Annotated in this window: 57 protein-coding genes, 1 other RNA gene, 1 riboswitch and 1 other annotated feature (1 of these 60 running past the window's edge); of the genes, 46 read left to right on the top strand and 12 right to left on the bottom strand. The window is 28.2% G+C overall.

The window, feature by feature from the left end; all coding sequences use genetic code 11:
• The 4 genes from NNC19_RS08805 to NNC19_RS08790 all read left to right on the top strand — a co-directional run.
• Window positions 1-598, top strand: partial view of a cell division FtsA domain-containing protein gene (locus NNC19_RS08805; protein ID WP_310938263.1) — the end only. The gene continues 1,412 nt to the left of window position 1, outside the view; only the last 598 of its 2,010 coding nucleotides appear in the window; the start codon falls outside the window, past its left edge; it ends in the stop codon at window positions 596-598.
• A 20-nt stretch (window positions 599-618) separates the two neighbouring features.
• The gene (locus NNC19_RS08800) at window positions 619-1,803 is read left to right on the top strand and encodes a M20 family metallopeptidase (RefSeq protein ID WP_310938262.1); all 1,185 of its coding nucleotides are present in this window, start codon (window positions 619-621) and stop codon (window positions 1,801-1,803) included.
• 66 nt (window positions 1,804-1,869) lie between these two features.
• Window positions 1,870-2,829 carry an RluA family pseudouridine synthase gene (locus tag NNC19_RS08795; RefSeq protein WP_310938261.1) on the top strand — a complete coding sequence of 320 codons (960 nt, stop codon included), beginning with the start codon at window positions 1,870-1,872 and terminating at the stop codon, window positions 2,827-2,829.
• A 24-nt stretch (window positions 2,830-2,853) separates the two neighbouring features.
• Entirely contained in the window at window positions 2,854-4,464 is a 1,611-nt protein-coding gene (locus NNC19_RS08790; protein WP_310938260.1) for a polysaccharide biosynthesis protein, read from the top strand.
• A 59-nt stretch (window positions 4,465-4,523) separates the two neighbouring features.
• Here the strand turns inward: NNC19_RS08790 and spoVB are convergent, their stop codons facing one another.
• Window positions 4,524-6,020 carry a stage V sporulation protein B gene (spoVB, locus tag NNC19_RS08785; protein ID WP_310938259.1) on the bottom strand — a complete coding sequence of 499 codons (1,497 nt, stop codon included), beginning with the start codon at window positions 6,018-6,020 and terminating at the stop codon, window positions 4,524-4,526.
• A 179-nt stretch (window positions 6,021-6,199) separates the two neighbouring features.
• Window positions 6,200-7,318 (bottom strand): aminopeptidase, encoded by a 1,119-nt coding sequence (locus NNC19_RS08780; RefSeq protein WP_310938258.1) that lies wholly within the window; start codon window positions 7,316-7,318, stop codon window positions 6,200-6,202.
• Window positions 7,319-7,444: 126 nt separating this feature from the next.
• On the opposite strand from NNC19_RS08780, the gene NNC19_RS08775 reads away from it, so the two are divergent.
• From NNC19_RS08775 to NNC19_RS08760, 4 genes are all read left to right on the top strand, one after another.
• A complete protein-coding gene (locus NNC19_RS08775; RefSeq protein WP_310938257.1) occupies window positions 7,445-8,719 on the top strand; it encodes a hypothetical protein in 1,275 nt (424 codons plus the stop codon).
• Between the two features lie 113 nt (window positions 8,720-8,832).
• Entirely contained in the window at window positions 8,833-9,336 is a 504-nt protein-coding gene (locus tag NNC19_RS08770; RefSeq protein ID WP_310938256.1) for a hypothetical protein, read from the top strand.
• A 22-nt stretch (window positions 9,337-9,358) separates the two neighbouring features.
• Window positions 9,359-11,026, top strand: a complete 1,668-nt coding sequence (locus NNC19_RS08765) for a B12-binding domain-containing radical SAM protein (protein WP_310938255.1) — start codon at window positions 9,359-9,361, stop codon at window positions 11,024-11,026.
• Window positions 11,027-11,333: 307 nt separating this feature from the next.
• Entirely contained in the window at window positions 11,334-11,774 is a 441-nt protein-coding gene (locus NNC19_RS08760) for an Lrp/AsnC family transcriptional regulator (protein ID WP_310938254.1), read from the top strand.
• Window positions 11,775-11,856: 82 nt separating this feature from the next.
• Here NNC19_RS08760 and NNC19_RS08755 read toward each other — a convergent pair whose 3' ends face one another.
• Complete coding sequence (locus NNC19_RS08755; protein WP_310938253.1) at window positions 11,857-13,035, bottom strand: cation:proton antiporter; 1,179 nt, start codon at window positions 13,033-13,035, stop codon at window positions 11,857-11,859.
• A gap of 46 nt (window positions 13,036-13,081) precedes the next feature.
• Window positions 13,082-13,137: a sequence feature (sodium ion sensor (DUF1646 type); this cis-regulatory element may regulate processes involved in with the transportation of sodium ions), on the bottom strand.
• Between the two features lie 451 nt (window positions 13,138-13,588).
• Here NNC19_RS08755 and NNC19_RS08750 point away from each other — a divergent pair.
• The 9 genes from NNC19_RS08750 to ssrS all read left to right on the top strand — a co-directional run bounded on the left by NNC19_RS08750 (window position 13,589) and on the right by ssrS (window position 21,939).
• Complete coding sequence (locus NNC19_RS08750) at window positions 13,589-14,539, top strand: MraY family glycosyltransferase (RefSeq protein WP_310938290.1); 951 nt, start codon at window positions 13,589-13,591, stop codon at window positions 14,537-14,539.
• A gap of 55 nt (window positions 14,540-14,594) precedes the next feature.
• Window positions 14,595-14,704: riboswitch (SAM riboswitch) on the top strand.
• A gap of 77 nt (window positions 14,705-14,781) precedes the next feature.
• Window positions 14,782-15,660 (top strand): methylenetetrahydrofolate reductase [NAD(P)H], encoded by an 879-nt coding sequence (metF, locus tag NNC19_RS08745; protein ID WP_310938252.1) that lies wholly within the window; start codon window positions 14,782-14,784, stop codon window positions 15,658-15,660.
• Between the two features lie 21 nt (window positions 15,661-15,681).
• On the top strand, window positions 15,682-16,137 hold the full coding sequence (locus NNC19_RS08740) for an S-ribosylhomocysteine lyase (RefSeq protein WP_310938251.1): 456 nt from the start codon (window positions 15,682-15,684) through the stop codon (window positions 16,135-16,137).
• A gap of 284 nt (window positions 16,138-16,421) precedes the next feature.
• Window positions 16,422-16,955, top strand: a complete 534-nt coding sequence (locus NNC19_RS08735; RefSeq protein ID WP_310938250.1) for an ECF transporter S component — start codon at window positions 16,422-16,424, stop codon at window positions 16,953-16,955.
• A gap of 442 nt (window positions 16,956-17,397) precedes the next feature.
• Window positions 17,398-19,683, top strand: a complete 2,286-nt coding sequence (helD, locus tag NNC19_RS08730; RefSeq protein WP_310938249.1) for an RNA polymerase recycling motor HelD — start codon at window positions 17,398-17,400, stop codon at window positions 19,681-19,683.
• Window positions 19,684-19,764: 81 nt separating this feature from the next.
• A complete protein-coding gene (locus tag NNC19_RS08725) occupies window positions 19,765-20,940 on the top strand; it encodes an FprA family A-type flavoprotein (protein WP_310938248.1) in 1,176 nt (391 codons plus the stop codon).
• Window positions 20,941-21,041: 101 nt separating this feature from the next.
• A complete protein-coding gene (locus NNC19_RS08720) occupies window positions 21,042-21,287 on the top strand; it encodes a DUF1292 domain-containing protein (protein WP_310938289.1) in 246 nt (81 codons plus the stop codon).
• Between the two features lie 14 nt (window positions 21,288-21,301).
• Window positions 21,302-21,697: a hypothetical protein gene (locus NNC19_RS08715; protein WP_310938247.1), complete on the top strand. Its 396-nt coding sequence runs from the start codon at window positions 21,302-21,304 to the stop codon at window positions 21,695-21,697.
• A 58-nt stretch (window positions 21,698-21,755) separates the two neighbouring features.
• Window positions 21,756-21,939: non-coding RNA, 6S RNA (gene ssrS, locus NNC19_RS08710), on the top strand.
• A gap of 130 nt (window positions 21,940-22,069) precedes the next feature.
• Here ssrS and NNC19_RS23500 read toward each other — a convergent pair.
• Window positions 22,070-22,264 carry a Spo0E family sporulation regulatory protein-aspartic acid phosphatase gene (locus tag NNC19_RS23500; protein WP_396136405.1) on the bottom strand — a complete coding sequence of 65 codons (195 nt, stop codon included), beginning with the start codon at window positions 22,262-22,264 and terminating at the stop codon, window positions 22,070-22,072.
• Between the two features lie 263 nt (window positions 22,265-22,527).
• On the opposite strand from NNC19_RS23500, the gene NNC19_RS08705 reads away from it, so the two are divergent.
• The 3 genes from NNC19_RS08705 to NNC19_RS08695 are packed head-to-tail and all read left to right on the top strand — an operon-like array spanning window position 22,528 to window position 25,061.
• The gene (locus tag NNC19_RS08705) at window positions 22,528-22,716 is read left to right on the top strand and encodes a DUF896 domain-containing protein (RefSeq protein ID WP_310938246.1); all 189 of its coding nucleotides are present in this window, start codon (window positions 22,528-22,530) and stop codon (window positions 22,714-22,716) included.
• A 19-nt stretch (window positions 22,717-22,735) separates the two neighbouring features.
• A complete protein-coding gene (hprK, locus tag NNC19_RS08700) occupies window positions 22,736-23,653 on the top strand; it encodes an HPr(Ser) kinase/phosphatase (protein WP_310938245.1) in 918 nt (305 codons plus the stop codon).
• A 22-nt stretch (window positions 23,654-23,675) separates the two neighbouring features.
• The gene (locus tag NNC19_RS08695) at window positions 23,676-25,061 is read left to right on the top strand and encodes an aminopeptidase (RefSeq protein WP_310938244.1); all 1,386 of its coding nucleotides are present in this window, start codon (window positions 23,676-23,678) and stop codon (window positions 25,059-25,061) included.
• Window positions 25,062-25,156: 95 nt separating this feature from the next.
• Here the strand turns inward: NNC19_RS08695 and NNC19_RS08690 are convergent, their stop codons facing one another.
• Together NNC19_RS08690 and NNC19_RS08685 are read right to left on the bottom strand one after the other, a co-directional pair.
• Window positions 25,157-25,813 carry a hypothetical protein gene (locus tag NNC19_RS08690; protein WP_310938243.1) on the bottom strand — a complete coding sequence of 219 codons (657 nt, stop codon included), beginning with the start codon at window positions 25,811-25,813 and terminating at the stop codon, window positions 25,157-25,159.
• A gap of 226 nt (window positions 25,814-26,039) precedes the next feature.
• Window positions 26,040-26,786 carry a glycoside hydrolase family 16 protein gene (locus NNC19_RS08685; protein ID WP_310938242.1) on the bottom strand — a complete coding sequence of 249 codons (747 nt, stop codon included), beginning with the start codon at window positions 26,784-26,786 and terminating at the stop codon, window positions 26,040-26,042.
• Window positions 26,787-27,203: 417 nt separating this feature from the next.
• Between NNC19_RS08685 and NNC19_RS08680 the strand changes: the two genes are divergently transcribed.
• Both NNC19_RS08680 and NNC19_RS08675 read left to right on the top strand, forming a co-directional pair.
• Entirely contained in the window at window positions 27,204-27,923 is a 720-nt protein-coding gene (locus NNC19_RS08680; protein WP_310938241.1) for a gamma-glutamyl-gamma-aminobutyrate hydrolase family protein, read from the top strand.
• 114 nt (window positions 27,924-28,037) lie between these two features.
• Window positions 28,038-28,265: a phage holin gene (locus tag NNC19_RS08675; RefSeq protein ID WP_310938240.1), complete on the top strand. Its 228-nt coding sequence runs from the start codon at window positions 28,038-28,040 to the stop codon at window positions 28,263-28,265.
• A gap of 36 nt (window positions 28,266-28,301) precedes the next feature.
• On the opposite strand, the gene NNC19_RS08670 is transcribed toward NNC19_RS08675, so the two are convergent.
• On the bottom strand, window positions 28,302-29,135 hold the full coding sequence (locus tag NNC19_RS08670; protein ID WP_310938239.1) for a PHP domain-containing protein: 834 nt from the start codon (window positions 29,133-29,135) through the stop codon (window positions 28,302-28,304).
• Between the two features lie 120 nt (window positions 29,136-29,255).
• On the opposite strand from NNC19_RS08670, the gene NNC19_RS08665 reads away from it, so the two are divergent.
• Genes NNC19_RS08665 through folK form a run of 6 tightly spaced genes read left to right on the top strand, consistent with a single transcriptional unit; the run spans window position 29,256 to window position 34,067 of the window.
• The gene (locus NNC19_RS08665) at window positions 29,256-29,843 is read left to right on the top strand and encodes an aminodeoxychorismate/anthranilate synthase component II (protein ID WP_310938238.1); all 588 of its coding nucleotides are present in this window, start codon (window positions 29,256-29,258) and stop codon (window positions 29,841-29,843) included.
• A complete protein-coding gene (gene pabB, locus NNC19_RS08660) occupies window positions 29,833-31,167 on the top strand; it encodes an aminodeoxychorismate synthase component I (protein WP_310938237.1) in 1,335 nt (444 codons plus the stop codon). The genes NNC19_RS08665 and pabB overlap by 11 nt, the downstream gene beginning before the upstream one ends.
• Window position 31,168: 1 nt before the next feature.
• Window positions 31,169-31,915 (top strand): aminotransferase class IV, encoded by a 747-nt coding sequence (locus tag NNC19_RS08655; protein WP_310938236.1) that lies wholly within the window; start codon window positions 31,169-31,171, stop codon window positions 31,913-31,915.
• A gap of 23 nt (window positions 31,916-31,938) precedes the next feature.
• The gene (locus NNC19_RS08650) at window positions 31,939-32,415 is read left to right on the top strand and encodes an HD domain-containing protein (protein WP_310938235.1); all 477 of its coding nucleotides are present in this window, start codon (window positions 31,939-31,941) and stop codon (window positions 32,413-32,415) included.
• Between the two features lie 20 nt (window positions 32,416-32,435).
• Window positions 32,436-33,245 (top strand): dihydropteroate synthase, encoded by an 810-nt coding sequence (gene folP, locus NNC19_RS08645; RefSeq protein WP_310938234.1) that lies wholly within the window; start codon window positions 32,436-32,438, stop codon window positions 33,243-33,245.
• A gap of 9 nt (window positions 33,246-33,254) precedes the next feature.
• A complete protein-coding gene (gene folK, locus NNC19_RS08640; RefSeq protein ID WP_310938233.1) occupies window positions 33,255-34,067 on the top strand; it encodes a 2-amino-4-hydroxy-6-hydroxymethyldihydropteridine diphosphokinase in 813 nt (270 codons plus the stop codon).
• A 10-nt stretch (window positions 34,068-34,077) separates the two neighbouring features.
• Here the strand turns inward: folK and NNC19_RS08635 are convergent, their stop codons facing one another.
• Window positions 34,078-34,560, bottom strand: coding sequence for a DUF4883 family protein (locus NNC19_RS08635; protein ID WP_310938232.1), 483 nt, complete (start codon window positions 34,558-34,560; stop codon window positions 34,078-34,080).
• A gap of 140 nt (window positions 34,561-34,700) precedes the next feature.
• Between NNC19_RS08635 and NNC19_RS08630 the strand changes: the two genes are divergently transcribed.
• Window positions 34,701-35,507: a nuclease-related domain-containing protein gene (locus tag NNC19_RS08630; RefSeq protein WP_310938231.1), complete on the top strand. Its 807-nt coding sequence runs from the start codon at window positions 34,701-34,703 to the stop codon at window positions 35,505-35,507.
• A 109-nt stretch (window positions 35,508-35,616) separates the two neighbouring features.
• The gene (locus NNC19_RS08625; protein WP_310938288.1) at window positions 35,617-36,087 is read left to right on the top strand and encodes a methylated-DNA--[protein]-cysteine S-methyltransferase; all 471 of its coding nucleotides are present in this window, start codon (window positions 35,617-35,619) and stop codon (window positions 36,085-36,087) included.
• 80 nt (window positions 36,088-36,167) lie between these two features.
• Here the strand turns inward: NNC19_RS08625 and NNC19_RS08620 are convergent, their stop codons facing one another.
• Both NNC19_RS08620 and rpsD read right to left on the bottom strand, forming a co-directional pair.
• A complete protein-coding gene (locus NNC19_RS08620) occupies window positions 36,168-36,875 on the bottom strand; it encodes a hypothetical protein (RefSeq protein WP_310938230.1) in 708 nt (235 codons plus the stop codon).
• Window positions 36,876-36,932: 57 nt separating this feature from the next.
• Window positions 36,933-37,532, bottom strand: a complete 600-nt coding sequence (rpsD, locus tag NNC19_RS08615) for a 30S ribosomal protein S4 (protein WP_310938229.1) — start codon at window positions 37,530-37,532, stop codon at window positions 36,933-36,935.
• A gap of 184 nt (window positions 37,533-37,716) precedes the next feature.
• Between rpsD and zupT the strand changes: the two genes are divergently transcribed.
• From zupT to NNC19_RS08590, 5 genes are all read left to right on the top strand, one after another.
• Window positions 37,717-38,520, top strand: a complete 804-nt coding sequence (gene zupT, locus NNC19_RS08610; protein WP_310938228.1) for a zinc transporter ZupT — start codon at window positions 37,717-37,719, stop codon at window positions 38,518-38,520.
• A 166-nt stretch (window positions 38,521-38,686) separates the two neighbouring features.
• Entirely contained in the window at window positions 38,687-40,507 is a 1,821-nt protein-coding gene (locus NNC19_RS08605; protein WP_310938227.1) for a sulfite exporter TauE/SafE family protein, read from the top strand.
• A 195-nt stretch (window positions 40,508-40,702) separates the two neighbouring features.
• Window positions 40,703-40,981, top strand: coding sequence for a hypothetical protein (locus NNC19_RS08600; RefSeq protein ID WP_310938226.1), 279 nt, complete (start codon window positions 40,703-40,705; stop codon window positions 40,979-40,981).
• A gap of 136 nt (window positions 40,982-41,117) precedes the next feature.
• Window positions 41,118-41,672, top strand: coding sequence for a VTT domain-containing protein (locus NNC19_RS08595; RefSeq protein ID WP_310938225.1), 555 nt, complete (start codon window positions 41,118-41,120; stop codon window positions 41,670-41,672).
• Between the two features lie 147 nt (window positions 41,673-41,819).
• On the top strand, window positions 41,820-43,103 hold the full coding sequence (locus NNC19_RS08590; RefSeq protein ID WP_310938224.1) for an NCS2 family permease: 1,284 nt from the start codon (window positions 41,820-41,822) through the stop codon (window positions 43,101-43,103).
• Window positions 43,104-43,158: 55 nt separating this feature from the next.
• Here the strand turns inward: NNC19_RS08590 and NNC19_RS08585 are convergent, their stop codons facing one another.
• Window positions 43,159-44,409, bottom strand: coding sequence for a helix-turn-helix domain-containing protein (locus tag NNC19_RS08585; protein WP_310938223.1), 1,251 nt, complete (start codon window positions 44,407-44,409; stop codon window positions 43,159-43,161).
• A gap of 166 nt (window positions 44,410-44,575) precedes the next feature.
• Between NNC19_RS08585 and NNC19_RS08580 the strand changes: the two genes are divergently transcribed.
• From NNC19_RS08580 to NNC19_RS08540, 9 genes are all read left to right on the top strand, one after another.
• Entirely contained in the window at window positions 44,576-45,529 is a 954-nt protein-coding gene (locus tag NNC19_RS08580; protein ID WP_310938222.1) for a flavodoxin family protein, read from the top strand.
• 105 nt (window positions 45,530-45,634) lie between these two features.
• Window positions 45,635-46,390 (top strand): hypothetical protein, encoded by a 756-nt coding sequence (locus tag NNC19_RS08575; RefSeq protein WP_310938221.1) that lies wholly within the window; start codon window positions 45,635-45,637, stop codon window positions 46,388-46,390.
• Window positions 46,391-46,708: 318 nt separating this feature from the next.
• A complete protein-coding gene (locus NNC19_RS08570; RefSeq protein WP_310938220.1) occupies window positions 46,709-47,740 on the top strand; it encodes a sugar diacid recognition domain-containing protein in 1,032 nt (343 codons plus the stop codon).
• A 4-nt stretch (window positions 47,741-47,744) separates the two neighbouring features.
• Window positions 47,745-48,980, top strand: coding sequence for an NAD(P)-dependent oxidoreductase (locus NNC19_RS08565; protein ID WP_310938219.1), 1,236 nt, complete (start codon window positions 47,745-47,747; stop codon window positions 48,978-48,980).
• 256 nt (window positions 48,981-49,236) lie between these two features.
• Window positions 49,237-50,070, top strand: a complete 834-nt coding sequence (gene nifH, locus NNC19_RS08560) for a nitrogenase iron protein (protein ID WP_310938218.1) — start codon at window positions 49,237-49,239, stop codon at window positions 50,068-50,070.
• A 27-nt stretch (window positions 50,071-50,097) separates the two neighbouring features.
• Window positions 50,098-50,439 (top strand): NifB/NifX family molybdenum-iron cluster-binding protein, encoded by a 342-nt coding sequence (locus tag NNC19_RS08555; protein WP_310938217.1) that lies wholly within the window; start codon window positions 50,098-50,100, stop codon window positions 50,437-50,439.
• Between the two features lie 15 nt (window positions 50,440-50,454).
• Window positions 50,455-51,327: a radical SAM protein gene (locus tag NNC19_RS08550; protein ID WP_310938216.1), complete on the top strand. Its 873-nt coding sequence runs from the start codon at window positions 50,455-50,457 to the stop codon at window positions 51,325-51,327.
• A 35-nt stretch (window positions 51,328-51,362) separates the two neighbouring features.
• The gene (locus tag NNC19_RS08545) at window positions 51,363-52,895 is read left to right on the top strand and encodes a nitrogenase component 1 (RefSeq protein WP_310938215.1); all 1,533 of its coding nucleotides are present in this window, start codon (window positions 51,363-51,365) and stop codon (window positions 52,893-52,895) included.
• A gap of 23 nt (window positions 52,896-52,918) precedes the next feature.
• On the top strand, window positions 52,919-54,277 hold the full coding sequence (locus NNC19_RS08540) for a nitrogenase component 1 (protein ID WP_310938214.1): 1,359 nt from the start codon (window positions 52,919-52,921) through the stop codon (window positions 54,275-54,277).
• 66 nt (window positions 54,278-54,343) lie between these two features.
• On the opposite strand, the gene NNC19_RS08535 is transcribed toward NNC19_RS08540, so the two are convergent.
• Complete coding sequence (locus NNC19_RS08535; protein WP_310938213.1) at window positions 54,344-55,333, bottom strand: acyltransferase; 990 nt, start codon at window positions 55,331-55,333, stop codon at window positions 54,344-54,346.
• Window positions 55,334-55,482: 149 nt separating this feature from the next.
• On the opposite strand from NNC19_RS08535, the gene NNC19_RS08530 reads away from it, so the two are divergent.
• Entirely contained in the window at window positions 55,483-55,605 is a 123-nt protein-coding gene (locus NNC19_RS08530) for a hypothetical protein (protein WP_310938212.1), read from the top strand.
• Window positions 55,606-55,899: 294 nt separating this feature from the next.
• Window positions 55,900-57,393, top strand: a complete 1,494-nt coding sequence (locus NNC19_RS08525; protein WP_310938211.1) for a sigma 54-interacting transcriptional regulator — start codon at window positions 55,900-55,902, stop codon at window positions 57,391-57,393.
• Window positions 57,394-57,671 lie beyond the last annotated feature (278 nt).

Below are 57,671 nucleotides of genomic sequence, written 5' to 3'. Positions count from 1 at the left end.
TGATATTAAAGTTATTTATGCTCAAAATGGAAGAGATGCAGAGGCTAAAGTTTGGGAATTTATTAGTGATGTAGATTCTATATCAATTTATATTAATGATAAAATAGTTAATTTAGAGCCAGTTTGCATTATCAATGGAGAGATAAAGGATATGGAAGAAGTCTTAAAAGATGAAGATGAAGTAGAAGTATTTTTGCCTAAAAAAGTTAAAGATTTAAAAAGATATGTATTAAAAGATGAAATAAAATTATATATGAATGATGAAGAGTTAAATGAAAATTTTATACTAGAAGAAGGAAATAAATTATATACTAGAGATGAGAAGAAAGATGAGGAGGCAGCTGTTGAATCAGAAATTATTAGTGTATATAAAGAGAATGAGAAAGAAAAAGAGAAAAATCCTATTATAGTAATAGTTAATGGAGAAGAAGTACATTTAAAAGGTAAAGAAGATTATATATTTGTAGATATATTTACTAATATTAATTTTGATTTAACTGTTCCTAAAGGAATAATTGAATTGATTCTAAATGGGAAACCAGCAGCTTATACAGATAAGTTAACTGAAGGAGATCAAATAGAGGTTTCTTGGAAATAATTTTATAGGAGGTAGTTTGTTTGATTAATTTTGTTGATGAGGCCAATAATATTAAAAAAGAACTTATTACCATTAGAAGAGACATACATGAACATCCAGAGCTTGGCTTTGAAGAAAAAAGAACTTCCAATATTATAAAAGAGTTCTTAAAAAATGAAGGTATTCCTTTTGTATCAGTTGCTGGTACTGGAGTATGTGGGATTATAAAAGGTGAAGGGAGTGGAGATAATAAAAAGACTATAGCTCTTAGAGCAGATATGGATGCTTTGCCTATTCAAGATAAAAAAGGACTGTCATATAGTTCGAAAATATCTGGGAAAATGCATGCTTGTGGGCATGATGCACATACTACAATACTACTTGGAGCAGCAAGAATTTTAAATAAGTTTAAAAGGAACTTTTCAGGAAATGTAAAGATTCTATTTGAACCAGCAGAAGAGACTACTGGAGGAGCTCCTATTATGATTAAAGAAGGAGTTTTAGATAATCCAAATGTTGATTTGGTAGTAGGACTTCATGTTACAGAAGATTTGGACTATGGAAAGATAAGGGTAAAAAGTGGAGTCGTTCATGCAGCTTCAAATCCTTTTGTAGTTAAGATTATTGGAAGTGGAGGTCATGGAGCATCTCCACATGTTACAGTTGATCCAATAGTAATAACATCTAATATAATATTAAGTCTACAAACATTAGTAAGTAGAGAAATATCTCCAGTCCATCCTTCAGTAATAACAGTTGGAAGTATCCATGGAGGAAGTGCTCAAAACGTAATTCCAGAAGAGGTAGTTATATCTGGAATTATGAGAACACTTACAAAAGAGGATAGAGAATATATAGTTAGAAGATTTAAAGATTTAATAGATAATTTATCAAAAGCTTTTAGAGCAAAAGCAGAAATAAATATAGAAGAAAGCTATCCATGCTTGTATAATAATGAATATGTACTAAATAGAGTTAGAAAGGTAGCTAAAGAAATTTTAGGTGAAAAAAATTTAGTAGAGCAAGAGAATCCAAGTATGGGAGTTGAGAGTTTTGCTTATTTTGCAAATGAAAGACCTGCAGCCTTTTATTTTTTAGGAACAAGAAATATACTTAAAAATACTGATAAACCAGCACATAGTTGCTTATTTGATATAGATGAAGACGCCTTGCCTTTAGGAGTGGCACTTCAAAGTAAAATAGCATATGAATATTTGACAAGTTAGTGATTTAAGATTACTCTATTATAAGGATTTATAAGCAAAAGGATAAGACTAGGAGTTGATTACATTTTGAAAATAGAAATAGGATCAAATGAAGCAGGACAAAGGTTAGATAAGTTTTTGAGAAAGCTTCTTAAAGATGTACCTTTAAGTGCTATATTTAAAGCATTAAGAAAAGGTGATGTAAGAGTAAATGGTAAAAAGGAAAAGGAAAAATATTCACTACAAGAAAATGATGTAGTAGAAATACGATACATACATACAAAGAAGGAAACTAAAGAGAATTTCATTAAAGTTGATTCAAGCGCATTAAAGATTACATACGAAGATGAAAATGTATTAATAGTGGAAAAATGGCCAGGGGTATTAGTTCATCCAGATAGTAATAAGAAGGAAGCTACATTAACAGATTATGTTCTTTCTTATTTAAATGCTAAGGGTGATTATCTTCCAGAAAATGAAGTTACATTTACACCAGCACCATGTAACAGACTTGATAGAAATACATCAGGTATAGTTATTTTTGGAAAAAACTTTGAAGCTTTAAGAGTTTTAAATGAAGCGATTAGAGAAAATGAAGTTGAGAAGTATTATAATACCTTAGTTAAAGGTAGAATAAAAGATGGATTATATAAAGGATACATATTAAAAAATGAAGAATCAAATGTTTCTAGAATATTTGATAAAAAAGTTGCAAATTCTAAAGAAATTGCTATGGAAGTTAAGACAATTCAAAGTAATGGACTTATATCTTTCTTAGAAATAAACTTAATCACAGGAAGAAGCCATCAAATAAGAGCTCATCTTTCTCATTTAGGAAATCCTCTAATTGGAGATTCTAAATATGGTGATAATAAGTTAAACTCATCCTTTAGAAATAAATTTGGGTTAGATTATCAATATCTTTATGCATACAAGCTTATATTTAGAGAAGTAGGTGGTAAATTAAACTACTTAAAGAATAAGACTATAGCAGAATCATTACCTCCTATATTTAAAAAGATTAAACAAGATGTTTTTAAATTTTAGTTAAAGAGATAGGAGAAAGTTAGTATGAAAGAAAAAGCTTCAGCTGCTAAGGGGATGTTTATACTTTCCTTTGCTGGAATGATGGTTAAGGTAATGTCTGTATTCTATACACCACTGCTAACACAAATACTTGGTTTAGGTGGATATGGAATATACTCAAAAACTACAGAAGTATTTCTATTTATATATGCATTAAGTTGTATGGGAGCACAACCTGCAGTAGCAAAGGTTGTAGCGGAGTATACTGCTTTAGATAATCCAAAGGGAGCTATAAAAGTTCTTCGAATTGCAAGTGGATTTTATGGAGTTCTTGGAATAGTGCTTGGAGGAGGAATGGTTTTACTTGCTAAGCCTTTAGCAAATCTAGCACATTCACCTCAATCTGCTTATGGAATAATGGCATTAGGTCCTTGTATTGTAATAACTTCTTTACTTGCAGTTTTTAGAGGCTTTATGCAAGGTAAAAGTAATATGACTCCAATAGCTATTTCTCAAGTAGCTGAACAGATTTTAAATGTAGTAATTAGTTTATTATGTGCATTTATACTTGTTCAAGGCAGTGTTGATATGGGAAATGCAGGAGCACAAGTAGGTACATCAGTTGGAGCGTTGTTTGCATGTTTTCTTGTAATATATTTTTATGATAAAAAAGGTTATAAGGAAGAAGCTTTAGAAAGTGAAATTCCTGATAAGAAAATTAAAAACAAGAAAATTTTAAGGAAATTATTAATGTATTCTTTCCCAATTACACTAAGTGCAGGACTTCAAAACTTAGGTGGATTAGTAGATATGTTTAATGTATCTGCTAGGCTTATAGTAGCTGGATTTACAGAGGAGCAGGCTAATATTTTATATGCTGGGTTAGGACAATATAAGACTTTGTATGGAGTTCCATTGGTTGTAATCACAGCAATAGGGACAACCGTATTACCATCAATAGCTAAATCTATTGCACTAAAAGATCGTAAAGAAACTAAGAGAAAGATAAGTTATGCTTTTAAAATGGTATTTATAATAGCTATTCCTTCAGCAGTTGGATTATCCATGTTAAGCAAAGAAGTGTATATAGCTTTATTTAATACTAGTCAAGGCTCTGGAATAATGATGTATGGTTCAGTTATATTAGTACTTATGTCAATGACTCAAATACAAAGTACTGTACTTCAAGGAATTAATAAGTTATATTTTGTATTAAAAACATTTTGTATTGGTATAGTTATAAAAATAATAGCCAATTATATCCTAGTAGGAATACCAGGAATAAATATATATGGTGCAATCATAGGTAACTGTTTATGGCACCTTATACCAGCTATTTTAAATCATAGAGAAATATGTTCTATTATGATGATGAGAATGCCAGTTTTGAGATTAACTATAAAACCAATATTTGCATCAGCAGCTATGGCAGCAACTATATATGTTTGCAAAATGCCATTGGGATTCTTGTATAGATTTATACCTTTAACAAGATTTACAGCTATTCCGATTACAGTATTGTTAATAGCAGCAGGTGGACTTGTATATATTTATTTAATTATAGCAACAGGTGGAATAACAAAAAAGGATATTGAAGGAGTGTCTCCTAAGATATTAAAAATTATTCCAAGATTCATGAGAGTAAAACTTAGATAGTAAATAGAGAATTGGGAATTTTATATAAGTTCTCCAATTCTCTATTTTTGACTAAATTATCAATTCTGTTCTCCAAAGGAACTTAGGAATGTAAAAATTCCAAAGGTTAAAAATATAATAAGTATATTTTTAAATACAGTCAAAGGCCCCAAAACATTTTTTATTAAGAAGGTTAATAAAAGGTATACTAATATAGCTAATAAACAATATATAACTACATTTGTTGTAGATAAATCTATTTCTATAGATTTTTTTACTTCATAGAGATTAATTACAAAGCTGATTAAAGAAGTAAAAAAAAGTGTTATTGTATAGCCATATATGTTTATACTAGGTATAGATGTAAATATGAATAATCCTATTAATTCTAGGACAGCTACTATAAGTGAATTTCTTAGTATAACCATTTGTTTGTTAATACCATTTAGTATTCCAAACATAGTTACTGAAGTGAAAAATACAGGAGCAGAAATGCCAGCGTATTTTATATAATTTCCTAAATCATCTCTTTGATAAAGCATTTGACCCAAAGAATGTGGTATTAGCAAGCATATTATAGTGGTAGCAAGACCAAGTATAAATGCTATTTTCATTACTTTTCTTATTCGTACTGAAGCATCATAATAATTTCCTTTGCTTAATGTTTGAGAAAGATCAGGGATAAGTAGAGTGTTTATTGAACTAATTACAACTAATGGAATTCCTACAATCATCATAGCCATTCCAGTAAATTTTCCTATCATAGAAAGTGCTTCAACATGTGTGAAACCTGCGGTAACTAAACATCGAGGTATTACTAAAGTTGATAATGTATTAAAAATATTACTAAGAAATCCATTTAAGGTTAAAGGCAAACAAATTATTAATACATTAAATAATAATTGCGATTTTCTTTCTGGTTTCTCATAGGTTGGAACCATTTTTTTTACACAATGTTTATAATAAATGTAGAGTAAAATTAAGCTTTGAAGTTCTCCAAGGCATAGGGCCACATAGCATAGTGTTACAAGTAATGTTAAGTTTTGAGCATTAAATAAAAATATTAAAATAGCTACAGTAAGTATTCTTAGAGCTTTCTCAAAAATATCTATTACTGCAGGAACAGTTATTTTAGATGTACCCCAAAAATAGCCCTTTAGTATGTTAGAAAGTGCTATAAAAACCATAGCTGGGCAAGTTACCCTAATAGCATTTATAGTTCTATTATCACTTATTCCATATTGACCAATTATAGGTGCAAAAGCAAAAACCATTATTCCTATAAATATAGCCCAAACTATGTTAAACACAGCTACAGTTCTCATTGTCCTAAGTAAATTGTTGGTTTCATTTTTTTCCACATAAACAGCAGAAATTTTTGATATAGATGCTGATATTCCTGCAGACATCATACAAATAAATAGATTATATATTGGCATAACTAAATTATATAATCCCATACCTTCAGGTCCTAATACATGTGAAAGATATATTGAAAATATAAATCCTATAACTCCCGTTGTTATATTAGAAGCTGTTAGCAAAAATGAATTCTTAAAAAAATTGTCTTTAACCAAAGCTTGTTCACTCCTTTAAATTACAATAAATCATATTCAAAAAAGTAAACAAATAGAATAAAAATAATTCAATATATAATTATAAATATGTTAAAAAAATAATAAGCTTAATTGAATTTAGGTAGAGTTTAAGCACTATATCTAAATTTCAATTAAGCCAAAATATTTATAATATGTTTCTAAATTAGATTTTCAGGGTTTAAACATTTTAGTTCATCTAAAACAAATAAACCATCTTTTCTTATTAATACATCATCAAAATATATTTCTCCACCGCCATAATCAGCTCTTTGAATTAAAACTAAGTCCCAGTGAAGAGCAGACTTATTTCCGTTATCTGCATCATCATAGCAATTACCTGGAGTGAAATGAATTGAACCAGTTATTTTTTCGTCAAATAAAGTATCTTTCATTGGATGTAAAACATAAGGATTAACCCCTATAGCAAATTCCCCTACATATCTTGCACCTTCATCCATATCAAAAATCTTATTGATTCTTTCTGTATCATTTGCAGTAGCTTCAATTATTTTTCCATCTTTGAAAGTAAGTTTTATATTTTCAAAAGTGAATCCATCACGTAAAGATGGTGTATTGTAAGTTATAACTCCATTGATAGAATCTTTTACAGGAGCGCTATATATTTCTCCATCTGGGATATTCATTTCTCCAGCACACTTCACATTTGGAATATCTTTAATAGAGAAAGTAATATCGGTGTCTTTAGCTGTTAATCTAACTTTATCAGTTTTAGACAGCAAATCAGATAATGCATCCATTGCTTTATCCATCTTAGAGTAATCTAAGTTACATACATTAAAGTAAAAGTCCTCAAAAGCATCGGAGCTCATATTAGCAGCTTGAGCCATTGAATAATTTGGATATCTTAATATAACCCATTTTGTTTTTGGAAGTCTAATCTTCATATGAACAGGATCTACAAAATATTTAGTATATAATGAGAGTTTATCTGATGGAACATCAGAAGTTTCAGCTGAATTTTGGCCAGCTCTTATACCTATATAGGCATCCATATCCTTCATTCTTTCTGATTCATATTTTGCCATAAGTTCAAGTTGTTCCTTAGAAGCATTCAAAAGTATTTCACGGTCAATTTCTTTATCTTTTATAGTAACTAATGGAATTGCTTTTACTTTATAAGCTTCTTTAACAAGTTCTTTAATAAGAGGTTTACAATCTAGTCCTATTCCTTCTATTAAAACCTTTTCGCCTTCTTTTAATTGGCATGAATAATTAATTAAATTTTTTGCTAATGTAGCAAATCTTGGATCTTTCATAAAAATGTCCTCCTAGAATTCTTGATTAGTTATAGTATAGCATTATGTCTAGAATTTTCAATGTTAGGGTAATAATTTGAACTTCATAAAATATAAATTTAAGGAGGGATTAAATGGAGGAGTACAATGAAGAGGTTTTTTAAGTTTATCATAGTTATTGTGTTGATAGTAACTACAGCTTTTGCAGTATTTAAAGTATCAAGAAAATACAGTGTAAGCGTATTACAGGATGATATAGATTGTACAATAATAACTAAAGGATTAGAAAAAGCAAAGGCTATAACAACAGATGATAAGGGGTATGTTTATATAGCTTATAGTGATGCTATAAAGTCTATAAATAATGATGGTAAGGAAAAAATATTATATAAGAATAAAGATATTTCAATAGAAGATATAGCCTATTATAATAATGAGCTTATATTTATAGCTAATGATAGCCTTCAGAGTTTTTCATTAGAAAATGCATCTGTTGATATTTTATACTCTGGAATTCCTCAAAGTGGAAATGGAATTAACAGGAGACTTCTTGTTAATAAGAATACTTTGTTCTTATCAGTAGGTGCTATAACCAATTCAGGTATAACAGAAGGAAACACATTTGATTTAACTCCTATAGATATAACCTTAACAGGTATTAATTATGGTAATCAAAAAACGGGAGCTTTTAAAAAAAGTGGTGAAAAGAGTGAACCTGGAGAAAAAATATCAAAAACTACAATTGGAAATGCTGCTTTATATTCTTTTAATTTAGATAATAAAAGTATCAAGTTATATGCAAGCGGAATTAGAGGAATAACTGGAATGGATATAGATAGTAAAAATAATATAGTAGCAATATTTTCCGGAATGAAAAATGAAGGACTAAGGCCTATTAATAGAGATAAAGATTATATTTATAAAGTGATAAAAGGAAAGTGGTATGGATGGCCTGATTTTAGCGGAGGAGATCCTATAACTTCTCCAAGATTTAAGGGAAATGAATTAGTTAAAAATTTAATTCAAAATCCTCCATCAAAGATAGTTTTAGCACCTTTATATCAACATACAAATGTAGATTCTTTAAGAGAACTTGCAATTGACATTAATGGGGGGGTTCTTAAAAAGGATAGTTATTTGTTTTGGGATAGGAATGAAGAGGTGATTTCAACCTTAAGCTCTGAGGGAATATATCAAAAGCTCTTGAAACTAAATAAAAATAGTGATATTGAAGATATTGTTTATGATAAAGATCACTTTTTAATATTAGATATAGGAACAGGATGTATTTATAGTATTCATGAAAAAGAAGGTTTATTGGGATTTAAACTTCCTGTTCAAATTTGGATATTCATATTCGCTTTATCTCTTGTTCTTCTGTTCATAGTTGTTTTGAAATTTACTAAAAAAAATAGAAATTAAATGAGGTTTCTGCAAAATACTTAATTAAAAAAGTATTTTGCAGAAACTTTTTTTAAGAAAATATAGAATTTTAACTTTTGGAAAAATATGTTAATATAGAAAGGGGTGATATTATGAGTAAGACAATAGTAATTAATTTAAATGATATTCATATTGATGGTGATATATTAGATGTATCAAGGGATAACTCTGGAATTATCTATAATATATCTAAAGAAGCAGAAGATGAATTATCAGTAGATTATGTTAATGTAGAAAATAAAAATATTTTAGAGAAAAGAGCCTATGATGCATGTACTTTCTTTTTTAATCTAAATAATATATTTGGCATAAAGAAAAAAGAAAGTTTAATAAAAGAAGTATGTGGCTATTTAAAAGAGAAAGGTGAAATATATATATGGGATATAAATAAAGAGAGTGGAGGTTTTCTTGACTATAAAGTTAATGTTGCATTGCCAAATGGCAATTTAAAAGAAGTTGTGTTTAAAAATTTTAATCCTTTAATATCATGTAAGTTTGAAGAAATAAAAAAAATCCTTGAAAAATATTCCGAAATAGAAGAAACTAAAGTTTGGGAAGATATTTTCTTTATAAAGGCAATAAAGAAAAATAATTAATGTTAAAGAGAGGAAGAACAAAATGAAGGTATTGCTTACAGCTATAAATTCTAAGTTTATTCATAGCAATTTAGCCGTTAGATATTTAAAAGCATTTACAAAGGATATAGAATATGAATGTAAAATAAGAGAATTTTCTATAAATGATAGAGAAGAACATGTGCTTAAAGAAATTATTGAAGAGGAAGCTGATGTGGTAGCCATTTCTACTTACATATGGAATGTGGAGATGGCTACTCGTTTAGCAAATTTAATAAAAAAGGTAAATCCTAAGATAGAAATACTATATGGAGGGCCAGAAGTATCTTATGATAGTAGGTTATTTTTAAAGGATAATGTTGGAGAATATGTTATAGAAGGTGAAGGAGAGAAGACTTTTAGAGAATTTATTGAGTATAAATTAGGAAGTAGAAATGTAGAAGATATAAAAGGACTACATTACAAAAAGGATGGGGGAGTTTTCTCAAATGGAAGTAGACCATTAATGACATTTGATGAGGTGATTTTTCCTTATGAAGAAGATGAAGATTTAAAAAATAAAATTGTATATTATGAGGGAAGTCGTGGATGTCCATTCAATTGTAAGTATTGTTTATCTTCAACTAGTCATGGAGTTAGATTTCATTCAATAGATAGAGTATTAAAAGAACTTCAATATTTTATAGATAAGAAAGTAAGGTTGGTTAAATTTGTTGATAGAACTTTTAACTGTAATCATAAGTATTCAATGGCAATATGGGAATTTTTAATAAAAGCAGATACAAAAACTCAATTTCATTTTGAAATTTCTGCAGATATCTTAAAGCAAGAAGAAATTGAATTGTTAAGAAATGCTCCAGAGGGAAGGTTTCAATTTGAGGTTGGAGTTCAAACAACTAATGATGATGTTTTAAAGAATATAAATAGATTTGTTAATTTTAGTGATATTAAAGAGAAGGTGATTGAATTACTTTCTATTAGAAATATAAAGCAACATCTTGATTTGATTGCAGGCCTTCCAGGAGAAGATTTAGAATCTTTTATTAACTCCTTCAATGATGTACATAGTATAAGACCAGAAGAAATTCAATTAGGATTTTTAAAATTATTAAAAGGCTCTTCTATGAGAGAAGAGGGAGATAAGTATGGAATGGTATATTCACCATATCCTCCTTATGAAATATTTAAAACTGACAATATTTCATATACAGAAATATTAATACTAAAGAAGGTAGAAGCTGTTGTAGATAAATATTATAACAGTCAAAAATTTAATAACATACTTAATTATTTTTATCCTAAATTTGATACAGCATTTAAATTTTTCTATGAACTTGGATTGTTTTTTGAAAAGAAAGGTTACTTTAATAGAAATATAGGAAATTCGGAGTATTATAAGGTATTTTTAGATTTTAATAATGAGGTGTTAAAATCAAGTGACAATGCTTTGAAAGATATTGTAAGATATGACTATCTTTCTTTTAATAAGAAGAGAGGAATTCCTGAATTTTTAAAAATTAAAATTGATAAGGAAGTAGAAGAAGATATAAAAAAAATATATAGAGATAGATATTCATTTAGGGAATATAGTGTGGAGAAGTTTTTGATAGATATTGAAGAGTATAAAAAGAGTGGGTTAATCAGTGAGCAAAATACATATTACTTGGTAGGTAATGATGGAGAAATAGTTAATATTGTATATAATAAATAAATATAAGAAGGGTGTCTCAAAATTATAGCATTTAATATTGAGACACCTTTTCTTATATAGAAAAAATAATTGCCATATTAAATGAAATATAAAATTACAAATAATTAAATAAGTTCTTAAAAAGGAGTAAAAAGTATTGACATTAATGGGAAAAATATGTATACTTCAAAACATATTAAATTAATAGGAATAGTAGGAAAAGCTTGAGAAACTTTATAAATAAAACAATCTAAATAATAATTATAATGACTACTTAAAAAAATAGAAATGAGGTAAAATAATTTAACTAGAAATGGGGGAATTTTATATGGACAAGATAGATTTAAAACTTATAAAACTTTTGCAAGAAAATGCAAGATATCCTCTTAAACAACTTTCAGAACAAGTTTACTTATCTTCGCCAGCAATATCAACAAGAATAGATAAGCTTGAAAAATCTGGGATAATTACAGGATATCATGCTTCAGTAAATCAATTAGAATTAGGATATAATATAGTGGCTTTTGTTAATTTAGCTATTAGCCCAAATTTAAAAGATAAATTTTATCCATTTATTAATGCCTGTCCAAATGTAATTGAATGTAATTGTGTTACTGGAAACTATTCTATGATAATTAAGGTGGCATACCATACAACCATGGAGTTAGATGATTTTTTAAGTAAACTTCAGAGATTTGGGAACACTGAAACTAGAATAGTATTTTCAACACCTGTTAAGGCTAGAGGAATATCAGTAATAGATTTTTAGCAAATTAAGATATGCACTTATATAATTTACAAAACTAGGTTGTAAAATAGAAATTAAATTTTATTTTATAACCTAGTTTGTTTTATTTAGATTCAATATTTTTCTCTATTTTATGGGAAAATGATAATTTTAGTAAAATAGGCGTTATAATTGTGGTTAATATTACAACAATTAATGTAGGAAGAAATACTTCTTCTGAAATTATTCCTTTTTGAAGTCCTATATTTGCAGTGATTATAGCCACTTCACCTCTTGAAATCATACCAATACCAATTTGTATTGACTCACTTTTACTCATTTTTAGTAATCTTGCTGCACCAGCACATCCTATTAGTTTTCCAATAACTGCCACGATAAACATTATTAAAGTAATATAAATTATTTTTAAATCTATTCCATTTAAGTTTGCTTCTAAACCAACACTTGCAAAGAATATAAGAGATAAAAATCCTGATGAAATTGATTTGATATTTCTCATAAGATATTCTTTGTGGGAAAGCGAGGAAAGCATAAGACCACATATATATGCACCAGTAATAGATGCAATTCCCAAACTTTCAGCCAAATATGCTATTAATATGGCAAAAGCTATAGAGAATGTTAAAAGCTCTCTGCTAGGCTTTACATGAGTTAAGAATTTATTTGCATGTTTTTGAAAAAATATTACTCCTAGCAAAGAAAATAAACAAAATAGAATTATTTTTATAAAAATAAATAGAATTTGTATTGTCCCAGATTCTGAGCCAGAAGTTTGACCAACGGAAAGAACTATAGAGATTAATATAAGTCCTAATATATCATCTATTACAGCTGATCCTAAAATATTTATTCCTGCTCTAGAATTAAGTTTACCAAGTTCTTTAAGTGTTTCTACTGTTATACTTACACTTGTTGCAGTTAGAATCACTCCAATAAAAATATTTTCTAAAAAATTATCAAAAAATAGACTAGCTCCTAGTGTTCCCAGTATAAAAGGGAGTATAATACCTGCTAATGCGATTATAAATGAAGATACACCAGCCTCTTTAAATTCTTTTACATCAGTTTCAAGACCAGCAAGAAACATAAGCATAATTACCCCAAGATTTGAAAGTAATTTTATATTTTCATCATATTGTACAAGATTTAAAACAACAGGACCAAGTACAACACCAGCAATTAATGCCCCTAAAACTTCAGGCATTTTTAATTTCCTACTTATTATACCTCCAAGCTTGGTAAAGGTAAGAATTAATACAATACTTAATAAAGTTTTTTCCATAAAATACCTCCTAGATAATAAAAAAAGGGTAAAAAGTCCCCAAAAGGACTTCCCACCCTAGAAGTCAAACTTTCTTGAAATCAAATAATAATTTGTTCAACCGAAAATCAATATACTTATTTAGTTATTAAATATTTACTTCCTAAATGGTAACATATTCAAAATTAAAATGCAAATATAGATTAGATTAGCTATACTATAATTTAGAAATAGAAAAACAAATGCTGTCAACTTATAAAGAATAAAAAAGAAAAACCTCGAAGCTATGTTGGTGAATTTGAATTCGGAATAATATATTCTATTAAAAAAAGATTTATATATATAAAAATTTAATTTTATGAAAATAAAAATGGGCAAAACTAGATAAATAAAGGAAATAGGTGTACTTGGACAATTATTCTATTAAATGGATTTGAAGGAAACTTTTCATTTTTTATAAATATTATATACAATTTAATATTTTTGTAATTGCTAAAAAAAGTCGATAATAGTATAATTCATTTAGAAAGCAAAAATGAATTATGGACAGATTGGTTTAAGGAGTAGATTAATGATGCAATATTTAATAACGCTGATATGTGCTTTCCTAATTGTTTATTTTATTATTCCATATATAATGAAAGTAGCTCATAAATTGGAATTTACAGATAAGCCAACTAAGAGAAAAAAACATAGAGGACCAATACCTTTGTGTGGAGGACTTGGAATTTATATTGGTTTTTTTATAGTTTATTTTTTAACTATTAAGGATGATATATATAAGCAGATATGGATATTTATTTCAGCTAGCTTAATATTTTTTATTGGAATGGTGGATGACTATTTCAAGACCAAAAAAAAAGAATTTCCGATATATCCTAGACTAATAATACAAGTATTTGCAGCTGTATTGGTATTTAATGCAGGTGTAGTATTTGAAGGATTTAGAAATCCTTTTTCAGGAGACTACATGTTATTGTCAAAAACAGTACAATTTTTATTGACTATTACATGGATTTTTGGAGTTACTACTGTAATAAATTGGTCAGATGGTATGGATGGTTTGGCCGGAGGTATATCATTAATTTCTTCAGGAACATTTTTCTTTGCTGCAATGATATTGGGACAAGGACCACAAGCTCAATTTTCAATAATACTTGCAGGAGCAATAATGGGATTTTTATATTATAACAGGCATCCAGCTAGGGTGTTCATGGGTGATTCGGGAGCTAACTTAATCGGTTTCTTACTTAGTATAGTGGCAATTGATGGGGCTTTTAAGCAAGCTACAGTATTAAGTTTGTTTATACCAATATTAGCATTAGCAGTTCCTATTTTTGACAATTTATTTGTTATAGCTAAAAGATTTAGTGAAGGAAAGCCAGTATATCAAGCAGATAGAAGTCAAATGCATTTCAGATTAGAAGAAAAAGGTTTAAGTATTAATCAAATAGTTAGCCTTATACTTACAATAAGTCTAATATGCAGTGGAATCTGTATATTGTTATTATTAATTAATAAATAATTATATTTACAAATTTCAATAAATAGTATATTATAATAAATATAATTTAATAATTATCTTATCATGAGAGGTGGAGGGACTGGCCCTGTGAAACCCAGCAACCAATATGTGTGTTTATCTAGATATAGTGGTGCTAAATCCTGCAGCATAGCTGAAAGATAAGGGTTATTGTAGTACAGAAGTTTGTTGTACCTAAAGGAATAACCTTTAGGTATTTTTTATGTGAAAAAGGGGGCAATTTTATGAAAATAAGCGAAATATTTAAGAATAAGAAAACAGTGTTCTCATTTGAAATATTTCCACCAAAGACAACATCATCAATTGAGACTATATATAAGACGTTGGAGGAGTTAAAGGGGCTAAATCCAGATTATATAAGTGTAACCTATGGGGCTGGTGGAAGTATAAGGGATAATAAAACTTTGGAATTATCATCTTTGGTTAAAAATAAATATGATATAGAAGCAGTTGCTCATTTAACTTGTATAAGTTCAACAAATGAGGATATAGATTATTATTTAAATTCACTAAAGGAAAATAACATTGAAAATATCCTTGCGTTAAGAGGTGATATTCCAAAGGATGGACTCACTAGAGGAGAATTTAAGTATGCTTCAGAATTGATTGGGAAAATTAATAAATTTGAGGATTTTAATACTGCAGCAGCTTGCTATCCAGAAGGACATGTTGAAAATAAAGGAGTACTAAAAGAAATCGAAAATATGAAGAGAAAAGAGGAGGCTGGGGCAGCTTATTTTATTTCTCAATTATTTTTTGATAACAATTTATATTATGACTTTTTAGATAAAGTTAAAAGTGCAAATATAAAGGTGCCTATTGAAGCAGGAATTATGCCTGTAACCAATAAAAAGCAAATAGAAAGAATGGTATCATTAAGTGGAGCATCCCTTCCAACTAAGTTTGTTAAAATTATGGAGAGATATGAACATAATCCAGAAGCTTTAAGAGAAGCAGGAATAGCTTATGCAGTAGAGCAAATTGTAGATCTTATATCTACAGGAGTAGATGGAGTACATTTATATGTTATGAATAATTCGTATTTAGCAAAAAAAATTAGTGGAAGTATTGAGACTATTTTAGCTACAGAAAACAATAAATAATTAAGATAGGAGAATTAAAAAATGGAAAAAGTAGAAAGTTTTGAATTAGATCACAGAAAGGTAAAAGCACCTTATATAAGAAAATGTTGCTTATTAGATGGACCAAAAGGAGATAAGGTAACAAAGTTTGATTTAAGATTTCTTCAACCTAATCAAGAAGCATTTGGAACAGCAGCAATGCATGGCCTTGAACATTTATTAGCACATGAACTTAGAAGTAGATTGGATGGAATTATAGATTTTTCACCAATGGGATGTAGAACAGGTTTTTATCTAAGTATATGGGGAGATAAAGAAGCAGCTGAAATTAAAGAGGCTTTAGAAGGAGCATTAAAAGAAGTGTTAAATGCTAAGGAAATTCCAGCAGCAAATGATATTCAATGTGGTAATTATAGAGATCTATCATTATTTGGAGCAAAAGAATATGCAAAAGAAGCATTAGATAGAGGATTTTCTCTAAATATATTTGGTGAATAATAATTTTAAGAATTTAAGAAAAATGGAAATGCCTAAGGATAATGTCCTTAGGCATTTTTCTGTTATAATCAAGAAAATATTAGTTTGTAATCATAATTTGTTATTTCCTAGGAAATTATTAGTGAAATAGTAATAGAATTAATTCATTAGTTGTAAAGACAATAATATCTTAATATAAAATAATTAATATAAAGGGAAAGATGGATAATATGAAAATAAAAGTATTTACACAAGAAGTAACATGGAGTATACTGGTGTATATACATTTACGAGGTGATAAATACATGAATAATAGAACAAAAGAGATGATATATGCAGCATTATTAACATCATTAGCTATAATAATACCAGTACAGTTTTCGTTTTTAAGAGTAATAATTCCACCATTTAGTGCGACACTAGCTTCACATGTACCAATGTTTATTGCAATGTTAATTTCACCTATGGTAGCAGTTGTGGTTGGAATAGGATCAGTTGTTGGATTTTTATTTACAGGATTACCTATGCTAATAGTCTTTAGAGCAGCAACACATATTTTGGTAGGTCTTGTTGGAGCAATAATCATAAAGAAAAGTAAAAGTTATGTTAAAGCATCAATATTCACAGCACCAATTCATGGTGTAGCAGAAGCTTTAGTAGTAATACCTTTTGTAGGGTTTGATGTTTATCAATTGCTAGTAGTAGTATGTGTAGGAACAGTTATACATCATGGTGTTGATAGCACTATATCTTATTTTATTGTGAAGGCAATTGCCAAAGCAAGAAGAAAAGATATTTATAATACTTTTAGTGAAATTGGAACAGAACAAGTAATTTAGAATTATATTAATGGTAAAGTTGTGTATAATTTTTTATATGCGGCTTTCTTTTTTGTATACAAAATATGGTATAATAATTTTATTATAAAATCAGGAGAGATAGCAAGGAGTCAAAATTATAAATATGCTATTTTAGAGACAGGAAGGGGACAAACAGAAGCTATTAATCTATAAAAAGGTAGAGAATATGAAATTATATTAAATTATGGGCCATATATAGGAAATTTAAATAGTATATGTATGAAGAAATATTTGTAAAGCAAATATATAAAAATATCGTAATTTTCAAAAATTGAATTTACGATATTTTTATATTATAATTTTAAATTAGTTATGTTAAAAACAAAAGAGATCTATACATAAATTGAAGTTAGTAAGTATAGAAGTTTCATAAAATAAGTTTATAATAAAAAATACACAAATAGAAATATTGAGGTAAGTTATGAATGAAAATATGATAGAAGAAAATAAAGTTCTTCAAGAGAAAAGAAAATTAATTAAAGAAGAAATTGAAGAAAAAAAATCTAATATAAAGGATATTGAGAAGAGAGTTAAAGCTCTGAGTAAAGAAGCAAAAGGAAGTTATAACGAAGAAAAAGAAACTACTGAAAAAATTTATGAAGTTTTAACAAGAGAGATAAATAGTTATGAAGATGCATTAGAAGAACCTTATTTTGGAAGAGTTGATTTTAGAGAATATAGAGGTCTTGAAGAAAGTATATATATAGGCAAAAAAGGTATTAGTAACATACAAAAAGGGGAAGAGGTAGTTGTAGACTGGAGAGCTCCTGTTGCTGATCTTTATTACAGTGGAACAGGGGGAGAGGCATTCTATAAAGCACCAGTTGGAATTATTGAAGGGGAACTTAATTTAAAAAGAAAATTTCTATTTGAAAATAGAAAAATAAAAGAAATCTTTGATGAAGGTCTAAATGAGCTTATGATAAATGGAGAAGAAGGGACAGAGCTTGTTGATGAATTTCTTAAAGTAAACTTAGAGGAAAGTAGGGGGAAGAAGCTTAAAGAGGTAGTTGCAACTATCCAAAAAGAACAAAACGATATTATAAGGTGGCCTAAGAATTTACCAATTATAGTTCAAGGGTCAGCAGGTTCAGGTAAAACAACTATTGCACTTCATAGGCTTGCATATTTAATTTATAGATATAGAGAAACCATGCAAGGAGAAGATATTTTAGTATTAGCACCAAATAAATTATTCTTGGATTATATATCAGATATTCTGCCAAGTCTTGGAGCAGATAAGGTTAAACAAAACACATTTGAAGATTTAGTACTATCAAAACTTAAATTAAGTGGAAAAATATATAATAAAGATGAAAAACTTAAAAGTATACTTGAAGAAAAAGATGAACAAAAACGCAAGTTAATAGTTAATTCTAGCAAAATAAAAGGGACTTTAGTTTATAAAACTATGATAGATAGGTATATTGCATTAGTTGAAAGCAGGGCATTAGATATACATGATATTATTATAGAGGGAGAAGTTTTATTTAATAAAAAAGAAATAGTTAGATTGTATCTCAAAGACTTAAAATCCTATCCAATAAATAAAAGAAAAGATGAAATAAAGAGATATCTAAATCTCAAGATAAAAGAAAGACTAGCTCAAATTTTAAGCAAAATAGATGCAGAGTGGGATTTTAAAATAAAAGATATAAAAAATGAGTTAGAGGATTCTGAAGAGAGAAGAAAAAAGCTTATAGAAATATATGATGCAAGAGATACTATAAAAGATAGTATTAATAAAAATATTAAAAAAGAATTTAATCTTTATTTTAAAAATTGGAGAGGAATAAATTCTAAGGATATTTATTATAACTTTTTTAATGATGAAGAACTGTTTAGTATAGCTACAGATGATAAAATTCCAAAAGTTTTGGCAGACTATATGATAGAAGAGTTTAATTCTAATTATGAAGAAAATATTATAGATGAAGATGATTTAGCTTCGCTTTTATATATAAGAGTTTTATTAGAAGGTATAGAAGAAAAAGAGAAGTTTAAGCATATAGTAGTTGATGAAGCTCAAGATTATAGCCCTTTTCAAATATATCTTATAAATGAGCTTGCAAAGGGTAATTCCTTAACGTTAGTTGGAGATTTAGCTCAAGGTATTTACTATTATAAAGGAGTAAATACTTGGGAGGATATAACTAAGGGATTATTTAATGGAGATGCTACATATATACAATTAACCCAAAGTTATAGATCTACAGTTGAAATAATAGATTTCGCTGAGAAAGCTTTAATTGCACAAAAATTAGGTCTTAAAAATGCAAAACCAGTACTAAGGCATGGGGAAAAGCCTAAAATGGTAAAGGTTGACTCCAAAGATGAATATGGAATAGCAATTGATAATATAGTAGATGAAGTAAAAGAAAAAGGAAAGAATACAGTTGCTATTATAACTAAAAATAGTGAAGAAGCTCTAGAAGTATCAAAACTCTTGAAAAAGAAAAGCAAATATAAATTTGGATTAATTAAAGGTAAAGAAAAAGAAGTTTCTGATGAGTTGATAATAATACCTTCATATATAACTAAAGGATTAGAGTTTGATTGCACAGTTATTTTAAATCCAAGTGAAGATAATTATGGTGAAAATTTGTTAGATGAAAGATTGTTATATGTATCTCTTACTAGGGCATTACACTTAGAATATGTAATAGAGAATGAAAAAGTTTCTTCTTTAATTAATAAAGACTATTAAAAAATAAAGCAATTTGCTTGTAACTGGGAAAGAATGATAGTATAATTTATTAATAGATAATTGTTATTAGGAGGTAGTGATATGTCAGCTGAAATGTTGAAAGATGATGTTTATTGGGTGGGTGTAAAAGATCCAGATTTGAAAATTTTTGATATTATAATGGAAACTAAAAGAGGTACTACTTATAATTCATATATAATTAATGATGAAAAAGTAGCGGTTATAGATAGTTGTAAAAATGGATTTTATGATGAGTATAAAAAAAATTTAAAAGAGGTTATTGGTGAAAAGAAAGTTGATTACATAGTAGTTCAACATACTGAATTAGATCATAGTGGTACAGTTAAATTGTTACTTGAAGATTATCCAGAAGCTACAGTACTTGGAACAAAAATGGCTTTAAATTTTTTAAAGAATATAATTAATGAACCTTTTAATGGAGTAGAAGTTAATGAAGATATAAACCTTGGGAATCATACACTAAAATTTATAAAAGCTCCAAATCTACATTGGCCAGATACTATGTTCACATATGTTAAAGAGAAAAATATATTATTTACTTGCGACTTTACTGGATGTCATTATTGTCCTGAAGGTTCTATTAAAGAACTTGGAGCAGAAGATTATTTGCCAGAAATGAAATATTATTTTGATTGTATAATGGGACCTTTTAAACCATTCGTGTTAAAGGGACTTAATGCAATTAAAGATTTAAAGATAGATATTATGGCTACAAGTCATGGCCCAGTTTATCAAGGAGAAAATGTATCTAAAGCATTATCATACTATAAGGAATGGGCTACAGTAGAACCTGTGGATTCAAAGAAGGTAGAAATATTTTATATAACTGCTTATGGAAATACAGGAGACATGGCAATTTATATGAAAAACAAATTAGAGGAAAAAGGATTTAAAACAGGTGTTCATGAAATAACATCAATGACTATGGAAGAAGCTGTTGAATTAATAGAAAAATCAAAAGGATTTATGATAGGATCTCCTACTATAAATGCAGATGCAGTAAAACCAGCTTGGGATTTATTATCTTTAGTTAATGTTAGTATAAATAGAAGTAAGGCAGCATTAGCCTTTGGATCTTTTGGCTGGAGTGGAGAAGGGGTACCAATGTTAACTGCAAGATTAAAGTCATTAAAACTTAAAACTGTAGAAGAAGGATTTAAGTTCTATTTTGTACCATCAGAAGAAGATTATAAAAAAGCAGATGAAATGGTTGAGAATTTTATAAGTTTAATGTAAAATGTATGTAATTGAGACACTTATTAAATGTGATAAGTGTCTTATTATTTGATTAAGGAACAATCAAATAAATTTTATTTTAGAAAGAAGTGAGCTTTAAATTGGAAGAGAAAGAAATAATGTCATTTAAGGATGAAAATGGAAATAAGGTTGATTTTGAGGCAATAGCTAGAATATTTGTAGAAAAGAAAGAATACTTATTACTAGCACCACTTGAAGAAAAGGATAGTGAAGACGTTTTTGTCTTTAGGATAGATAATGTAGGTGGAAAAGAAGAATTAAATTTAGTAGAAGATGATAAAGAATTTTTAGCTGTTAAGAAAGAATATAAAAAGCTTATTTATTAAGGGGTTGTAGGTAGATGGAAGTAGAAGAAATTATAGATTTTCTAGAGGATAATGATATATCTGAAATTAAAGAGTTAAAATCTGAAGAAAAATATTCTATATTTAATCTTTTTTATGATTTTGATAAGGAAGAACTTTCAGCAGCAAAAGCATATGCAAATGAAGAAAGCGATGTGGAAGAAGAAAGTGATGAATGGTATAGGGATTGGTATCTTTCATACTTATATGATGTAGCTAAAGATAATATAGAAGAAATACTTGAAGATATGGATGAAGAGTTTGGAACTTCAAGTTTGGCAAAGATTATAGTAAGTGATGCAAGCAATACAGAATATGTTAAGTTTGTAGTTTTGATATGTAATGAAAATTTTGAAGGAGAAATAGAAGAAATATTAAACGATTACTTATAGGTAAGAAATGACTATTGCATTGTCTAAAGAATATGTTATAATAGAGACATAGCAAAGAGAAATCCTGAGATGTTCGCCTAGCTTACTATGTTCAACCTACATATTATATACGGGATTTGCAAAATTCTTATGGATGTCGAGCTTCCATTTTTAATGCTAGAAGATGGCAGAAGTAAGTTGAGCTTAACCCACCTGCGAGGCGCAGGTATGAATGTATAAGCAAACGGCATGTTGGGAATAGCTAGAATATTGAAACCTCAATAGTTACTATTGAGGTTTTTTTATACTTTCTTTTATGTATATTTATTGAAACTTATAAGTATATTTAAGTTCTTATGAATTTATTTTTAATAATCGTTTCTAAAATGACAATTAAAATTTGAAATAACAAAATGTGCTTTTTTCAACATAGCTTAAATATAATGATTTTTGATATTCAGATATTAGCTTGTCCAAGTTTTTAGACATAATTACCATCAAAAAATTAGTAGGGGAAATATATTTTATTAAAAAGTTAATTATTTTTTTTCTCCTAGCGATTTGTCTTAGTAGTATTTCCTCATTCATAATATCACCTCTCTTTTTTGTGGTATACAAGTTGTTTTTATGGAATAATTATACCATAGTGGTGAAAAATGTAAATTAAAAAAGTTAGATAATATTTTACAAAAAAATACAAATATATTTATTTAAGAGTTTTTTATCCAATATTACATTAGGGAAAAATAAAATATTATGAAAAACAAATGCTATCTTTAGTATGTAAAGGTTGATAATGTGGCTAATTATAGGTAAAATAATCTTGAGATATAATAAAAGGAGTTGTAATAATGGATATAGAATCAATGAAGATAGAAGAAGTTATTGAAAATATAAATAAACTATATAAAAAAAGTCAAGAAGAAGGTTTGTCAGATAAAGAGAAGGAATTGCAACAAAAATTTAGGCAAAGATATATAGATAATGTTAAACGTAATTTTAGAGGGCAACTAGAAGGTGTTGAACTTAAAAAGAAGTAATAAGGGGAGATGATTCAATTTGGCAGTAAGGGTGGAGAAACTAATTAAAGACTTCGATTTGGAGGTTTTAGTAGAGGGAAATGAAGATCAGGAGATTATAGTAAATGACATAAATAGACCAGGTTTGCAATTAGCTGGTTTTTATAATTATTTTGCTCCAGAAAGAGTGCAGGTTATAGGAAAAGCAGAATGGAGTTTTTTGGATGATATGCAATTGGAAGTAAGGAAGAAAAGATTGAAAAAATATTTTACTTCTGAAATGAACTGCATAATAGTTTCAAGAGGTTTAAAGCCTCATGATGAATTTATTGAACAAGCTAAAAAGAAAGAAATTTGGGTTTTAAGAAGTCAACTGGTAACAACAAAACTTATGAGTAAACTTACAATATATCTTGCAGATAAGTTAGCTCCAGAAACTAGGTTACATGGTGTGTTGGTAGATGTCTATGGTATAGGAATTCTAATTACAGGTGAGAGTGGAATTGGCAAGAGTGAAACAGCTCTTGAGCTTATAAAGAGAGGTCATAGATTAGTAACAGATGATGCTGTTGACATAAGAGAAATAGATGGGGATCTTATTGGTAGTTCACCAAATGTAACTATAGGAATGTTAGAAGTTAGAGGTATAGGAATAATAGATGTTTCAGCACTATATGGATTAAGTTCTGTTCAACAAAAAAAGAAAATAACATTGGTTATGCATTTTGAACATTGGAAAGATGACAATGATTATGATAGATTAGGAATAAATGATGAATATATGGAGATATTAGGAGTTCAAGTAAGAAAGCTTACAATACCTGTAAGGCCAGGCCGTAATATAGCTGTTATAATTGAAGCTGCTGCGGTAAATTATCGACAACAATTGATGTCTAATATTTCTCCAGTTGATATAATTGAAAAAAGAATGGAAACTGAAGCTACAAAAAGAATATAAAATGACAATTGGAGTGGAATATATGGACAAGAGAGAAAAAAATGCTTGGGAAAAGTATGATGAAAGTGGCATAAGAGCAATTTTTGATTTTAATGAAGGATATAAAGAGTTTATATCAAAATGTAAAACGGAAAGAGAATGTGTAAAAGAAACAATCAAAATAGCTGAAGCTAATGGATTTAGAGATATTGAGAACATAATAAAAAGTGGAGAAACACTTGAAGTTGGAGATAAAGTATATGCGAATAATATGGGGAAAGCAATAGTATTATTTATAATAGGGGAAAAAGACTTAGAATATGGTCTTAAAATACTAGGAGCACATATAGATTCTCCTAGATTAGATTTAAAACAAAATCCTTTATATGAAGACACAGAATTAGCTCTTTTTGACACACATTATTATGGTGGAATAAAGAAATATCAATGGGTTACATTACCTCTAGCAATTCACGGGGTAGTAGTTAAAAAAGATGGAACTAAAATTGATGTTGTAATTGGCGAAGATGATAGTGATCCAGTGATTGGAGTATCTGATCTTTTAGTTCATTTAGCACAAAATCAATTAGTGAAAAAAGCAAACACTGTAATTGAAGGGGAAGATCTTAATGTTCTTATAGGTAGTATGCCACTTAAAGGAGAAAAAAAGAATGCTGTAAAAGCTAATATACTAAAAATATTAAATGAAAAGTATGCTTTTGAAGAAGAAGATTTCTTATCAGCAGAGCTAGAAATTGTTCCTGCTGGTAAGGCAAGGGATTATGGAATAGATAGAAGTATGATTATGGGATATGGACATGATGATAGAGTTTGTTCATATACTTCACTTATGGCACTTCTTAATATGGAAAAGGTTGATAAAACATGTGTATGTCTTTTAGTAGACAAAGAAGAAATAGGAAGTGCAGGAGCAACTGGAATGCATTCTAAATTCTTCGAAAATGCAATAGTAGAGGTAATGGACAGAGTTCAAGGTTATTCAGAAATTAAACTTAGAAGATGCTTAAAGAACTCTAAAATGTTATCATCTGATGTAAGTGCAGCTTTTGACCCTAATTATCCTTCTGTAATGGAAAAGAAAAATGCAGCTTTCTTTGGAAAAGGAATGGTATTTAATAAATATACTGGATCAAGAGGAAAATATGGTTGTAATGACGCAAATGCTGAATACATGGCTGAGCTTAGAAATATAATGGACAAACACCATATAACAATTCAAACAGCAGAACTTGGTAAGGTTGACCAAGGAGGCGGTGGAACTATTGCATATATTGCAGCTCATTATAATATGGAAGTAATAGATTGTGGAGTAGCTTTACTTAATATGCATGCGCCATGGGAGATAGCAAGCAAAGTGGATATCTATGAAACAATGAAAGGATATTATGCATTTTTACTAGAAGCATAAAGGAGTTTTTTATATATTATATAAAGGTAGTTCATTGATTAACTGAACTACCTTTATATTTTTTATCTAAATTTCACTTTTATATAATAAATTACTTAATCTTGTTCAGTTCCACCCCATTCAACAACAGTAAACCCTTTTCTTTCAAATGGCTTGAGTTCTTGTTCTTCTATATTTATAGGTTTGTCTAATGGTTTAAAAACCATCATTATTCTTAAAATAGAGTCTGGTTTTGGTGTTATATTAAGTTCAGCTGATTTTTCATAATCTTCTCCAGCGAAAGTTATAAGATTGTATTTATTGTTTTGCATAATAGGAAGCCAATATACAATGAATTCGTTGTATTCTTTAGGAGTTAAGCCTAAATATTTAAGTTTTTCTTGAAGAAATTCTTTTGTTTCACTACCTCTTACAATAAATCCCTTAGACATATCAAATTTTTTGTCAGAGATACCTTCCCAATACAAATAAGAATATTCTTTATCATCTGAAATGTTAGTTAATGTTCCATCAGGCTTTGCTATTACTTTCCAACCATCTTTATATTCTGGATAAGTACAGGTAAGAGTACCCCTGTAATTTAATTTTACATTAACTTTTTGTTCTGAAGTTGGATAAAGATAAATTACAGGTTTTTTTACTTCATCTTTAATATCAGGTTTATTGTCACTATTAGGTTTATCACAACTAATTAGAAAAATTGAAAAAAGTGATAATAAGAGAATAAAAAACTTTGGTTTAGTTATTTTCATAATAGCCTCCATATATAATTTGAATTTTTAATTAAATGTCAATTTAAGTATGATAATATGAATTTATTATAACATAAATAAACTTAATTGGATAAAAGCAGAAAATGATAGGGGATATTAACCAATATTTATTTTCTTATGAAAAAAATCAGATTATAAGAATAAAACCAATTAAGAAATATATTTCTATTGTTATTATGTTTATCTTTTTTGATATTTGAGTAAATCAATATGTATTAAAAGGGTCATAAGTTATCCAATCATAAGATGTTGTTATAGGAGTAACCCCATTATAAGTACCTAACCAAGAATCTACACCTATTCCAGGCCATAAATTCATGATGATTCTACCAGGATGAGATGGTATGTTATCAGTTGCTCTATATACCTCCACCCCATCAACTAACCATGCGATATAAGTTGGTTGCCAAATAAAAGAATAGGTATGATAGCTTGTTGATGCATCAAATCCTAAATTATAAATGTATTCATGATTACCCACACCATTTGTAAAATAATTAAATTGTACTTTTGTAGTATCTTTTCCTAAAAATTCTATATCGATTTCATCCCAAGGAGTATCATCAGATGGACCTGTATATGTAAAAAATGAAGAGACTATACCAATATTTTTAGCTGGTTTCATCTTTGCTTGATAGATTCCATAGTCATAAGTATCATTTGTACGATATTCTGAACCAGCATAAGGTTTGGTGTTGCTTTGAATATTTTTATTTAAAGTAAGATTCATTATACTGTTATTAAAATTAACATTTTTAGAGCTCCAAGTACAATTAAACATACCTCCATTAGACCAACCATTAGATTTTGACCAGGCTTTTGAATTTGAATATTCAAATTCATCAGCAAAATGTGTTGAAACTAATAATGAAGATTTGATTGGTAAAGTGCCTGTCAATAGAGTACTTATAATAATTCCTAATGATAAAATTTTTAAATTTCTTTTGTTCATACATTCTCCCTTGAAGTAAATAGGTATTATAAAATATAGGACACGTTATTATATTATAATATAAAAAAATCATTTTAATTGCAAAAAAAAATCCTGGAAACTAAAGTTTAATAGAAATATTGTTTACTATTTTGTTATATTTGTATAATGATATTGTGTGAAGAATTTGACAAAACCAGCATAATATAAAATGAAAAAGTTGATAAATATGAAAAATAAAGTAAGATTAGTGTGAATTCTATAGATATTTATAATATAATTTAATAAAGGAAATTATTAATATTTTGTTTATTGACAAAGTATTAAGTTGTAAAGTATACTTATTTAACATATAAGAATGCTTGGAAAACTTCTGGTGATAAAGTGAAGCAATTCAAATATATTAATCACAGGTTTTCTAATAAAGGAGTGAATGAAATGGCAGAAGTTAAAATTGGTTTAGTAGCTACAATTTGTGTTGATGAAAATCCAGTAGCAAATAAAATAGATAAAATTTCAGTGAATAATGAATATATACAAGCTATTGAGAAAGTAGGGGGCATTCCTTTAATTATTCCAGTTATTTCTTCAGAATTAAGTCTAGATGCATATGTAGATATTTGTGATGGCTTTCTATTTACTGGTGGAATAGATATTAATCCAATTTATTACAATAAGAATCCTCATAAAAAGTTAGGGTATGTTGATTCAAGATTAGATGAATTTCAGTTAAAATTAATGAAGAAAGTATTAAAAGCAGAAAAACCATTTTTAGCTATTTGCCGTGGCGTTCAGATTTTAAATGTAGTATGTGGTGGTACATTATATCAAGATTTAGATGAGATACCAAATGATACAATACAGCATCAACAACGTGGGGAAAGATGTAATTTAATTCATAAGGTCAATTTTGAAAGTAATACAATTTTGTATGATTTGCTTGGTGATGAAATATATGTAAATAGTTTTCATCATCAATCAGTAGAAAAACTAGGAGATAATTTAATAATTACAGGACAAGCACCTGATGGTGTAATTGAAGCTCTTGAAGTTAAAGATTACAATTGGGGAGTTGGAGTTCAATGGCATCCAGAAATTATGTTTAATCATTTTGATAGTATGAGACCTTTATTTGAAGGTTTAATAAAAGCATGCTAAAAGAGAGAAAAACAGAATTTAAAATAATTTGTAAAATTACAAGATATAGTATTTTTATAAAGAACAAAGATTTATGAATTTTCATATCATGTATTACGAAGAGGAGGGATTTTTATGTTAGATAAATCTCGCTTTAAGAATCATGGATTATGGATATCTATAGCTGCTTTAATTCCTATGATATTAAAGAGCGCAGGGTTAGATATATTACCAGATAATTATGAAACTATTATGAATCTAGTGTTAGGAATATTGGTTACATTAGGGATTCTTAATAATCCAACTACAGAATGTAGATGGTTTTCTGATGATAAGAAAGAATCAGAAGAGAATAATAGTTAAAATATTAGGTTGTCTCTTGTATGAGACAACCTTCTTTTAATCACCATTATATGAAGATAAGAATTTTCTAAGTAATTCATTAGGTACATGCATAGAACCAATATCTCCATGTCTTTTATCATTTTCAATATCTCCATGACAATCAGAACCAGCACTTACAAGAAGTTCATTTTCATCTGCAAAATTTAGAAGCTTTTTTTCATCCTCTTCAGAGTTTTGAAAGTATATTGCTTCTATTCCATCAAGACCTATATTCAAGAAATCAGTTAATGGTGAATTCTTAATAAGAATTGGATGTGCTAAGAAAACCATGGCATTATATTTCTTTAATAATTTCACACCTTCTTCAGTAGACATTTTTGTTGTAGGAACGAAGGCTGGACAATCTTTGCCTATAAAGTTATCAAAAATATAATCTTTATCATAAGGATATCCAGCACTTATTATTTCATCTGCAATGTGAGGCCTTGCTACAACTTCTTTTCCTCTATGTAGTACATTTTCAAAACTTATTTCTATATTAAATTTTTCTTTAAGCTTTTCTACCATCTTTTTTGCTCTTATAATCCTATGATTTTGCATATTATTTAAAATATCTATAAAATTATTGTCTTTATATCTTTCACCTCTAAAGAAGCCTAAAAGATGAATGCTTTCATGATTATGTGTTGTTGATAATTCTATACCAGGAATTAAGGTTATGCCTAAGTTTAAAGCTTCATTAGTTGCTTCTTTAAGTCCACCTATTGTATCGTGGTCAGTTATAGCTAGAAATTTAACACCATTCTTAAAGGCTCTATTAACCATCTGCCTTGGAGAAAGAATTCCATCAGAAAAGGTGGTGTGATTATGAAAATCAACAAGAATCAAAAGTATCTACTCCTTCCATATAAATAATTTTATAATAAAAAACTATGTTATAATTTACGTATTATTAGTATTTTACTATAGTTTATTACATCTCACAATATATATACCTGGAGGAAATGAATGTTACTTATGATTGATAACTATGATTCATTTGTTTATAACCTTGTTAGATATTTTAATGAATTAGGTGAAGAGATAGAGATTCATAGAAATGATAAAATTACTTTAGAGTTTATAGAAAAAAAGAAATATACAGGAATTATATTATCACCAGGACCTAAGAATCCTAAAGAATCAGGATTATGTTTAGATATTATAGAAAAATTTAAAGGTGATACGCCAATACTTGGCATATGTTTAGGACATCAATGTATAGGCCACTATTTTGGAGGAATGGTTATAAAAGGAAAAGAACCTGTTCATGGAAAGTTAAGCTGTATAACCCACAATGGAAAAGGAATATTTAAAGATATAAAAAATCCATTAAGAGTTACTAGATATCATTCCTTAATAGTTTCTGAAGAAGAGTTACCAAAAGAACTTCTAGTAACTGCAAAAACAGAAGATGGAATTATAATGGGATTAAGCCATAAAAATTATCCTATATATGGAGTTCAATTTCATCCAGAAGCAGAACTAACAGAGGAAGGACATAGGTTATTAAATAATTTTATTTTAGAATGCAAGAGGTTTAATAATGAAGATTAAAGAACTTAAAGGTTATTATAAGCCACTTGATGTATATAGACTGTTTGCAGATGAAAAGGATAGTATTTTTCTTGATAGTTCAAAGGAAGATAGTCCATATTCTCTATTTTCATTTATAGGAGTAAATCCTATATGGAAGTTTACATCTAGTGGAAAAAATTCATATTTAGATGAGATAAAGCTAGAAGGAGAAAATCCATTTAAGAATTTAGAAGATTTATTAAGAAAATATAAAATAGAAGAAAAGTCAAATTTACCTTTTATAGGTGGAGTTATAGGGTATTTTTCTTATGATACAGGAAGAATTTTAGAAGAGATCCCAGATATATCTAAAGAAGATTTTATATTACCAGATAGTAAATTTTTATTGTATGAAAATATAATTATATTTGACATCATAAATAAGAAAATGTATTTAACAGCTCTAGAAATAAAAGGAGAAAATAGTATATATCATGTAGAAGAAACGCTTAAAGGATATAAAGAATATGAGGAAGTAGTTTTACATAAAAAAAATACAAAATTCTATTCAAATTTTGAAAAAGAAGAATATGAGAAAAAGATAGATAGACTTAAAGAGTATATAAGAAGTGGAGATACTTATATAGCTAATATGACAAGGCGAATATGGTGTAATAATAATGAATCAGCCTTTAATATATATGAAAAGCTTAGAAGTATAAATAAGGCTCCTTTTTCTGCATTTATGAACTTTGAAGATTTTCAAGTAATAAGTTCTTCTCCAGAGAGATTTTTATCTATAATGGATAGAGTTGTAACAACAAGGCCAATTAAAGGAACAAGACCAAGGGGTAAAGATGAAGAAGAGGACAAGATAAATAGAGAAGCTTTAATAAATTCAGAAAAAGATAAGGCAGAGCTTCTAATGATAGTTGATTTAGAAAGAAATGATTTAAGTAAGACGTGTGATAAGGTTAAAGTTACTGAATTATTTAAGATAGAGAAATATGCTACTGTATTTCATTTGGTGGCAACAGTTCAAGGGATACTTAAAAATGGGGTTTCAGAAATTCAATGTTTAAAAGAATGTTTTCCAGGAGGCTCTATAACAGGGGCCCCAAAGATAAGATCTATGGAAATTATAGAAGAACTTGAGGGATTAAAAAGAAATTTATATACTGGATCTATCGGATATTTTGATTTAAGAGGGAATTGTGATTTTAATATAGTAATAAGAACAATAATTAAGAAGGAAAATAAGGCATACTTTGGAGTGGGTGGTGGCATAACATGGGATTCAAATCCTGAAGAAGAATGGTATGAAACATGTGACAAAGCTAAGGCCTTAATGAAGGTACTTTAAAATGAGAAAAATAATTTATGAAGAAGATAATATTCTGTTAGATGAAGGAAGTTTTTTTGGTAAAAGTATTTTTGAAACTATATTATGGCTTAAGGGACCAATATTTTTAAAAGAGCATATAGAAAGACTTAAAACTGGATTAAATGTATTAAAGCTTAAACCTTTAGAAGAAGATGAATTAATTAAATTTTTGAGAGGATTAGAAGTTAAAAATAAGGGGATAAAGGTAATGGTTACTCCTTTAAATATAGTTATTACTAAAAGAGATATTACATATAAAAGTGAAGATTATAAAAGAGGTTTTAGTTTGAAGTTATCAAATGTTAAAAGAAATAGTTCATCTTGTTTAACTTATATAAAATCAACATGTTATATAGAAAATATATTGGAAAAAGAAAAGATGAAAAAATTAGGATTTGATGATGTTTTATTCTTAAATGAAAGAGGTTTTGTAACTGAAACTAGTTGTAGTAATATATTTATAATAAAAAATGAAAGAATTATAACACCTAAAATAGAGAATGGTTTATTAGGTGGTATAATAAGAAAATGGGCTATAAAAAATTTCAAGGTGCAAGAAGAAGATATTCTGTATGAAGACTTAGAAAGTGCAGATGAAGTTTTTATAACAAATAGTTTAATGGGGATAATGAAAGTAAATAGAATAGATGAATTTATTTATGATAATGAATTATATACAAATTCCATAAAAGAAGCTTATGATAAATTCATTTATAATAATAAGTAATAAATAGGGAGAAGGAGTGCATCTTGGATAAGGTTAATGAAATATTAAATGACAAAAGGTATAAATCTTACTTAGAAAGATTAGAAGCTTTAGAGAAAGATAGAAAGTTTTGCAGACATACGATGGAACATTTCCTAGATGTGGCTAGAATAGCATATATTAAAGTTCTTGAAGAAAATTTAGGATTTTCTAAAGAAGTTATATATGTTATAGCATTACTTCATGATATTGGTAGAGTTCTGGAATATGAAAAAGAAATACCTCATCATGATGGTAGTGTTATAATAGCAGAAGAATTATTGGAGAATTCTGGTTTTACTAAAGAAGAAAAAGATAGTATATTAAAAGCTATTGAATCACATAGAAAAGCTGATAGTGCAGATCAGCTATCTAAAATAATCTATAAAAGTGATAAGATATCAAGAAATTGCTTTAATTGCGAGGCTATAGATGAATGCTATTGGAGTGAGGAAAAGAAAAATTTTGATATAAAATACTAAATAAAATGGGGGTAAAAATAATGAAAATAGGCAATAAAGAATTTATACTTGGAAAAAGAACTTATGTTATGGGAATTTTAAATGTTACTCCAGATTCTTTTTCAGATGGTGGAAAGTATAATGAAATAGACTTAGCCTTAAAAAGAACTGAAGAACTGATAAAAGCTGGTGCAGATATTATAGATATTGGAGGAGAATCTACAAGGCCTAACTTTGAGGCAGTAGAGGTAGAAGAAGAAATAAAGAGAGTAGTACCAATAATTAAAGCTATAAAAGAAAAGTTTGATATTAATGTTTCAATAGATACATATAAGGCAAAAACAGCAGAGGAAGCTATAAAAGCTGGTGCAGATGTTATAAATGATATTTGGGGATTTAAAAAAGATAGAAATATGGCAAATGTTTCAGCAAAGTATGATGTTCCTTGTATTCTTATGCATAATAGGGAGAACAACCATTATAATGATTTAATGGAGGATGTTCTAACAGATTTAGAAGAAAGTATAGATATTGCTATAAGTGCAGGAGTTAAAAAGGAAAATATCATTTTGGATCCAGGTATAGGATTTGCAAAGACTTATGAAGAAAATTTAATTGTAATGAATAATCTTGAAAAAATTAAAACTTTAGGATATCCAGTGCTTTTGGGAACTTCTAGAAAATCTATGGTAGGATTAGCACTTAATTTGCCTGTAGAAGATAGAGTTGAAGGAACTTTAGCAACTACAGTTATGGGAATAATGAAGGGGTGTGAATTTATAAGAGTTCATGATGTTCTTGAAAATAAAAGAGTGTGTGTTATGACAGATACAATATTAAAGGCAAGGTAAGTGATAATTATGGATAAAATTTATATAAAAAACTTTGAGATATTTGCTAATCATGGTGTATTTAATGAAGAAAAAAACTTAGGACAGAAGTTTATTTTAGATTTAGAAGCAAGTTTATCTTTAGAAGAAGCGGGAAAGACAGGTAATTTAAAAAAATCAGTTCATTATGGAGAGCTTTGTTTAGGCATTGAAAAAGTCTTTACAGAAAAGAGCTATGATCTTATTGAGACAGCAGCAGAGAGGGTGGCTGAATTTACATTAATTACTTATCCAGCTATAAAAAGTGTTAAAGTGAAATTAAAAAAACCATGGGCTCCAATAGGAAGGCATGTAGAATATGCAGCCGTAGAGGTAGATAGAGGTTGGCATGAGGCTTATCTTTCTATAGGAAGTAATATTGGAGATAAAGAAAATAACCTGCATAAAGCTATTGATATGATAAAAGAAGATACAAACATAGAAGTAATAGAAGTATCTTCATTCATAGTTACAGAACCATGGGGGAAACTTGATCAAGATGAGTTTGTAAATGGAGCAGTTAAAATAAGAACAATATTATCTCCAAAGTATCTTTTAGATAGACTATTAGATATTGAAGAAAAAATGCATAGAGTAAGAGAAGTTAAGTGGGGGCCTAGGATAATAGATTTAGATATTATATTTTATGATGACTTAGTTTTAGAAGATGATTATGTGACAATCCCCCACCCAAGGATGGAGGAAAGAGAATTTGTTCTAAAACCATTAAATGAAATTGCTCCAAATAAAATACATCCTTTACTTAATAAAAGAGTTTTTAAAATATTAGAAGAACTTAAATAATTATGGATTGCTATTTAAATGCCTTGGCTTGATTTTCTACATGCTTGCAGAAGTCATAAAGATTATAACGTATAGGGACATCTTTCATAGATATGATATCTTCTTTGTAGTTACCATCCCAAGGTAAAATAGCAACTAAATCATTATTATAAACTTTAATAATGTATTTACTATCTGAAAATTGTATTCTTAATTGATAATTTTCCTTTTCAGTAGGCATTCCATCTTCTTTGTAATTCTCATCTGATAAAGAACTAATAAAGTTTTCTATAACATCATTTTCTTCTGTAGAGACAGATATATCCTTATATAAATTAGTGTCAAAAAATTCTATTGAGAAGTCTTCATTTTGAAGAACTTTAGCATAAATTTCTTTAGTGTATAGTGCAATATCTGATTTTTGTTTTAGATGCAGATATTTAGGATCATCAAAAGCACAACCTTGTAACATAATAATTAATAGAAAAATAAAAAATAGCTTTAACTTCTTCAAAATAATCACTCCTAGCATTGTAACTACCCTAATAATGTATTCACATATATTGTTTTTAGAACAAATTATGGAAAGTAACTGTTTAAAAGCTTTATTAGTGGAGAGAATTTTAATAGAAATAATATTTTGGAGGTTAAGTGATGATCACTATTGTTAAAAGAGGAGTTTCTTTTTTTTATGCATTTATATTTGTTTATTTTATTTATTCTTTTTGTATTCTATTGTTGAAAATAGGGCTTGATGGAGCTTCAGGTAATATATTTTTTGTTACTCTTTCTATTTTCCTTTGTGGACCATTTATTAAATATAATAAAATGAAAAGTGATATCACCAATGGTTTCATAGAAGAAAATTATAAAGTTAATAGAGAAATAGGAAAGTTAAAAGATAATTTTAATATCATGGAAGGATTGATATTAAAAGATGGAGATGATAATTTTAAAATAGAAAATATAGTTATTACAAATAAAGGCGTTTTTAATATAGTAAAATGTAATTATAAAGGTGAGTTTCATATTAATAAATATAATAAATGGTATAAGACAAGTAGAAAAGGCAATAGGGGTGTTATATCACCAATAACAGAAGTTAGAAAAAATAGAGACTACTTGATTAAATTGTTTGATGAGGATTTAATTATAGATTTAATAGTTATGGTTAATGATAGGGTTTATATTGAAGGGGAAGAAAACTCTGATGTTCCAATAATTAGATATGATGAGTTATTTAATTACATTGCTGATTATCCTATAGATAAGGAAATTGATTCAGATGAACTGTATGATAAACTTTTTAAAAAATTAATTGAAAGCAAGGATATTCACAAAGAAGAGATTCTGTATAATAAATTTGTAGATAATATTTGGGCATTTAGAAGCAGATTAATTTTTATTTCAGCTTTTTTTATTGTTTATATCTTAAATATAATATATATGCAAAGAACATAGAGGATAAAATTAGTATGTATTAATAATCTTATAATACCTTTATAATAATATTTGTATTGAATATTATTAAATAATTATAGATTATGACAGGTATTTTGGGAGGATTAAAATAATGAATATATTTTATTATGATACTAAAATAGGAAGAATTAGAATAGAAGAAAACGGAAGAGCAATTACAAGTATAGATTTAGTTAACCATGATTTACAGGAAGAAATATTAGTGAAAGAAGAAACTTTATTACTAAAACAAGCTATAAAAGAACTTAATGAATACTTTGATGGGAAAAGAAAATATTTTAATTTACCATTAAATCCACATGGTACTGAATTTCAGAAAAAAGTATGGAATGCTCTCATGGAAATTCCTTTTGGAGAAACTAGGAGTTATAAAGAAATTGCAAAAGCAATTGGTAATGAAAAAGCTTCAAGAGCTGTAGGAATGGCTAATAATAAAAATCCAATAATGATTATAATTCCTTGCCATAGAGTAATTGGATCTAATGGAAAGCTTATTGGTTATGCAGGTGGAATAGATGTAAAAGATAAATTACTTAATATAGAAAAAATTATAGGATGAGTTAATAATGAAAAAATTGAAGTATATCATATTAAAACAATAAGGATACAGTATCAAAAATAATGTATCCTTACTATAAGTTAAATTAAAATTGGAAGATTAGTATTTAAAATATGAATAAAGTTTTTATTTAAAAGAGGTTCTTTAATTGCATTGTTACAAGTAAATTCAAATGTTTCAAGGCTCATAGAAATTTCTTCTTCAATAAAAGCATTAAAATCAGACCATCCAATAAAATCTTTTATAAATTCAAAAATTTTTGTAGGATTATCAAAAACTTTAAAGAATAATTTTTGACCAGGGTCCATATCCCAAGTATTATTAAAAAATTCAGAGTGTGATTTAACGAATTTATTTAGGGATTCTTTGTCTAACAACCAACCATTATCTAGAGTAGAGTAGAACTCTAACATAGAGGCAATTTCTTGAGTATTAAGGTTAGGGTTATTTTCAGTAATTTCATGAACTATTTCTGAAAATGGTGCCATAGGTATATAAAACTCATTAATCTGACGTTCAAACCAAGTAAAAAATGCAGTAGGGAGAAATACATGTTGAAGAAAACCTAAAAGTGAGTATATAGATGGATAGACAACAAAGCTTGATTGGATAATATCTTTTTCAAGATCAAGTATTCCAATATAGAGAATCTTAGATTCTGTTGTTATTTCCTTATCTTCAAAATAACCTTCCCATAAAGAGGCATTATTAATAATTTTATTTTCCCAAAAAAAATTATTTTTATAAATGTCCTTATTATAAGTACTTGGTTTTGTATTAATTTGCAAATACTAAACCTCCTTTCTATAATACATAATAGTAAATGATTTAATTATGATGAGAGATTAATTTAGTCTAGAATAGAATTCTACAACTAAAGAGTCGTTTATTTGAATAGGAACTTCTTCACGTAAAGGGTATCTTAAAAGTGATCCTGAGAAATTTTCTTCATCTTTACTTAAATAAGGGAAAACATCAAGAATATTATTTAAGAAATTATTTTTGAATAATTCATTCTTTTGTGATTTTTCTCTTAGTGAAACCACATCATTGATGCTTATATTAAATGATGGAATATCAACTTTACTATTGTTTACTAAAATATGACCATGAACTACAATTTGGCGTGCCTGTGCTATGGAACTTGCAAAGCCTAATCTAAATACAATATTATCAAGTCTACATTCTAGCCTTTTAATTAAAGAATATCCAGTTTGTTCTTTATCCTTAAGCGCTTTTTTTACATAGATAGAAAATTGCTTTTCCATAACTCCATAGTAAGCTCTTAACCTTTGTTTCTCAAGTAATTGAGTTCCATAGGCAGAAAGTTTTTTTGCATTTCTTGCACTACCATTATCAGCTCTTTTCATTGCTTTGGGATTTCCAATTACATTTAAACCAAGTCTTCTACATAATTTAAATCTAGGTGTTCTCATTTTTGCCATAAAATTATCATCTCCATATAGAAATTTGCCGCGATAAAATTAAGCCTAAAACTAATATAATATAAAAAAATTGAAAAGTAAATGAAAATAATTATCAATAAATTTTTAAAATTACTTGAAAATTTATTCTATTTATGTGTATAATCTTTAAAATTGAATATGATAAAAAATAAGGAGGGGTAGAATGAATAATATTTTATTAGCTTTTGGATTAACACTTTTGGCAGGATTATCAACAGGTATTGGAAGTGCTATTGCATTTTTTGCAAAGAAAACTAACACAAAATTTTTATCTATAAGCCTAGGATTTTCTGCAGGTGTAATGATATATGTTTCTATGGTGGAATTATTTTATCAAGCAAAAATTTCTCTTACAAATGAATTAGGATTAAAGCTTGGATCATGGGTTAATGTAATTTCCTTTTTTGGAGGAATGCTTATAATTGCACTTATAGATAAATTTATACCTAGCGGAGAAAATCCTCATGAGATATATAAAGTTGAGGCTATGGATAGTGAGAATTTACAGAAGAATAATAAACTTTTGAGAGTGGGTGTATTTACTGCACTTGCTGTAGGTATTCATAATTTTCCGGAGGGGTTGGCAACTTTTGTTTCAGCACTTCAAGAACCAACTATAGCCATATCGATTGCTGTGGCAATAGCTATTCATAATATTCCAGAGGGGATAGCTGTATCAGTTCCAGTATATTATGCAACTGGTAATAGAAAGAAAGCTTTTATATATTCATTTTTATCAGGGCTTTCAGAACCAATTGGTGCTCTTATTGGTTATTTAATACTAATGCCATTTATAAATGATGTAGTTTTTGGAATATTATTTGCAGCTATAGCTGGAATAATGGTATTTATATCTTTAGATGAATTATTACCTTCGGCTAGGGAATATGGAGAACATCATTTAGCTATATACGGATTAGTAGCAGGAATGGTAGTAATGGCAGTAAGTCTGTTATTATTCTTATAAAAATAAACTTATTGTATGTAAGTATTAGTTTATGTGTATTTTTACATGATTGCATTGGTATTATAAATTAATATATTGAGATTTAATATCATCATACAATCTTCATAACTTTTTTGTATACTGTCTTTATTTAATAAAGATAAGTAGAAAGTAGTAGAGGTGGAAAATGCACATAAAAAAAGAGGTAATTAAAGTATATAATATGACATGTATTTCTTGTGAAAATAGGGTAGAAAGGGAATTGAAGAAAGTTACAGGGGTTGGGATTGCTGTAGCAAGTTTTACCGAACAGCAAGTAACAGTAGAATATGATGAAGATCTTTGTTCCATAAAACAATTAAGAGAAGCTATCAATAAAGCTGGTTATAGCACTAAGGATTCAAAAAATATTAAATTTGCAGGTTTCTTAGTTGTAGTTGCAGCCATTTTATTACTTGGTAGTTCAACATCAGGATTTGATATGGATGCTAAATTAAATAATGCATCTTATGCAGTATTATTTTTAGTTGGTATGCTAACATCAATTCATTGTGTTGGTATGTGTGGTGGAATAATGCTTACACAAAGTATATCAAAAGATGATGATTTAAATGAAGAGAAGAGCAGATTTGCTTCATTAATGCCTGGTATTTTATATAATACTGGAAGAGTAATTTCTTATACCATTATAGGTGGTATTGTAGGGGCATTAGGGTCTGTACTATCATTATCACTTAATGTAAAAGCAGGACTTCAAATATTTGCAGGAATATTTATGATAATAATGGGGTTAAACATGGCTGGATTTTCTATGTTTAGAAAGTTTAATATTAAATTGCCATGGTCTTCATGTATATTGAAAAATAAACCTAAAGCCCCTTTCTTAGTAGGAATGTTAAATGGATTAATGCCATGTGGACCTTTGCAAACAATGCAGTTGTATGCATTAGGAACTGGTAGTGCATTAACTGGAGCATTATCCATGTTTTTATTTTCGTTAGGAACAGTTCCTTTAATGCTTGCATTTGGAGCTATATCAGGATTTTTAAGCAAAGGGTACACAAAGCAGCTTTTGAAATTTAGTGGATTCTTAGTTATAGTGCTTGGATTTATAATGGGGAACCGTGGTCTTGCATTAGCAGGAGTTGGAGTGCCTAGTGTTAATACAATAAAACAAAGCTTATCAGAAAGTGGACAAAATCAATCAAATTCCAATATAGGAAAAGCAACTGTTGAAAATAATGTACAAGTAATAAAGATGACAGCAGATAGTAATGGATACACACCAAATGCTTTTTATGTTAAAAAAGGTACTCCTGTTAAGTTTATAATTACAGGAAGTCAACTTAATTCATGTAATAATTCTATTGTAATACCATCTTTAAATATAGAAAAAGCTCTAAAATCAGGAGAGAACATAATAGAATTTACACCAGGGGATAAAGATATAAACTTTAGTTGTTGGATGGGAATGATAAGAGGCGTAATTAAAGTTACAGATGATCTTGATTCTGTAGATACTACTAAGGATGATCCTTCTATACCAGCTCAAAGTAGTGGAATGAGTTGCTGTACTGGAGGCAGTTCAAGTTCTAGTGCATCACAAACACAAAGTATATATGGTGATGATTTAAGCAAAGTACCTACTGATAGATTAATTAAAAAAGCAAATATTGATGGTGGAAAGCAAAGCTTAAATATAAAAGGAACTGGTAATGAATTTGAGCCATTAGTAATAGTGTTGGAAAAAGGTAAAGAAACAAATTTATCAATAGATTTTACTTCATTTGATAATGCAGAAGGAACATTTACAATAGTAGATGCAAATACAGGTGAAAATGTAAACACCTTTACTGGTAAAAAGGGGATTGTAAATGTTGGAATGAAGATTGATAAAAGTGGAACATATCTTATTATTAGAAATAATGTGGTTGCAATTGGAATTAAGGTTTCAGATTCACTAGAAAAGGTTAATTTAGAAGATATTCGCAAAGAATTTATAGGTTAAAAATAAGCTGAGATTATAAAAATATGAATTGTCATAAAAATGAAAACATAATTAAATTAATGTTGATAGATAGGAAGTTTAAGAGTTATAATTGAAATTAAAGATTATAACTCTTAAAAAGTTAAATTAAAATGCATTTGTAAAAAGTAATAGATAGAGTAGATATTAATTTATTAAAGTTAGGGGAACATTTTTATGAATTATCAAGAAGATAACAAAGATAAAGAAATTAAAAAATACAAAGCAAAAAGGCGAATGTTAGCTATAATAATATTTTTAGGAATACCTGCTATAATTGCAGTAGCCCTTTCTTTAGCAAATTTTAGTGGAACAGTAAGGTTTTCCATTATAGGAATGGTACCATTTATATTTCCTGTTATGGTGATAATTATGATTCCTATGATCATTAAGGATATGAAACGTGAAGAAAAAGATTCTAAAGAAAAAGATAATGAGCAAACAATGATAGAATAATTAAAGTGAACGATATTAGAGCTGTTGGATAACTTATGTTACCAGTAGCTTTTTTTGAATATAGGCATTGATGTAGAAATGGTTGTAATTTATAATTGTACATTATAGTAAAATACAAATCATAAAGGAGTGAGTCATGCTTGATGTAGATAATTTATTGAATGTTTTGAGAAATAATAGTTCCATAGCAATTCCTATAAGCATTTTTTTAAGCATAGTAATTTCTTTGGTTGGAGTATTGCCATCAATGTTTATAACAGGGGCTAACATAATTTTTTTTGGACCTATTAATGGATTTTTTATATCATTGTTAGGAGAAACAATAGGAGCATATATTACTTTTAAAGTTTATAGATTAGGATTTAAGAAGAGGTTAGAGAAATTCACAGAAAAAAATAAATTGCTTTCTAAAATAATTTCTAGTAAAGGGAAAACAGCAGGAATATTAATATTTGAAGGAAGAATAATTCCATTTCTGCCATCAGGGGTTATAACATTAGCAGCTTCAATAAGCAATGTAAATAGTTTTATATTTACTATTGCAACATTCATTGGGAAGGCACCATCAATAGCATTAGAAGCACTTGTTAGTTATGATATAATTAATATCTATGAAAATTGGATACGACTATCTATAACACTTATTTCATTAATATTTATTATAGTTGTATTTAAAAGAGTAAATAAATAAAAGTCATGTAAAAAGTGAAATTAGTTATATTTTTTATTACTTGAAAGTATCATCTTGATTATAAATTTGTTTTTTGATAATATATTAAATATTGCAGAGAAATAACTCTGAGGGCGGGAGAGGGTTAATTTAATAAAAGAGGAAAAAATGAAAAAACTTTTAGAAAAAATCTTTAAGTTAGAAAAGCATGGTACATCAATTACTACTGAAATATTGGCAGGTATAGTTGGATTTTTTACTGTCTCCTATATCATAGTGGTAAATGCATCTACTTTAGCTGAAGCATCTATTCCTTACCAAGGTGTTGCAATTGCAACTATATTAATATCTGTTATAGGTTGTTTAATAATGGGATTTTATGCAAATGCACCACTTATATTGATACCTGGAATGGGAGTTAATGCATTATTCTCTTATACTATAGTAATCAGCATGGGATTATCATATGAAAAGGCATTTGCTGCTGTGATAATTAGTGGATTATTATTTATGATTCTTGCATTTACACCACTTGCTCGTAAATTAAATGAGTCAATACCACTTGTTTTAAAACAAGCAACTACAGTAGGTCTTGGTCTATTCTTAATTTTAATAGGATTAGAAAAAGGTGGTATTGTTGTAAAAGGTGCTCATTCAATAATTAGTGTAGGTAAATTTTCTGATCCATTTGTTCTTGCAACATTAATAACAACTATTGTTACAATTATTTTAGAAATTAGAAAAGTTACTGGAGCATACTTGTTTGGTATTTTATTTGGTACAGGAATTAGTTTTTTACTTGGTGTTACAGGAAAAGTTGAAACTAGTAATTTAAGCATTTTACCATTTCAAGATGTGTTTTTAAAGGCTGATTTTACAGGAGTTACTGATTTGGTATTTTGGAATGCTGTTTTTACAATGACAATGGTTCTTGTATTTGAAACAGTTGGCTTAACCAATGGACAAGTAAGTGTACTAAAACAAGAAGAAAAATGGGGTCGTATATTAAAGGCAAGTTCCATTACCACTTTTATATCTGGTATTTTTGGAACTAGTCCAACAGTGTCAGCTTTAGAAAGTGGATCAATGTTTGCAAGTGGTGCAAAAACAGGGCTTTCTACAGTAACTACTGCAATGTTATTTGCAGCATCATTCTTTTTGTTGCCTTTTATAGGATTTATTCCAAGTAGTGCAATTGCACCGATTTTAATAGTGATTGGAATATCAATGCTTCAAGAATTTAAACACATGAATTTAGAGAATCCATCAGAAGCGTTTTCGGCACTTCTGATAGTTGTACTTATTCCATTTACATATAGTATAGCTGATGGAATAGCAGTAGGATTTATTACTTATCCTGTGTTTAACCTTTTCTCAAAGAAGAAAAAACAATTATCTTTTTCTATGTATGCAATTGCAGCTTTATTTTTGCTTCAATTTGTAATGCATTAAAAATAAATCAACAGATGATTTTAAAAAATGTAAAATTATCTGTTGATTTTTTATATTATGGCAATTCTAAATAATTTTGAATTCTTAAAGATAACTCTAGTTTAAATAAGTTATTATTATCATCAAGTGATAGCAGTAGTAAACTTTGAATTTTATTAAAGCGATAGAAGAAAGTGCTTCTATGAATATTTAATTTTCTTGAAGTTTCATTAGCATTTCTGTTGCACTTAAAATAAATTCGTAGTGTTTTTAGTAATTCTGTATTATTTTCTTTATCGTATATACTTAATTTATTAATAGATGGATGAATTAATGTTGATAAATCTATTTTGTAAGAATAACTATTATTATTTTTATATGACTGAAATAAATAATGGTCAATATAATCTTCAAAATAAAATATTTTATTTTGAAGGATAGATTTAGTTGGTAACTTTAAAATATAAGTAGATTGATAAAAATAATCTTGTAGATTATTGAGGTTTTCAAAAACTAAACTTGCACCACAATTTAAATTATTAAGTTCTAATATATCAAAAAGCTTGTCTTTCATATAATCAGTAACAACTTCTTCAGTATCATTGCTTATAAGAAATACAATCATATCTTTATAATATGTTGAAATACAGTTTCCTAAGATATTTTTAAATCTTTTAATTAGATCTTTTAATCCAAAGTTATCTCTATAATCTTTGTAATTTTGTTTAAATGGTACAGAGAGTATAAGCAAATATCTATTTAATTGAAAGTTTATGCATTGCAATCTTTCTTTTGTGTAATTTATATCATCTATCTTATTCATTAATAAATCCATTAGATAGTATTCCTCATCTAATCCAGAATTACTTATAAATAGATTTTCTTTTTGTATTTGCATAGATAGTACTTTAGATAATACATTTGTTATTTCTAAATCATCATCTACAAACTTTTTTTTACTTTGTAGAATAGAAATGTAGGCAATGGCTATATTATTAACCCTAATAGAGCAAAATATTAAATTTTCATCATCTTCATGAAAAAAAGAATTATTTGTATTATGAATTATATCTATACATTTATTTTTCTTCATTAGACTAACAGTATCTAAAAGAAGATAATCTTCTCCATTATGAGTTTCTATACTTGAATTTTCCAATTTTGCAAGGGAGGAACGAGTAATAATTCGATAACTGGTATCTAAAATAAAAATTGGATTATTTAATGAAGTTTCAGCCTTACTTAAGATTCCGTCTATACTATTTTCAGAAAATAAACTATCATATATTTCATATTTTATTTTATATAAATTATGTTCTTTTTTCATAATATACTCCTAAAGTTTAATTCAAAAAAAGTCTAAATAGATAGAGAATTAAGTATATTATTTAGGACTTCTTTTTGATGAGGAAAAATTTTATACATGTTAATATTATAACAGTTCGTTTAATTATGTAAGTAAAAATAATTATTTAAAAGGGAGATATTATATTATGTCATTTACAGTATTAGGTGTTACAGCAGGAAGAAAGAATTCAAATTCAGAAATTTTATTAAAAGAAGCATTACTTGCATGTCAAGAGCAAGGCGCTGATGTTAAAATGATTAATTTAAGAGATTATAATATTGAAGAATGTACAGGATGTACAGCTTGCACACATGGAATGAGTAGTGGAAAGAATGTTGGATGTACATTAAGTAAAAAGGATGATAAGCAAGCAATTATGGATGTTATGTTAAATGTAGATGCTATAATTGTATCAGCACCAACATATGATTTAATGCCAACAGCAACATTTTCAAAATTCATGCATAGAAATCTTGCTTATGAATCAGCATTTTTAGAGTCTATTGGAGCAATAGAGCATAAGGATAGAGTAGCTGGATTGATTGCAGTTGGTGGTTCTACACGTTCATGGCAGTCAATGGCTTTAGAAAGTATGCAAGCAACATGTTTTACAAACGATTTTAAAGTAGTTGATATGTACTTAGCTGAAAGAGTACCAGCTCCTAAACAGTGTTTATTACATGATGATATGATTGAGAGAGCTCATAAAATGGGTGAAAATATAGTCAAATCATTAAAAACTCCAGTTGAGAAGAGAGAATGGCTTGGAGATGAAGATATGGGATGGTGCCCACATTGTCATTCTAATGCATTAATACTTGGAGAATCACAATGGGATGGAATACATTTTCCAGTTGAATGTCAAGTATGTGGTGCAGGTGGAAACTTAGAAAAGACAGAAGAAGGTAAGTGGAAGTTTGTTATTCAAGAAGATGGATTATGCCGTGATCGTACATCTGTTGAAGGAAGAGAGCACCATTTAAAAGAAATTATGCATACACAAGGTGGATTCTATACAGAAGAAAATTTAGCTATAGTCAAAGAAAAATTTGTTAAATATAAAGAGTTAGCATTTCCAACAATAGAAATTAAAAAATAATTCTACATAAAAATAAAGAAACTCAGTTATGGGTTTCTTTATTTTTTATTATATGGTATAAATAGTAAAAAGGCTGTTTTGTATTTATCTAAAAGGGGGGATGGTATGAATAATATTAGTTTAGCTATATTCACAATAGTTAGTTTTATAATTGTAATGGTATTGTCTAAGAAATCATCAATGGTAAGTAATGGGAAAAATAGGACACAGATAAGAATATATAGGATTGGTTGTATTATATTATTTTTACCTGAAATACTAATTAGCTTTATTTTTAGGGGTTATCCATCATTGAATTTTGTTTATTTTACTATATGGTTAACATATGTAGTTATGGCATCAGAAAAATTATTTCCGTCCCATAAAGAAGGGAATATAGAAGATGAAAAAATATTAATAAAAAATAAAAACTGGATTGGATATAGAATTAATTTTAAAACTATTAGAGGAAAAATATTTGTAGGAAGTGTTTTAACAATTATTTTAGTGCTTATGGCGTTTTTTGTAATATCTGATTTTTATAATCCTACTATTAAGATTAGTGTTGATAATATTAAAATTAGTGATTTGGATTATAGTTATGATTTTAATGGGTCAGATGTTAGAAGTATAGAACTTATAGATGATATATCTATATTAAATAAAGTGTATGGAACTGAAACAGCAAAGTATGCTAGAGGAAAATTTAATATTTATAAATATGGTAAGTCGCAAGTATATATTTATAAAGATACAAACAAATATATCTTTATAAATTTAAATGATACAAATATAATATATAATACAAGTAGTGAAAAGGATACTTTAGAAGAATATAAAAAATTAAAATCATATATATCTAACTTGCAAAAAAATAAATAATTTGATTAATGCAGAGAACTATTTTATAAAACAAAATAATTCTCTATTTTTTATGGTTTATACAAATATGATTTAATAATAATTAGATATTAATTGTGCAAATGTACAAAAAAAAAAGTTAAGTAAACAATATTAAGAAAGAGAGAAATAAATTATTATTATTGTATAAGTTAAGTAAACGTTAACTCTAAAATTGTTATTAACAGAATAAGAAAATTAAAAAGACTTATGAGTTGATTATTAAAGAATTAAATTGAATCCTATAAAATTCTAAATATCTATAAATAAATTTTACAATATTAGAAAGGTGTGAATTATATGAAATTATCTAGAGCTATAGCTCAAAAAATTGTTTCTGAAATGATGGATGTAATTCCTTATAATATAAATGTTATGGATGAAAATGGAGTGATTATAGGTAGCGGAGATAGAAACAGGGTAGGAAATATTCATGAAGGAGCAATAAAAGCAATAGGTAATCAGGCTATAAATGAAGTATATGAAGAAGAAGGAAGAATGAAGCTTGGAGTGAATGAGCCAATAATTATAAATGGGGAAATAATAGGAGTAATAGGGATTACAGGCCATCCAAGAGATGTAAGGAGGTTTAGTAAGTTAGTTCGTGTAACTGCAGTTCTATTAATTGAACAGGCAAAAATTAATGAAGAAACTCAAAGTTTAAGATTAAATAGACAAAAATTTTACCATGAATTAGCACATAGAAAAATAGAGTATGATGATGAGTTTTATCAGAGAGCAAAAAGTTATGGAATGAATCTTACTAAAAAAATTCAAGCAGTTCTTATAAAGGGAAATATAAATTCAGAAAGTTTCAAAAAATTATTTAATAAGTATTCTCATTATTGTGAGTTTGATAATAGTAAAGCAGTATTTTTTACTACAAATAGTATTAGTAATAGTGATTTATTAAAAACAATTGAAAAAAGTGAAGACATAAATAAGATAAGCCTTGGAGGAGAAAATAATATTGCAGCTATTTCTTTAGAAAATGCAGAGATGGCAATGAATGTTGGAATGAAAATAAAGCCATCAAAGAGTATCTATTCATATGGTGAATTAAAATCATTTATAAATTTATCATGTAAAGATAAATCTTATGTAATTTCTTTAATTTCAAATCTTGATAAGGCAGGAAATAGATTAGAACTTATTCAAACTATGCAAACATATATAGAGGAAAATGGGGATATTAGCCTTGTTTCTAATAAGTTAAATATACATAGAAATACTTTAAATTACAGATTAGAAAGGATAAAGCAACTAACTGGAAAAAATCCGAAAGTTTTATTGGATTTATTTGAGTTATTATGTGGATTAATTTGGAGGTAAAAATATGAGTAAATTAGTTATAGAAGAAGCAGGAAGGTGCTTGAATTGTAAGAGACCATTATGTAAGGAAGGGTGTCCTGTAAATACACCAATAAATGAAGTTATACAAATGTTATTAGATGGAAAAGTTATAGAAAGTGGTGAAAAACTATTTGAAAATAATCCATTATCAGTAGTCTGTTCTTTAGTTTGTCCTCATGAGAAGCAGTGTGAAGGACATTGTATTTTAGGTAGAAAAGGCAAGCCAGTAAAATTTAGTGTTATTGAAAATTATATTTCAGAGTATTATTTGAATTTTATAGATACAAAGGTAGTAGAAAAGAATAATAAAAAAATTGCAATAATAGGGTCAGGACCAGCAGGTATTAGCATTGCAATAATACTTGCATCTAAAGGATATGATATAACTATTTTTGAAGTTCATGATAATATAGGTGGAGTACTAAGATATGGTATTCCTGAATTTAGGTTACCTAAAACTATTTTGGAAAAGCTGAAAGAAAAGTTAATTAGCATGGGAATTAAAATAAGACCAAATACATTAATTGGACAAACTATAACGATAGATAATATTTTCAGAGATGGATATAAAGCAGTATTTATAGGAACAGGGGTATGGAAACCGAGATCATTAGGACTAAGAGGGGAAACTTTTGGAAATGTTCATTATGCCATTGATTATTTAAAGAATCCTAATAGTTATAACTTAGGCAAAAAAGTATGTATAATAGGAGCTGGAAATGTTGCTATGGATGTTTCACGAACTGTGCTTAGAAATGGAGTAAGAGATGTATCTGTAATGTTTAGAGGTGGAGAAGAAAATATAGAAGCTGAAAAAATAGAAGTGGAATATACTAAACTTGAAGGTGTTAAGTTTGAATACTTTAAGTCTCCCATAGAAATATTAGATGAAGGAGTTAAATACTTAAAAACTAAAGTGATTAAAGATGAAAATGATAGAGATGTATTTTTAACCTCAGATGAAGATGGTGTATTTAATTGTGATTCAGTAATTATAGCAATAGGACAAGGTCCAAAATCCAATATTATATCTAGTGCTATGGACATAGAGGTAAATAAAGCAGGGCTAATAACAACTGATGATTATGGAAGAACTACAAGGGCTGGAGTATTTGCATCAGGAGATGTAGTAACAGGGGCTAAGACTGTTGTAGAAGCAGTTAGAGTGTCAAAAAAAGTAGCTAAGGCTATTGATGAATATGTAAAATCAAATGAATAGTTGACTTAATATTTTTTGTTATTAGAATGTATTAAAAAATAATGTTAAAAATTGATATTTAAGAAAAAAATAATAAAAGTTATTGACAAATGGAAAAGAAAAGAATATATTATATAAAACAAAGCAAACATATAAGATTTGGGTGTTATGTGTAGCTGTTAAGTAAGTCTGACTAGAAAACTAGAGGATGTACTTCTAAGGGTAGAAGTATGTTCTCTTATTTTTTTTAGGATAATTGGGGGAGGAGAAATTAACAATGTCAGAAAAAAGATTAAGACAAGTAGCTATATATGGGAAGGGAGGAATAGGAAAATCTACAACTACACAAAATCTAACTGCAGGCCTGGCGGAGATTGGAAAAAATATAATGGTAGTTGGTTGTGACCCAAAGGCAGATTCAACAAGATTGTTATTAGGAGGGCTAGCACAAAAGACTGTTCTAGATACATTAAGAGAAGAAGGTGAGGATATAGATCTAGATTCTATAATGAAAACAGGGTTTAAGAGAATAAGATGTGTTGAATCTGGAGGCCCAGAACCAGGAGTGGGGTGTGCTGGACGTGGAATAATAACTTCTATTGGAATGTTAGAAAGGTTAGGAGCATATACAGAAGATTTAGATTATGTATTTTATGATGTTCTTGGAGATGTAGTTTGTGGTGGATTTGCAATGCCTATAAGAGAAGGTAAGGCAAAGGAAATATATATAGTTGCAAGTGGAGAAATGATGGCACTATATGCTGCAAATAATATAGCAAAAGGAATTCAAAAATATGCATTAAAAGGTGGAGTTAGACTGGGAGGAATTATTTGTAATAGTAGAAATGTTGATAGAGAACTAGAACTTCTAGAAGCATTTGCTAAGGAGCTTGGAACCCAATTAATTCATTTTGTTCCAAGAAACAATGTGGTCCAGAGGGCAGAAATAAGAAAGAAAACAGTGATTGAGTTCAATCCAGAAGAGAGTCAAGCTGATGAATATAGAGAACTTGCTAAAAAGATAGAAGAAAATGAGTTGTTTGTAATTCCAAAGCCAATGAGTCAAGAAAGACTTGAAGAAATTTTAATGGAGTATGGATTATTAGATTAATAAGAAATTTAAGAGAGGCGGGAATGAATGAGTTATAAAGTTGCATTTGCAAGTAGTGATGGAAAAGTTGTTAATCAACACTTTGGGAAAACAAAACAATTTTTGATAGTTGAAATAAATGATGATGGATATAAATATGTTGAGACAAGGGTAAATGAGCCGTCTTGCCAAGAGTTTGAACATACAGAAGAAGCATTAAATAAATCTATTAAATTAATATCAGATTGTAAGGTGGTTTTTATCTCAAGAATAGGTAGTGGAGCATTAGCAAAAGTAGAATCCAATGGGATTAGTGGCATTGAAGCACCTTATTTTATAGAAGATATTATAGAAAAGATATTAGATTCAAGATTAAAAATATTTAAGTGAAAAGGAAGTAGTTAAATGGGGGATTTTAATCATTTAGTAAAAACTCATCCCTGCTTAGGGGGAGAAGCACATTTTAAATATGGTAGGATACATTTACCTGTAAGTCCTACCTGTAATATTCAATGTAAGTTTTGTAAAAGAGGATTTAATAAATCAGAAGTACGTCCAGGAGTAAGTTCGTTATTACTTAGTCCAGAAGAAGCTGTAGAAACTGTGAGAAAAGCATTGAAATTATGTCCAGAAATTAGTGTGGTTGGAATAGCTGGGCCAGGGGATACTCTTGCAACTGACCATGCAATTGAAACATTTGAAAGGGTAAAGAAGGAGTTTCCTAATCTTATTAATTGTTTAAGTACTAATGGGTTGAAGTTAGAGGAAAAGGCAGAGAGAATTGTAAAAGCTGGGGTAGAGACTGTAACAGTTACAGTTAATTCTATAGATCCAAAAATTCAAAGGAAAATATGTTCTTTTGTTCTAGATGAGAATGGACAAAAATTAGAAGGTGAATTGGGAGTTGAAAAGTTAATAGATGCACAACTTAGAGGGATAAAAAAAATTAGTGATTTAGGTGTGATAGTTAAGATAAATAGTGTCTTAATACCAGGAATAAATGAAAAACATATAAAGGAAGTTGCTAGAGTCACTAACGAATTAGGAGCATCTATATTAAATATAATTCCTTTAATACCACAAAATGAATTAGCAAATCTTAAAGCGCCAACATGTACTTCTTTAGAAGTGTGCAGAGCAGAAGCAGGAGAATATCTTGATGTATTTAGACATTGTAAACATTGTAGAGCAGATGCTTGTGGAGTGCCAGGAAAAAATCAAGATATTCATAGCCAGCTTTATGATAAGGAAGTAGTAGAAACATTTTCACATGGATAAAGTGAGGTTTATTAAGTATTTTAGGGGGCAAAAATATGACAAATAAAAAAATTAATCTTAATATTCCTGAAGTTGAAAGTCGGGAGCAACGTCTAGGAACAATTATTGCTTGGGATGGTAAAGCATCAGAGTTATCAGAGCAATCTTCATATGAAAAAAGAGGATGTCAAGGAAGAGGAAAACAATGTAGGCTTTGTGAAATGAAAGGACCATTTACGCAAGGATCAGTGTGTAGTGAGCAAATGGTAGAGTGTCAAGCTGGAAATGTAAGAGATGCAGTGCTTATTCAACATTCTCCTATAGGATGTGCTGCAGGCCAAGTACCATATAATTCTATATATCGTAACGGTCTAGCTCTTAGAAACTTACCTGTAGAAAATATAAGAATCATTTGTACAAATTTAGATGAAGGAGACATGGTATTTGGAGGAATTAAAAAATTAAAACAATCTATAAAAGATGCATATGAAAGATATAGCCCTAAGGCTATTTTCTTAGGAACATCTTGTGCAACTGGAATCATAGGCGAAGATATGGAGAGTGTAGCAAATGAAGCTGAAGAAGAACTTGGAATACCTATAATTGCTTTGTCCTGTGAAGGCTTTAGGTCAAAGCATTGGAGCACAGGTTTTGATGCTACACAACATGGTATTTTAAGAAAAATAGTAAATAAAAATCCTAAAAAACAAGAAGATTTGATTAATGTCATTAATCTTTGGGGATCAGATGTTTTTACTCCAATGTTAGGTGAATTAGGATTAAGAGTAAACTATGTAGTGGATTTAGCAAAGGTAGAAGATTTGTATAAACTTTCAGAAGCTGCAGGAACAGTTGGTTTTTGTTATACGTTATCATCATATATGGCAGCTGCACTAGAACAGGAATTTGGAGTTCCAGAAATAAAGGCTCCTCAACCATATGGATTTGCAGGAACAGATGCTTGGCTTAGAGAAATTGGAAGAGTGACTCACAGGGAGGAACTTGTGGAAACTTATATTGAAAAGGAACATAAAAGAATAAAACCTAAGCTTGAAGAACTTAGAGAAAAGTTAAAAGGGGTTAAAGGATATGTTGCAACTGGATCAGCTTATGCACATGGTTTAATAACTGTTTTAAGAGAGCTTGGAGTAGAAGTAAATGGTTCGTTAGTATTTCACCATGATCCTGTTTATGACAGTGGTGATCCAAAGCAAGATTCACTTAAGTTCTTGATTGATAACTATGATGATGTACCTTCATTTAGCGTAAGTAATAGGCAACAGTATCAATTCTATGGGCTTCTTAAAAGGACAAATCCAGATTTCATACTAATAAGACATAATGGTCTTGCTCCATTAGCTTCTAGGCTTGGAATACCTGCAGCACCACTTGGAGATGAACATCTTGCTATTGGTTATGATGGAATGATTAAATTAGGTGAAGCTATTTTGGATATCCTTGCACATAAAAAATTCCACCAAGATCTTAAAGAACATGTTAAGTTACCTTATACAAAATGGTGGCTTGAACAAGAAGATCCATATATATTAGCTAAACAACCTGAAATATTAAATGAAAATATTATATGATTGAATTTTTGAAGGAGAAAGTTATGGGGAATAATGAAAATATAAAATTACAACAAACAAATTCAATAAACCAAGTGCGTTATGGTTGTGCGGTTGGAGCATTATATAGTGTATCGTCTATTCCAGGTGCAATGCCAATTGTAAATTGTGGACCAGGGTGTGCAGACAAACAGTATATGAGTCTTGCGTTTTATAATGGGTTTCAAGGTGGAGGATATAGTGGAGGAGCAGTATCACCAACTTCAAATGCAGGTGAAAATGAAGTAGTATTTGGTGGAGAAAAAAGACTTAGAGAATTAATTAAGGCTTCATTAAAGGTTATGGATGCAGAATTGTTTGTGGTTTTGACAGGATGTATAGGAGAAATTGTAGGTGATGATGTAGGATCTGTAGTAGGAGAATTTCAAAAAAAAGGAGTTCCAATAGTTTATGCAGAAACAGGAGGCTTTAAAGGAAATAATTTTATAGGTCATGAAATAGTTGCAAAAGCCATTATAGATCAATATGTTGGTGAATATGATGGAGTGAAAGAAGAAGGACTTGTAAATGTGTGGTCACTTTTACCTTACCAAAATACTTTTTGGAGAGGAGATCTTACAGAAATTAAGCGTGTACTAGAGGGGGCAGGGTTAAAGGTAAATATTTTATTTGGTCCTGTATCAAAAGGGGTTAGTGAGTGGAAAAGTATTCCTAAAGCGCAATTCAATTTATTAATTTCCCCTTGGCTTGGAGTAGAAATCACTAAACATTTAGAAGAAAAATATAATCAACCTCTCTTGCATATCCCTACAATACCTATTGGAGCAAAGGCAACAAGTCAGTTTCTGCGAGAGGTAGTAAGTTTTGCTGGAATTAACAATGAAAAATCTGAGGAGTTTATAAAGGAGGAAGAGAGAAGTTATTATTACTATTTAGAGCATTTTTCGGATTTTTATGCAGAGTACTGGTGGGGGTTACCTGCAAAGTATGCTGTAGTAGGGGATAGTGCATATAATTTAGCTTTAAATAAATTCTTAGTAAATCAACTTGGGCTAATTCCTGGAAAGCAAATTATTACTGACAAACCACCAGAAGAGTATAGAGAAGCAATCGAAAGAGAATATAGAAATTTAGCAAGTGATGTTTCTACAAGTGTTGATTTTGCAGAGGATGGATACATAATAGGTGAGTTATTAAGGCAAACAGATTTTGGGCATAAACCACCTATTATATTTGGAACTACATGGGAAAGAGATATTGCAAAAGAATTAAAAGGAGCAGTTATTGAAGTAGGTTTCCCGGCATCATATGAAGTTGTGTTATCTAGAAGTTATGTAGGATATAAAGGGGCACTTAATTTATTAGAAAAAATTTATACTACAGCAATTAGTGCGAGTGCTTAAGGGATTTTTATTATAAAAGTAGGAAAAGATAAATTTTAATTTAAAAAGTTATCTTTTCCTACTTTTTTATTTTAACAATAGAGTTTTTAATTTTGTTTTTCTGATAAAAGTGACTACAATTATTGATAACATCAAAGTAAGAATAAATTTAATCATTGAATTTGAAGCTAGTGTAGGTAGTAAAATTGTAATCCAAATCATCAATATTTGATGAGAACAATAAATACCAATACTATATTCTTTACAAGTTTTTGAAAATTCGCTTGATATATTGTTTTTCTTATAATTTAATGCCCAAATTAGAATTAGAGGAGCAACTATAATTGTAGAAAGATACATATTTGCATCTTTAGCAATTCCAGTTTTGTTTAGTATAAATGTTTCTATTAATAATATTATTATTGAAATAATTGCTAATATTCCTGGAAAATTAAATTTTTTATTTAATTTATATTTGTTTATAGCTGCTCCTAATGAAATGAACAGTATTGATTCAGTGATGCCTATTTGTGGAAGAAAAAACATAGATGAATAATCATCTATCAATATATTATTAAATAATCCATAGTAGGTGTCTCCGGTTATTCCAAATAGATATAATAGCATACCTATTATAATTAAAAAGAGTATTTTATCATTTTTTAATAATTTTGATATTAGAAATATAGATAATATCAATGAAGAAATATACCAAAGGCTTCCTGTAACACCTACTAAAAGTAAGCGTCTAATGATAAACATTGGTGAATTTAAATAGTTTAGTACAGTAGGAAACAATGTTATTAATTCTATAGAAATCCAAGCTATATATAATATTAGTAATTTTTTCAGTGTTGATTTTGGCTCGGATTTTTCTTGGATTCTATCGTATAAAAAATAGCCAGAAACTAAGAAGAAAAAAGGTACTGCAATTCTACAAATTCCCATACTAGTTGCAATTCTTAAGTTTTCATTAATAGAGCTAAAGGCCATTGTATGAATAGAAACAACACCTAAGGCAAAAATCAATCTAAGCACATCTATGATCGGATAATATTGTCTTTCTTTTGAATTCACTTTGAAAATCTCCTTATAAAATATATTTATACTTTTATATTCATCAAAAATAAAAATATATTTATTTTTATAATGTTTTCGTAACTTTAGTTTTTTTTGATGAAAGTATTGTATATGAATTTGTAATTCCATTTGACGCTGAAGCTACAGTGATATTATCAAATATGATTGAAAATAGTGTTTATGTAAATGGTGTTTTATATAAAGAGGTAGAAAGAGAAGGAAATAATATAAAATTGAATTTGAAGGCAGGAAAATATATAGTGAAGTAGAAAATTAACTTGATTTATATTTAATCTGAAATATGAAAGGCTTTCTGTATAATCTATTAGTAATTAAATTTTACAGAGATTAATTTATGTTTATATAAAAAATAGTTAAAGAAAAATAGAGGAGTTTTATGAAGAGTAAAAGCACCTCTATTTTTATGCTTTATATTATGGTTTGGGTATTTTAATTTAAGAGATAACATTTTTGTGAAAATTTCAGTAACTTCTATATCGGAACTAGTTATAGATTTGATGTATAATTTTAGTTGATTTAGAAATTTTAAAGGAAGTGAAATAATGCATATGAAACTTTTCAATGAGATTGAAACTATAAAACAACAAAATGATGCGTTAGTTATAGTAAAAAATCTTATAAAAGAAGCGAATAGTGAATCGGATGTAAGCATGGTATCATCGCTTAATGATGTGCTAGATACTATATATACATTAAAACAATTAATCATAATAGCAAATTCGATAGATTATGGTGTACATATAATAAATTCTGAAGGGGTAGTTGTCTATATTAATGATAAATTTTCTAAACACACAGGATTTACAAAAAGTATTATAGGAAAATCTATTAATGAATTATCAAATAACAATTATATTCCTGACATTGCCATAAAAGCTTTAAAAACAAAAGAAATTGTAACTGTCAGAATGAGAATTAAAGAATTAAATAAAATATATTCAATTACAGCAAATCCTATATTTGATGAGAATAAAAATCCACTTGGAGTTATTATTAATGACAGAGATATTACAAACTTAATAGAAGTAAGAGAAAAAATAAATATAATAAATGTTGATTTTGAGAGACTTCCTAAAAAAGTTAGCAATAATATACAAAAGAGTATGGTAGGAGTTAGCAGTAAAATAGGTACAATTAAGCAATTAGTTTATCAAGTCGCTCCTTATGATACTACAGTATTAATAACAGGAGCAACAGGTACAGGTAAAGAAATAGTTGCTAATGAAATACATAAAAATAGCAGTCGATCTGAATATTCATTTATAAAAATTAATTGTTCAGCAATACCTAAAGAACTCATAGAATCTGAACTTTTTGGATATGAAAAAGGAGCATTCACTGGGGCTAATTCTAACGGAAAGCCTGGAGTATTTGAGCTTGCTGACAAGGGAACTATCTTGTTAGATGAAATTGGAGATATGCCTCTTAACCTTCAAGCAAAATTGCTGAGAGTATTACAAGAAAAAGAAATTACTCGTATTGGTGGAACAAAAACTATAAAGCTAAATTGCAGAATTATTGCAGCAACTAATTGTGATATATATAAATTGGCGAGAGAAGGAAAGTTTAGAATGGATTTATATTATCGATTAAATGTATTTCCTATTGAACTTCCTACTTTAAAAGAAAGAAAAGAAGATATAAAGCCATTAATTGAACACTATGTAAGTATTTTTAATGAGAAGTATAACAAGAAATTCAGAATTAAGGAAGAACAATATTTGATATTTCTTTCCTATGATTGGCCAGGGAATATACGAGAACTTCAAAATATCATAGAAAGATTTACTATTATATCAGGTGTTGAAGGAAACGTAAGTACAGAAATAGTTTCTTCTATTTTAGGAATTAATAGTATATCAATAGATAAACCTATTGGAATAAAAGAAAAGTTAGAAGAGCTTGAAAAGATTGAGTTAATTAAAGCCCTTAATATAGGAAAAAACACTAGAAAAGCTGCAGAAATTCTAAAAATAAGCCAATCAAATGTAGTTAGAAAAGCAAAAAAATATGATATAAAATTATATGATGCTTAATTGCATCTATTATAATGATAAATGAATCAAGTTATATAAATAGCTATTTATCTATAATTTTTATAATAATGTTGATAATCATCTTGATGCAAAAGTGAATCAAGATGATTATTTTTTTATTAATAGCTTAATTTAAAACTTGGCATGATTCTTGCTTGTATAAATTTATGTTCCATATTTTATACAAGGAGGAGTTAAAAAATGTTATCTTTAGTGACTATAGTATAGGAAGTAAATAATAATATAACTATATATAATAGTAGTATTATATAAAGCTA

Origin of the sequence: Clostridium sp. SHJSY1, assembly GCF_031626875.1 — a bacterium.
GTDB lineage: Bacteria > Bacillota > Clostridia > Clostridiales > Clostridiaceae > Clostridium.
The sequence above is the reverse complement of the archived record's forward strand: the minus strand, read 5'-3'. Positions and strand labels throughout refer to the sequence as shown.

What these genes read in the sequence shown, in the direction of transcription:
- NNC19_RS08790 (WP_310938260.1), top strand. Translation starts at nt 2,854, where the DNA reads ATGAAAGAAAAAGCTTCAGCTGCTAAGGGGATGTTTATACTTTCCTTT.
- NNC19_RS08780 (WP_310938258.1), bottom strand. Translation starts at nt 7,318, where the DNA reads ATGAAAGATCCAAGATTTGCTACATTAGCAAAAAATTTAATTAATTAT.
- NNC19_RS08775 (WP_310938257.1), top strand. Translation starts at nt 7,445, where the DNA reads ATGAAGAGGTTTTTTAAGTTTATCATAGTTATTGTGTTGATAGTAACT.
- NNC19_RS08770 (WP_310938256.1), top strand. Translation starts at nt 8,833, where the DNA reads ATGAGTAAGACAATAGTAATTAATTTAAATGATATTCATATTGATGGT.
- NNC19_RS08765 (WP_310938255.1), top strand. Translation starts at nt 9,359, where the DNA reads ATGAAGGTATTGCTTACAGCTATAAATTCTAAGTTTATTCATAGCAAT.
- NNC19_RS08760 (WP_310938254.1), top strand. Translation starts at nt 11,334, where the DNA reads ATGGACAAGATAGATTTAAAACTTATAAAACTTTTGCAAGAAAATGCA.
- NNC19_RS08755 (WP_310938253.1), bottom strand. Translation starts at nt 13,035, where the DNA reads ATGGAAAAAACTTTATTAAGTATTGTATTAATTCTTACCTTTACCAAG.
- NNC19_RS08750 (WP_310938290.1), top strand. Translation starts at nt 13,589, where the DNA reads ATGCAATATTTAATAACGCTGATATGTGCTTTCCTAATTGTTTATTTT.
- metF (WP_310938252.1), top strand. Translation starts at nt 14,782, where the DNA reads ATGAAAATAAGCGAAATATTTAAGAATAAGAAAACAGTGTTCTCATTT.
- NNC19_RS08740 (WP_310938251.1), top strand. Translation starts at nt 15,682, where the DNA reads ATGGAAAAAGTAGAAAGTTTTGAATTAGATCACAGAAAGGTAAAAGCA.
- NNC19_RS08735 (WP_310938250.1), top strand. Translation starts at nt 16,422, where the DNA reads ATGAATAATAGAACAAAAGAGATGATATATGCAGCATTATTAACATCA.
- helD (WP_310938249.1), top strand. Translation starts at nt 17,398, where the DNA reads ATGAATGAAAATATGATAGAAGAAAATAAAGTTCTTCAAGAGAAAAGA.
- NNC19_RS08725 (WP_310938248.1), top strand. Translation starts at nt 19,765, where the DNA reads ATGTCAGCTGAAATGTTGAAAGATGATGTTTATTGGGTGGGTGTAAAA.
- NNC19_RS08715 (WP_310938247.1), top strand. Translation starts at nt 21,302, where the DNA reads ATGGAAGTAGAAGAAATTATAGATTTTCTAGAGGATAATGATATATCT.
- NNC19_RS23500 (WP_396136405.1), bottom strand. Translation starts at nt 22,264, where the DNA reads ATGAATGAGGAAATACTACTAAGACAAATCGCTAGGAGAAAAAAAATA.
- NNC19_RS08705 (WP_310938246.1), top strand. Translation starts at nt 22,528, where the DNA reads ATGGATATAGAATCAATGAAGATAGAAGAAGTTATTGAAAATATAAAT.
- NNC19_RS08695 (WP_310938244.1), top strand. Translation starts at nt 23,676, where the DNA reads ATGGACAAGAGAGAAAAAAATGCTTGGGAAAAGTATGATGAAAGTGGC.
- NNC19_RS08690 (WP_310938243.1), bottom strand. Translation starts at nt 25,813, where the DNA reads ATGAAAATAACTAAACCAAAGTTTTTTATTCTCTTATTATCACTTTTT.
- NNC19_RS08685 (WP_310938242.1), bottom strand. Translation starts at nt 26,786, where the DNA reads ATGAACAAAAGAAATTTAAAAATTTTATCATTAGGAATTATTATAAGT.
- NNC19_RS08680 (WP_310938241.1), top strand. Translation starts at nt 27,204, where the DNA reads ATGGCAGAAGTTAAAATTGGTTTAGTAGCTACAATTTGTGTTGATGAA.
- NNC19_RS08675 (WP_310938240.1), top strand. Translation starts at nt 28,038, where the DNA reads ATGTTAGATAAATCTCGCTTTAAGAATCATGGATTATGGATATCTATA.
- NNC19_RS08665 (WP_310938238.1), top strand. Translation starts at nt 29,256, where the DNA reads ATGTTACTTATGATTGATAACTATGATTCATTTGTTTATAACCTTGTT.
- pabB (WP_310938237.1), top strand. Translation starts at nt 29,833, where the DNA reads ATGAAGATTAAAGAACTTAAAGGTTATTATAAGCCACTTGATGTATAT.
- NNC19_RS08655 (WP_310938236.1), top strand. Translation starts at nt 31,169, where the DNA reads ATGAGAAAAATAATTTATGAAGAAGATAATATTCTGTTAGATGAAGGA.
- folP (WP_310938234.1), top strand. Translation starts at nt 32,436, where the DNA reads ATGAAAATAGGCAATAAAGAATTTATACTTGGAAAAAGAACTTATGTT.
- folK (WP_310938233.1), top strand. Translation starts at nt 33,255, where the DNA reads ATGGATAAAATTTATATAAAAAACTTTGAGATATTTGCTAATCATGGT.
- NNC19_RS08630 (WP_310938231.1), top strand. Translation starts at nt 34,701, where the DNA reads ATGATCACTATTGTTAAAAGAGGAGTTTCTTTTTTTTATGCATTTATA.
- rpsD (WP_310938229.1), bottom strand. Translation starts at nt 37,532, where the DNA reads ATGGCAAAAATGAGAACACCTAGATTTAAATTATGTAGAAGACTTGGT.
- zupT (WP_310938228.1), top strand. Translation starts at nt 37,717, where the DNA reads ATGAATAATATTTTATTAGCTTTTGGATTAACACTTTTGGCAGGATTA.
- NNC19_RS08605 (WP_310938227.1), top strand. Translation starts at nt 38,687, where the DNA reads ATGCACATAAAAAAAGAGGTAATTAAAGTATATAATATGACATGTATT.
- NNC19_RS08600 (WP_310938226.1), top strand. Translation starts at nt 40,703, where the DNA reads ATGAATTATCAAGAAGATAACAAAGATAAAGAAATTAAAAAATACAAA.
- NNC19_RS08595 (WP_310938225.1), top strand. Translation starts at nt 41,118, where the DNA reads ATGCTTGATGTAGATAATTTATTGAATGTTTTGAGAAATAATAGTTCC.
- NNC19_RS08590 (WP_310938224.1), top strand. Translation starts at nt 41,820, where the DNA reads ATGAAAAAACTTTTAGAAAAAATCTTTAAGTTAGAAAAGCATGGTACA.
- NNC19_RS08585 (WP_310938223.1), bottom strand. Translation starts at nt 44,409, where the DNA reads ATGAAAAAAGAACATAATTTATATAAAATAAAATATGAAATATATGAT.
- NNC19_RS08580 (WP_310938222.1), top strand. Translation starts at nt 44,576, where the DNA reads ATGTCATTTACAGTATTAGGTGTTACAGCAGGAAGAAAGAATTCAAAT.
- NNC19_RS08575 (WP_310938221.1), top strand. Translation starts at nt 45,635, where the DNA reads ATGAATAATATTAGTTTAGCTATATTCACAATAGTTAGTTTTATAATT.
- NNC19_RS08570 (WP_310938220.1), top strand. Translation starts at nt 46,709, where the DNA reads ATGAAATTATCTAGAGCTATAGCTCAAAAAATTGTTTCTGAAATGATG.
- NNC19_RS08565 (WP_310938219.1), top strand. Translation starts at nt 47,745, where the DNA reads ATGAGTAAATTAGTTATAGAAGAAGCAGGAAGGTGCTTGAATTGTAAG.
- nifH (WP_310938218.1), top strand. Translation starts at nt 49,237, where the DNA reads ATGTCAGAAAAAAGATTAAGACAAGTAGCTATATATGGGAAGGGAGGA.
- NNC19_RS08555 (WP_310938217.1), top strand. Translation starts at nt 50,098, where the DNA reads ATGAGTTATAAAGTTGCATTTGCAAGTAGTGATGGAAAAGTTGTTAAT.
- NNC19_RS08550 (WP_310938216.1), top strand. Translation starts at nt 50,455, where the DNA reads ATGGGGGATTTTAATCATTTAGTAAAAACTCATCCCTGCTTAGGGGGA.
- NNC19_RS08545 (WP_310938215.1), top strand. Translation starts at nt 51,363, where the DNA reads ATGACAAATAAAAAAATTAATCTTAATATTCCTGAAGTTGAAAGTCGG.
- NNC19_RS08540 (WP_310938214.1), top strand. Translation starts at nt 52,919, where the DNA reads ATGGGGAATAATGAAAATATAAAATTACAACAAACAAATTCAATAAAC.
- NNC19_RS08525 (WP_310938211.1), top strand. Translation starts at nt 55,900, where the DNA reads ATGCATATGAAACTTTTCAATGAGATTGAAACTATAAAACAACAAAAT.